This is a genomic window from Micromonospora chalcea (assembly GCF_028768405.1).
GTDB lineage: Bacteria > Actinomycetota > Actinomycetes > Mycobacteriales > Micromonosporaceae > Micromonospora > Micromonospora chalcea.
This window is the reverse complement of the sequence record NZ_CP118233.1, coordinates 4,659,752-4,715,676: the sequence shown is the minus strand read 5'-3', so window position 1 is coordinate 4,715,676 and position 55,925 is coordinate 4,659,752. Positions and strand designations below refer to the sequence as shown.

Below are 55,925 nucleotides of genomic sequence, written 5' to 3'. Positions count from 1 at the left end.
GAGCCCACCGGGAGGTAGGAGACGACCACGTCGACCTGCGCGTCGCGCAGCGCCTGCGCCACGTCGACCGGCTTGGCGTCCGACTCCTCGACGATCTCGCGGTAGTACTGGCCGAGACCGTCGAAGGTCGGGCCGCGCTGCACGGTGACGCCGGTCGGCGGCACGTCGCACAGCTTGATCGTGTTGTTCTCGCTGGCGACGATCGCCTCCGCGAGGTCCATGCCCACCTTCTTGGCGTCCACGTCGAACGCCGCGACGAACTTCACGTCGGATACGTGGTAGTCGCCGAAGGTGACGTGCATGAGACCCGGGACGCGGTCGTTCGGGTCGGCGTTCCGGTAGTACTCCACGCCCTGGACCAGGGACGAGGCGCAGTTACCCACACCGACGATGGCGACGCGGACGGAGCCCATAGCGTCTGCCTCCTTCTTCTTCATCACGGCCGCTCTGTCCTGGACGTTCCAGGCGTGGGCGGGCTGTCGTTGTCTCGTCGGCCGTCGGCCGTCCCGGTTCGCGGGTCGGCCGGGGCCCGGCCGGAGCGCTCGTTGGCGATGAGCTCCTCCAGCCAGCGGACTTCGCGCTCACAGGCGTCGAGCCCGTGGCGTTGCAGTTCCAGGGTGTACGCGTCGAGTCGCTCGGCTGCCCGGCCGAGCACGTCACGAAGACCTTCGCGACGTTCCTCGATCTTGCGACGACGACCTTCCAGGATCCGGAGCCGGGTGGCCTGGTCGGTCCGGGCGAAGAACGCGAAGTGCACCCCGAAGCCCGTGTCGTCGTACGTCTCGGGTCCAGCCTGCGCTATCAGCTGGGCGAAGCGTTCCTTGCCCTCCGCGGTAATGGTGTAGACCACCCGACCACGTCGGCTGGTCAGCGCGGGAACCTCCTCGGCGGTCGCGGGTGTCTCAGCGGCTTCGGTGATCCATCCCGCCGCCTGCAGCCGGCGCAGGGTCGGGTAGAGCGAGCCGTAGCTGATCGCCGCCCGGATGGCGCCGAGCTTGGCGGTCAGCTCCTTGCGCAGTTCGTAGCCGTGCATCGGCGCCTCCTGCAGGAGGCCGAGGATGGCGAGCTCGAGCACGGGCCATCCCTTCTTTCCCCCTGCGCGGAGCACTAACCACCGCGATGTATCGGACCGATACATCGCACGTTAGCGGACGCCGATGTACGGGGCAAACCCTGTCTTACGCGACGCGATCATCACGCATCGTGACCATGGTCGCCTGGGTTCGTCGGAGCGCGTACCCTTTGCCGCATGCGTACGCAGCGCCAGGTCGTCGACTACTCGCTCCAGAAGCGGGCGGTGCTGCGTGAACTGCTCGCCGGGCGGATCGGCACGTACGACGTCTGCGACGCCTCGCCGTACCTGAAGAACGCTGCGCGCTTCCACGGCGAGCCGACCGATCACCGCTGCCCGATCTGCCGCAGCGAGAACCTGATCCACGTCCACTACATTTACGGTGACGAACTCAAGCAGTCGGCCGGCCAGGCGCGTACCCGGGCCGAGTTGCCCGTCCTGGCCATGACGCTGCGTGAGTTCCAGGTGTTCGTGGTGGAGGTCTGCCCCGGCTGCGACTGGAACCATCTCGTCGAGCAGTTCCTGCTCGGCCGGGACGGTCTCGCGGGCGAGGCGGAGGGCGCGGAGGATTCCGTCGCGGCCAACGGCTCCACCCCTCGGCGAAGGCGAGAGGCGCAACGGTGAACGTGGCTGTCCCGATCTCTGCCGGCCCATTCCCCGGGTGGCGGAATCGACAGCCCTTAGACGTAATTAGTCCGAATAGATCGGATTTGACGGGCAACCGCGGGCACGGCCGGCGGGTAACGTCCCGTGTTCCAGCTCACGGCAACCCGGTGGCGGCGCCCCCGCGCCCCACCGCGACCGGCAGGGTGTGAGGAATGAACTACGGCGATCCCAGTTCTTCGCGTGGGCGGGCCCAGATCCCGGGCCCGAACGGCGACCCCGGTTCCGAGTGGAACCAGGGCGGGAACGGTTGGTCCGGCTCCCCGGACGGCGGCGCCTCGGCGCGCGCCTCCGCGGCACCGTACGGCTCGGGCGGCCGGGCCTCGGTCGGTGGCGCCGCTCCGGCGCCGCGCCCGGCATCGGGCTCGGCCTCGGTGGGCCGGGCCGGCGCGGGCGGCCGCGCCTCGGTGCCCGTCTCGCCGGCACCCGGCGCCTCCGGGCGCGCGGGCGCCGGACGGGCGTCGGTTCCGGTCTCCCCGGCCGCTCCGGCCGGACGTGCCGCGGTCGGCGCGGCGAGCGTGGGGGCGGCGAGCGTGGGCGGGCGCGCGAGCGTCGGCGCCCGGGCGAGCGTCGGCGCGGCGGCGGTGGGCGGCCGCGCCCGGGTGCCCGGCTCCGCCGGTGGCGGTCCCGGCGGTCCCGGCGGCCCGACCGGCCCCGGCCGGGGCGGTCGCGGCGAGGACCCGGCGCGCGCGAAGAAGCGCCGCCGGATCAACATGCTGATCGCCGGCTTCGCCGTGTTCATCATGCTCGCCGGCATCGGCGTGGTGAGCTTCACCTGGTACTCCACCAAGGTGGTGCTCCCGGAGGACACGATCCCGCCGCTGTCCACCACGATCTTGGACTCGAGCGGCAAGGCCTTCGCGCGGATCGGTGACCAGAACCGCCAGCTCGTCACCATCGACCAGATTCCGGAGCACGTCCAGCACGCGGTGGCCGCGGCGGAGGACCGGAACTTCTACAAGCACTCCGGTGTGGACTACAAGGGCATCACGCGGGCCGCGTGGAACAACCTCACCGGCGGCGACAAGCAGGGCGCCTCGACCATCACCCAGCAGTACGCGCGCAACGCGTTCGACCACCTGGACCAGGACACGTACGGCCGCAAGGTGAAGGAGGCGATCCTCGCCTCCAAGCTGAACGACAAGTACGACAAGCGCGTGATCATGCAGCACTACCTGAACGTCATCTACTTCGGCCGGGGCGCCTACGGCATCCAGTCGGCGGCGCAGACGTACTTCGCCAAGAACGTCAAGGACCTGAACGTCGCCGAGGCCGCGGTGCTCGCCGCCCTGATCAAGCAGCCGGAGCCCAGCGCCACGCACAAGGGCTACGACCCGGCCATCAACGCGCAGGCCGCCGTCGACCGGTGGAACTATGTGATCAACGGCATGATCACGGAGAAGTGGCTGGACGCGCCGAACACGCCGCAGCACCCCACCGAGTACCCGAAGAACATCCAGAAGCCGTCGAAGAGCAGCGCTGGTGGCTACGGCATCGACACCCCGTACGGCAACGTCGTCAACTACGTCTCGCAGGAACTGCGCGAGATGAAGCTCTGCACCGACAACGAGGCCGAGGTGACGGACAAGAAGCCGCTGTGCGCCAAGGCGCTCAGCCGCGGCGGCTACAGGATCACCACCACGATCAACCGGAAGATGCAGGAGGCGGCGCTCGACGCGGCCCAGCGGGCCAGGAAGGGCTCCGAACTCGCCGGCCAGCGGTCGAACCTGATGGCCGCCGTGGTGGCGATCGACCCGAAGACCGGCCGCGTGCTCGCCTACTACGGCGGTGACAACGGCACCGGCACCGACTACGCCGGAAAGAACGTCGACAACGGCGTCGTGAGCGGTGGCCACTCACCGGGTTCGAGCTTCAAGATCTACACGCTCGCCGCGGCGCTCAAGGAAGGCATCTCGCTCAAGTCCCGGTGGAAGGGCACGGCCTTCACGCCGAAGGGCACCAAGTTCAAGGTCAGCAACGCCGGCGCGGACAAGGTTTCCTGCGGTGACTCCTGCACGCTCGAACTGTCGACGCTGAAGTCGCTGAACGTGCCGTTCTACTACATCACCGAGCAGATCGGCCCGGACAAGGTGCTCGACATGGCCAAGCAGGCCGGCGTCACCACGATGTGGCAGACCGACACCAACCCGGCCAAGGCGCACGACCTGACCAAGGCCGACCCGAAGGACCTGGCACCGTCGCCGTTCTTCCACGTCCTCGGGTACGGCCAGTACCCGATCACGGTGCTCGACCACGCCAACGGCGTCGCCACGTTCGCGAACCAGGGCATGTACCACAAGGCGCACTTCATCCGGAAGGTGGAGAAGCAGAACCCGGACACGGGTAAGTGGGACCTGGTCGGCGCGGAGAAGCTCAAGGGGCAGCAGCGGATCGACAAGGACATCGTCGCCGACGTCACCTCCGTGCTCAAGCAGTACCCGGCCCAGATCAACAAGCGGCTCGACGACGGCCGTCAGGTGGCCGAGAAGACCGGCACCTGGGAACTCGGCGACAAGACCACCCGCAACGGCGACGCCTGGATGATCGGCTACACGCCGCAACTCGCCACCGCGGTATGGGTCGGCAACGTCAAGGACCGCAAGCCGATCCAGTACAAGGACGGCCGGGACATCAGCGGCGCCCGGATGCCGGGTGACATCTTCAAGCGCTTCATGGACGACGCGCTCAAGGGCAAGGACAAGGAAGAGTTCCCGCCCGCGGCGAACGTCGGCAAGGACGACGCCGGCAACGGCGAGGCCCCGCCGCCGCCGGCGAACGAGCCGGGCCAGCCGGGCGGACCGGGCTGCGACCCGCTGGGCCTGTTCTGCCCCGGCGGTACGCCCGGCGGCGGCAACCCCGGCGGCGGCGACCAGGGTGGTAACCCCGGCGGGGGCGGGCTACCCGGTGGCGGCGGACGCCCCGGCGGTGGTGGCGGCGGTGGCGGGCTGCTACCGAGCACGCCACCGACACGCCAGAACTGACGCGCACGACCTGACGGCGGCGGCCGGACCCGAGCGGTCCGGCCGCCGCCGGCGTTTCGCGTACCGGAATTTCTCCGCGCGCGACGGGACGGCGACCCCCTGTGTACGGCAGGATGCCTCTCCATGAGCACCCAGTCGCCCGCAGGCATCGATGAGCCCGGCGCGTCCGAGGCGGCGCCGCGATCGGCCGAGACGATTGACCACCCGTCCCGCTCGGACTGGTTCGTCCGCGGCGCCTCCGGTCTGATCGGGGGGCCGCTCGGCGACCACGCCGCCGCCCTGGACCGGCCGGCCGACCGCGAGAGCCGGTTCTGGACCGCCGGCCGGATCGTGCTGGCGCTGGTCTGCCTGACGCTGGCACTGCACTGGGTGCAGAAATCCCCCTGCCAGGACGGCGCGTGGCAGAACAACATCCAGTACACCCGCATGTGCTATACCGACGTGCTGGCGCTCTACTACGCCGAAGGGCTCAACGAGGGCAAGGTGCCCTACGCCGACCACCCGGTGGAGTACCCGGTGCTGACCGGCTACTTCATGGGCGCGCTCGGCCTGCCGGTGCACGCCCTCGGCGTCGACAACCCCGCCATCAACCAGGGGCAGTGGTTCTACAACCTCAACGCGCTGGTGCTCGGCGCGCTCGCCGTCGCCACCGTCGCGGTCATCCTCAGCCTGCGCCGCCGACGACCCTGGGACGCCGCGTTGTTCGCGCTCTCCCCGGCCCTGGTGCTCACCGCCACCGTCAACTGGGACCTGCTCGCCATCGGCCTGGCCGCGTTCGGCCTGCTGGCCTGGGCGCGCGCCCGCCCCGACCGGTACGCGATGCTGCTGCCCGCGGTGGCGGGCGTCCTGATCGGACTCGGCGGCGCGGCCAAGATGTGGCCGCTGTTCCTCCTCGGCCCGATCCTGGTGCTCGCGCTACGGGCCGGAAAACTGGCCGCCGGGCTCGTCGCCACCGCCACCGCACTGGTGTCCCTCGTGGCGGTCAACCTGCCCGTGGCGATCCCCTACCGGGAGAACTGGGAACGCTTCTTCGACCTGAACACCACACGACCCATCGACTGGGGCACGCTCTGGTACATCGGCCGCTACCTGGACGGCCGGATCAGCCCGTCCGCACCCGGCGAACTCGGGCCGTTCGAATGGCTCAACGCCAACATCCCCACGCTCAACTGGGTGTCGTACCTGCTCTTCGGGCTGGCCTGCCTCGGCGTGGCCGGGCTGGCGCTGCTGGCGCCGCGCCGGCCCCGGCTGGCCCAGCTCGCCTTCCTGGTGGTCGCCGCGTTCCTCATCTTCAGCAAGGTCTGGTCCCAGCAGTTCGTGCTCTGGCTGCTGCCGCTCGCGGTGCTCGCCCGGCCGCGCTGGGGCGCGTTCCTCGCCTGGCAGATCGCCGAGGTCGGCTACTTCGCCGCGTTCTACGGCGAACTGCTCGGCACGGCCATGTCCCGGCCCGTCTTCCCCGAGGGCGTCTTCGTGCTGGCGTCGAGCCTGCGCCTGATCACCGTGGCGGTGCTCTGCGGATTCATCATCCGGGACATCGTGCGGCCCGAACTCGACGCGGTCCGGCAGACCTACGCCGACGACCCCGACGGCGGGGTGCTCGACGGCGCGCCCGACGCGCCCTGGCACCGGCGCTGGCGGGCGCGCGCCGCCGAACAGCCCGCCGAACCCGTGCCCGTCTGAGCGACGGGAGCAGGTCGGTCTAGAGCCGGAACACGACCGCCTCGCCGACCTGCTCCCGGGCCACGCCCAGCGCGTCGACCGGCCGGTCCAGCATCCCCTCCCACGGGGTGCCCTCCAGCTCGTCGCGCAACACCACCACGTTCTTCACGCCGATCTGCCGCAGGTAGTCGACGCTCGCGTAGTCCGGGAAGCTGACAGTGGCCTCCCGGATCCGGGCCTGCGACCGGGGCGTGAAGCCGCTGCCGCCGTTGACCATCGGCTGGAACCGGTCGGTGGACCAGAGCATCACCGGCTGATCCAGGTTCTGACTGCTCGGCAGCACGAGCATCGGCCCGTCCACGGTCCGCAGCGCCGCCGGCTGCCGCGGCACCACCGGCTGCGGCGTGGCGTTCAACCCCTCCACCAGCACCAGAGCCAACGGCAGCAGCGTCGCCAGCCGCAGCCACGGACCCGGCCACGGCGGTACCCGCTCGGCGGCCAGCTCGCGTACCCGCATGCAGAACGCGGTGACCGCGCCCGCCGCGAGCAGGCCAAGCAGCAGCGTGGTCCAGAGCATCATCCGGCCCGGCGTGCGCAGCCCGCTCCAGCCCGGCAGATAGTCGAACAACGGCACGTAGGTGAACCGGCCGCCGAAGAACCGGGTGCCCATCGCCAGCGCCATCGTGACGAGCACACCGGCGAGCAGGAAGATCCGGTGCCGGACCCGCCACACCGAGAAGAACAGCCCCCCGGCGGCGAGCGCGTAGAGCACGAAGCCCGGCAACAACGTCATCTCCGGATGCCAGGGCAGCACGGCCCGGGCACCCTCGTGCAGACCACCCCAGATGCGGGACTCGGCCGGCGCGGTGAAGAACCCGCTCGCCGGCGGCGAGTAGAGACCGATGTCGCCGATCGTGCGCTCCGCGTTCGGGTGCAGCTCGGCGACCTTGAAGTACGGCACCGCCAGCGCCGCGCCCACCGCCGCGAAGACGAGGCCGCCCAGCACGTCGGCCAGGAACAGCCGCCGGCCGAACGGACGCTTCACCTTGCGCCGCCGCACGAACCACAGCACCACCGAGACCAGGACCACTCCGGCCAGCATGTACGCGAACGGCAGCCCGATGCCGAAGCCGAGACTGAGCTGCCACGCGGCCACCAGCCACCCGGCGAACGCCCAGCCCGCGTGCCGGCGGCGCGGCCGGTACCCGTACCGCAGTGACCAGCCGTGCCCCCGGGCCAGCATGGCCAGCGCCAACGGGATGCCGCCGTTGGAGATGATGTGCAGGTGGCCGGCCTGGGCCAGCAGCCACGGCGCGTAGGCGAAGCTCGCCCCGGCCACCGCGCCGCCGATCCGGCCCGCGCCGAGCTGCCGGGCCAGCGCGTACGCGCCGAACGCGGCGAGCGCGTGCGCCAGCACGAACATGATGTTGTAGCGCAGCACGGCGTGCTCCGGGCCGACCCCGATCAGGCCGGCCGGGGCGTACCCGAGGAGCGTGTCGGAGAACGCGAAGCTCCAGTTCTCCGGATAGAACGTGTTCGAGTGCCACAGCTGCGCCGGGTTCGTCCGCAGGATGTGGCCGGACCATGCCATCTGCCACGCCTGCAGGCTCGGGTCCCAGTAGTCCTGCGGCAGCGTGTGCCGCGGATAGCGCAGCGTGGGCCAGGTCATCGCCGCCGCCAGCGCCAGCGCGGCGACGACGGCGAGCGTCCACTCGTGCACCAGGAACCGGCCCACGGCGCGGACGGCCCGGCGGGGGCGGCCGAGCACCGGCTCGGGCGCCGGACCGAACGCGGACCACGGGTCGGCCGGCTCGTCGTCGCCCGTACCGTCCTGCTTCGCGGCGTCGCTCTTCTCCGCGGCGTCGCCGTCCTTCTTGGCGGCGTCCGCTCTGTCCCGGGCCTCGGCCTCCGCCTTGTCGGTGCCGGCCTCCGCCTTGTCGGTGCCGGCCTCCGCCTTGTCGGTGCCGGCACCCGCCTTGTCGGCGGTGCTCGTCTTGTCGGCGGTGCTCGCCGCGCCTGCCGCCTTCGCCGCGCCGGTGCGGCGAGCCTTGCGGGTCCGCTTCGCCTTGCCGGCACTCGTCACCGTGCCCGCGGTGTCGTCCTCGCCGGAGCTGTCCGCGCCGGACGCGCGCTCGTCGGGCGAGCCGCTCCCCGGCCCGGCCCCGGCCGCGTCGTCCGGCGGGTTCTTCGCGCCGGTCCCGTCCGCCCGGGTCTCGGCGCCGGACCGGCGGCCGGTCGTGCCGGACTTCTCGGCGGTCACTCCGCCGCACCCAACTGCCCGCGCAGGAACGCGATGTCGGCGGCCTGGCCCTCGACGCCGCCGGGGGTCTCCACGATCACCGGCGCGCCTGCCGCGCGGATCACCGCCACCAGCAGCTCCGGGTCGATGGTGCCGCCGGTGAGGTTGTCGTGCCGGTCCTGACCGGAGTTGAAGGCGCCCTTCGAGTTGTTCGCGTGGATCAGGTCGATCCGGCCGGTGATCGCCTTCACCCGCTCGACCAGGCCCAGCAGCTCCTCGCCGCCCGCGTGGGCGTGGCAGGTGTCGAGGCAGAAGCCGACCTCGTGGTCGCCGAGCGCGTCCCAGAGCCGGGCCAGCGAGTCGAGGTGCCGGGCGCAGGCGTTGTCACCACCGGCGGTGTTCTCGATCAGCACCGGCAGCGGGAATCCGCCGGACTCCGCCGCGTACGCGAAGGTCTTGCGCCAGTTGTCGAAGCCGACGGTGACGTCCTGGCCGGCGTTGACGTGGCCGCCGTGCACGATCAGGCCCTTGGCGCCGACGGCCGCCGCGGCGGTGGCGTGGGCGAGCAGCAGCTTGCGGCTGGGGATGCGGATCCGGTTGTTGAGCGTGGCCACGTTGATCACGTACGGCGCGTGCACGTAGAGGTCGACGTCGGCGGCGCGCAGGCGCTCGGCGTCCTCGCGCGGCTTCGGGGCCTTCCAGCCCTGCGGGTCGGCCAGGAAGAACTGCACCGCCTCGGCCTGCCGGGCGGCCGCCTCGGCCAGCGGGTCGGTCGGATCGACGTGGGCTCCGATTCGCATGCAGGGCAGCCTACGTCGCGCCTGCGACGGTCGCCGCGCTCGCCGGAGGCGCCCGGCGGGTCGGAGGCGTCACCACCCGGCCCGGCGGTCGTTGTCCGAGGTGGGATCGATGGTCGACGCTCCGCCCGGACGTGGTCCACAGCACGTACGGGTGAGGGGGCCGACGCCCGGTGACGGGACGCCCCGGCGTGCGGCCCGGCACGACGGGGCGGGATCCATCAGGAATCCGGCACACCAAATGGAAGTCCGGACTAAATCCTCAATTTACCCCAAGTGGTGACGAGAGCCATTGTATGGTCAGCACAGGTGACAACACGATAAAGCTCCGCGGGGCGTCTTCGATCCAACCTCATCGGTGTGGTCGTTCCTCCCCAGGTCCCACCCAAGGAATGCGGACGGGACGCCCCGCGGTCCCGTGGACAGGGGTCCACCTGCCGGCTCTCGAGGCCGAAGGTGGGCCCCTGTCGCCGCGTCCGGGCCGTGCCGGCCGACCGGTCCGTCCATGATCGTCCGCACCGGCTATCCTGGTCCGGTTGTCCGTGTCCAGCCGGGTTCCCCCGGAACCGGTCACGGCAGCGACGCACGACCTCCTGCCACGGAAGGACCGTGGCCGCTTAGCCCACAGGAGGTGAGCACGTCTTGCGTCATTACGAAGTCATGGTGATCCTCGACCCCAGCCTCGAGGAGCGCACCGTCGCCCCGTCGCTCGACACGTACCTGAACGTGATCCGGACCGCGGGTGGCTCGGTGGAGAAGACCGACGTGTGGGGCCGCCGGCGCCTCGCGTACGAGATCAACAAGAAGGCCGAGGGCATCTACGCCGTCATCGACCTCCAGGCGACGCCGGAGGCCGTTGGCGAGCTGGACCGTCAGCTCCGACTCAACGAGTCGGTGCTGCGCACCAAGGTCATCCGTCCGGAGATGCGCTGAGCATCTAGTCCCGGCACGTCCGGATCAAGCCTCATCCACGCTGTCGTACGGCTCTGAGAGCCTGTACCGCACAAAGATGAGTGCGCGAGGAGATGGTCATGGCAGGAGACACCACCATCACGGTCATCGGCAACCTGACCGATGACCCCGAGTTGCGTTTCACCCCCTCCGGCGCGGCGGTCGCCAAGTTCCGGGTCGCTTCGACGCCCCGCTTCATGGACAAGGCCTCCGGCGAGTGGAAGGACGGCGAGCCGCTGTTCCTCTCGTGCACGGTCTGGCGCCAGGCCGCCGAGAACGTCGCCGAGTCGCTGCAGCGTGGCGCTCGGGTGATCGTGTCCGGCCGGCTGCGTCAGCGGTCGTACGAGACCCGTGAGGGTGAGAAGCGCACCGTCATCGAGCTGGAGGTCGACGAGATCGGCCCGTCGCTGCGCTACGCCACGGCGAAGGTGCAGAAGATGTCCCGCTCCGGCGGCGGTGGCGGCGGCTTCGGTGGTGGTGGCGGCCAGGGTGGCGGCGGAGGCAACTTCGACGACCCCTGGGCCTCTGCTGCCCCCGCCCCCTCCCGCGGTGGTTCGGGCGGAAACTTCGACGAGGAGCCTCCGTTCTAATGGCGCCGAGCGCCCGCGATCGCAAACCAGGAGCACGAGCAATGGCTAAGGCTGCGGCACTTCGCAAGCCGAAGAAGAAGGTGAACCCGCTCGACAAGGACGGGATCACCTACATCGACTACAAGGACACCGCGCTGCTGCGCAAGTTCATCTCCGACCGCGGCAAGATCCGCGCTCGGCGGGTGACCGGCGTGACCTCGCAGCAGCAGCGGCAGATCGCCCGTGCGGTCAAGAACGCCCGCGAGATGGCGCTCCTGCCGTACACGGCCACGGCCCGCTGAGAGGAGGCACGGACATGAAGATCATCCTCACTCAGGAGGTGTCCGGCCTCGGCTCTCCGGGCGACATCGTCGAGGTGAAGGACGGCTTCGGCCGTAACTACCTGCTGCCGCAGGGCTTCGCGATCGCCTGGACCAAGGGCGCGGAGAAGCAGGTCACGGTCATCAAGCGGGCCCGCTCGGCCCGCGAGATCCGCGACCTGGGCCACGCCACCGAGGTCAAGACCCAGATCGAGGGTCTGAAGGTCAACCTGAAGGCCCGCGCCGGCGACGGCGGCCGGCTCTTCGGCTCGGTCACCCCGGCCGAGATCGTCGACGCCGTCAAGGCCGCCGGCGGCCCGACCCTGGACCGCCGCCGGCTGGAGCTGCCCGGCCACATCAAGGCGCTCGGCTCCTACCCGGTCAGCATCCGGCTGCACCCCGAGGTGACCGCCAAGTTCGACCTGAACGTGGTCAAGGGCTGACACCCGTAGCACGACGCGAAGGGCCCGCACCGGACACCGGTGCGGGCCCTTCCGCATCTCCGTCACCACGGCCCCGGCCGCACCTCCGGGTCTCAGCCGAGGGGGTTGCCGGTCACCGCGCTGATCACCACGGTCGACAGACCACCGCCCACCACGGCAGCCGCCAGCGCCACCGTCGCCGCCCGCCAGGTCGTCCCGACCTGCCGTAGCAGCACCGCCACCACCAGGCTGCTCACCAACGCCAGACCGAACCGCGGCGCCGCCGACACCAGCGAATCCAGGGCATGCGTACGCGGCGAGTCGCAGCCGCCACCGGTGATGTCGGTGACGCAACCCTCCGGCGGCTGACCGCTCAGGAACAGCAGACCGACGAGTAGCAGCACGGCCGGGACCAGATAGCAGGCCACCGTGTAGACCAGAGGCCGCAGCGGACCGCCCGGATCCGGATCCAGCAGGTCGTCTTCCAGCCGCCGGCCCCACGAGCCGCCACCGATCGTCTCCACCCGCCGGCGCAGCGTCGACCCGGCCGGCGCCACCGGCCGACCGCGCGGCACGGCACGCGGACGCGGAGCCGAGTACGCCACCGCCGGTGACCTCGGCGCCGACGGCGGTGTCTCCATCCACCGCGGATCGTCCCCGGCCAGCCGGGTACCCGACCAGAACGCCTCGGCCCGCTCCGGTGACGCCCATCCCTCCCGCACCGGCGGAGCCGTGCGATCCCACGGATCGACCTCGTCGCGCACCGGCTCCAGATAACCGGTGTCGGTGAACCGGTCCCACTCGCCCGTGTGCTCCGTGCGGTCCCACCGGCGTTCCGCCTGCTCCCAGCGGCCACCGGGCGCCGACCGGCCCCAGGCGTGCACGCCCGACGCGTCCCACGGGTCGACCGCAGGCGGCGGCTCCGGCGGCTCACGGTCGGCCGCCCGACGCCGCTGCCAGGGATCCGCCGCCGGCCGGGACTGCTCCGAACCCGACGGGGCCACCGACCGCGACCAGCCCGTCTCCGAAGCCGCCGAGGACGACCAGCCCGGCTCCGAAGCCGACCGGCCCGACGACGCCGACCGCGACCAGCCCGACTCCGACTCCGACGCCGGCCGCCGCAACTCCGGCACCGCCGACGCGGGCCAGTCGGCATCCGACGCGGCCGGACGGGACCGGTCCGAGCCCGCAACCGCCGAACGCGACCAGGCGGAGTCCGACGCCACCGGCGGCGGCCAGGAAGAACCCGACGCCGAACGACGCCGCCCGCCCGGCCGCCCGCTGTCCCGCGCGGGTTCCTCGTCGCCCGAGCCCGCCGAATCCGGCAGCCCGGACCAGATCACCTGCGGACGCCGGGTCGCCGCGCGACGGGGACGACTACGCGGCGACACCCCCGACACCGGCTCGTCGTCCGAGTCGGCACGCCTGTTCCCCACGTACCCCCGCTCCTGGGGGGCGTCCATCGTCCACTCGGCAGTGTGGTCCGACAACGGACCCGCACCTATCGCCCGCGGCTCGGGCCGATCGCGCCGACGGCGGCCCGCCTCCGTGCGCCGGCCACCCTCGGACGACGGCGTCTCGACCTCGATCTCGTCGTCGGGCGCCGCGTGCCGCCCGCCACCGTCCGCGCGGCTCACCCCGGACTCCAGAGCCCAGCGGGGAAGGTAGGTGTCCACCGGCTCGTCCTGGCCGCGCTCGATCGCCCGCCGCCGACTCGGCGTGCGGTAGCTCTCCGGCGCGTACGAGTCGGCCCGGCGCGGCCCGGCGGGCTCGTCCCAGGAACCGCTCGGCCGTCGCTCGCGCGGGCTGTCCTCCCCGCTTCCCCAGTCCCGGTGTCTCACGGCCGGAGCGTGACCTCTCTCAACCCGAAAGTAAACCCGCTGTCCCAGGTGTCGCCGTTCGCAGCGATAGTACGGGACGAACGACGACAAAGCTCAGCCGGAAATCTTCCGTCCACAGGGTGGGGACAGTAAAAGCGCAGGTCAGAGGCGATACGCCCGGAATTCCCCATCACTTTTCCACACCCTGTGCACACCCTGCGCACATGCCGGTCCCCAGGCGTCCACAGGTTGTCCCGAGGCTCATCCACCGGCCTTGTTGAGTCGCTGACCTCGGGTTCCGTATCGTGGTCCCCCCGACCGCCGGGCGATGACCCCCGATCGACCGGAGGGGTCGGCGGAAGTTGTCACACCCCAGCGATAGAGCTGGACTCGATCCGACGCAGCAAGGGGGGCACCCGTGTCGGTCACCGACGAGGCGCGTACGGAACGGACCGGGGGGCAACCGTCGTCCGAGCCGCCGCCGCCGCGCGACGCGCCGTTCGAGAAGACACCACCGCAGGACGTGGCCGCCGAGCAGTGCGTACTCGGCGGCATGCTGCTGTCCAAGGACGCCATCGCGGACGTCGTGGAGATCCTGAAGACCAACGACTTCTACCGCCCCGTCCACGCCACCATCTTCGACGCGATCCTCGACATCTACGGACGCGGCGAACCCGCCGACCCGATCACCGTCGCCGCCGCGCTCGCCGACTCCGGCGACCTCGCCCGCATCGGCGGCGCGCCCTACCTGCACACGCTCATCGCCAGCGTGCCCACCGCCGCGAACGCCGCCTACTACGCCCGCATCGTCGGGGAACGGGCGGTGCTCCGCCGCCTGGTCGAGGCCGGCACCCGGATCGTGCAGCTCGGCTACGGCACCGGGCCGAGCGGCAGCCGCGACGTCGACGACATCGTCGACCTCGCCCAGCAGGCCGTCTACGAGATCACCGAGAAGCGCGTCAGCGAGGACTTCGCGGTCCTGGCCGACATGCTGCAGCCCACGCTCGACGAGATCGAGGCGGTCGGCGCCCAGGGCGGCGTGATGACCGGTGTGCCGACCGGCTTCACCGACCTGGACCGACTGCTCAACGGCCTGCACGCCGGCCAACTTATTATCGTGGCCGGCAGGCCTGGTTTGGGCAAATCAACCGCATCTATGGACTTTGCCCGAAATGCGGCGATCCGGGCCAACCAGGCGTCGGCGATCTTCTCGCTGGAAATGAGCAAGGTCGAGATCGTCATGCGACTGCTCTCGGCCGAGGCGCGCGTACCGCTGCACGTCCTGCGCAGCGGGCAGCTCTCCGACGACGACTGGACCAAGCTGGCCCGCTGCATGGGCGAGATCAGCGAGGCACCGCTCTTCGTCGACGACACCCCGAGCATGAACCTGATGGAGATCCGGGCGAAGGCGCGGCGGCTCAAGCAGAAGCACGACCTGAAGCTGATCGTGGTCGACTATCTCCAGCTGATGACCTCACCGAAGCGCACCGAGAGCCGGCAGCAGGAGGTCGCGGACCTGTCCCGTGGCCTGAAGCTGCTGGCCAAGGAAGTCGAGTGCCCGGTGATCGCGGTGAGTCAGCTGAACCGTGGCCCGGAGCAACGCACCGACAAGCGCCCCCAATTGTCCGACTTGCGTGAATCTGGCTCGATTGAGCAGGATGCGGACGTTGTTATCCTTTTGCACCGCGACGACTACTACGACAAGGAGTCGCCGCGCGCGGGCGAGGCGGATTTTATTGTTGCCAAGCACAGGAATGGGCCGACCGACACGGTGACGGTTGCCGCCCAGTTGCACCTGTCGCGCTTCGTGGACATGGCGATCGTCTGAGCGGCGTCAGCCGAGCAGCGGGAACCAGCCGGCGGCCTCGCCCAGCTCCAGCCGGTCCCGGTCGGTCAGCGGCACCCGGCCGGCGGCCTTCAGCAGGTACTCGTGGTCGTCCCAGCCGGCCGGCCGTACCGCCTCGTCGCTGAGCAGCCCGTCCATCGTGGTCACCGCGACCCGCGTCGGGTCCGCCGCCGGCAGCGGCGCGTCCGGCAGGTCCACCACCAGGTCGAGGTGGTGGATGACCGCCTCGGTGGTCAGGGTGGCGAGCAGATGGGGTACGCGCAGCACGTGACCCTGGGTGGTCACGTACCCGTCGGGGTCTATTGCGGTGGCCGCGCGTACGGCGGCGGGCGCGGTGTCGGACCAGAGCCGGACCACGCCGGTGGGCCGGTCGAAGGCGACGGCGGAGCGGCGTGCCCACCAGGCGTGCCGGGCGCTCGCGTCGTCGTCGCCGGGAGGGAACGCGCGCCAGTAGCTGACGTCGTCCACGTCGGGCGGCCCGGGTGCGGGGCTGGCCAGGGCGACGAGCGCGCGCTGGGCGTCGCAGAGCACGTGGAAGAGCAGGTCGGCGACGAGCCAGCCGCGGCACCGGGTGGGGCGTTGCAGGGCGGCGTCGTCGAGCGGGGTGACCACGGCGGTGATGCCGTCGTACGCCTGGGCCAGCGCTTCGTGCTGCCGGATCGGGCTCATGCCGTGCAGCCTGCCACGGCGCGCCGCGCCCGGCACGGTGAAGAAGTACGACGACGGGCACGCCGGGTCGATGCGGCGCACCGGCCCGGCGTGGGCGACGTCGGCGGTCAGTCGAACAGTTCGCCGAGGAAGCCGTGCTTCTTCTTCCGGCGGTAGTGGCCGTGGTAGCCGTAGTGCTGCTGGCCGTGGCCGTACGCGGGCTGGGCGTAGCCGTGGCCGGGCGGCGGCGGAGGAGGGGGCGGGGGGACGGCGCCGTAGCCGGGCTGGTGCGGCGCGGCGGCGGGCGGGGGCGGCGGGGGTGGCGGGTAACCGGCGCCGGACGGCGCGGGCTGCCGGGCGCCGCCGTGCTGCTGGTTCCAGTTGGCCTCGGCATCGAACAGCTTTTCCAGCTCGCCGCGGTCGAGGAAGATGCCCCGGCATTCGCCGCACTGGTCGATGACTACTCCGCTGCGCTCGTACTGGCGCATCTCTCCGCGGCACTTGGGACAGGTCATCTGCATGACAACGACGGTACCGGGTGTTTTCACGCAGCGGCGGTCAGCGCCTGCGTGACCTCGTCGTCGGTGACCTCGTGGAAGTCCTCGTAGTACGCGCCGACGGCGGCGAAGTCGGGCGGGAGTTGGCAGCTCACGACCGTGTCGGCTTCGGGCGCGAGCATCTCGTACGCCTGCTCGGAGCCGACCGGGACGGCGACGAGGACGCGGGCGGCGCCGAGGTGGCGGGCGACCTGGACGGCGGCGCGTGCGGTGGCGCCGGTGGCGAGTCCGTCGTCCACGACGACGGCGGTGCGTCCGGTCAGGTCCAGCGGCGGGCGGCCGCCGCGGTAGCGCTGTTCGCGGCGTTCCAGTTCGGCCTGTTCGCGGCGGCGGACCTGGGCGCGGTCGTTCTCGCTGATCCGGCCGGCGACCATCTCGTTGAGGATCTGCACGCCGCCGGGGCCGAGCGCGCCGTACGCGACCTCGGGCGCCCAGGGCACGCCGAGCTTGCGGACGACCAGCACGTCGAGGGGGGCGCCGAGCCGGTCGGCGATCACCCGGGCGACGGGTACGCCGCCGCGGACCAGGCCGAGCACTATGACGTCGGGTCGGCCGGCGAGGTCGGTCAGACGTTCGGCGAGTTGCCGTCCCGCCTCGGCCCGGTCGCGGTAGGTGGTCATCCCTCAGGTGTACGCCTTCCGGCCGCATCGCGCGGGGCGGTTGCCGGGAATGCCGTCGGGTCGCCTGGTCGGGTGAGCGCCAGCGCCGGGGCGAGCACGAGCAGCGCGATCGGGTAGAGCAGGTAGCCGAAGCGGGTGGAGGGCATGAGCAGGATCGCGGCGAGCAGCCCGTACCCGCAGATGATCGTGGTGGCGGCGGCGGTGCGCGGCGGGCGGCGCAGCAGCCGGACGGCGATGGCTCCTCCGGCGGCGACGAGCAGCGCGGCGGCGACCGCCCGGCCGGCCGGGAGCGTCTCGGCGATCAGGTGGCCGGGGAAGGGTGACTGGGCGGGGCTGGTGACCAGGCCGTGGCCGAGGGGGAAGCGCAGCACGTTCTCGACGAGGGCTTCGCGGTCGACGAGCAGCACCGGGATCAGTGCGAGGACTGGTAGGCCGAGGGCGCCGAGGGCGGTGCGCAGGGTGGCCCGCCTGGTGGCGGCCCAGAAGAGCAGCACGAGGGCGATCGGCCAGGCGAAGAGTTTCAGCGCGCCGGCGGCGCCGACGGCGAGACCGGCGCGGCCGGGTCGGCCGGTGGCGGCGAGTGCGAGGGCGAGCAGGCAGAGCGCGAGTACGGGTAGGTCGTCGCCGCCGGTGGCGAGGGTGAGCGCGCAGACGGGCAGGACGGTGGCGGCTTGAACGGCGCGCAGTACGGCGGCGTCGCGGCGGGGCGCGGCCGGGCCGCCGCTTGCGCGCAGTGTGGCGACGAGGGCGATCACTGTGAGCGCGGTGACGACGGCGAACCAGACGCGGGCGTCGGTCCACCAGGCGTCCACCGCGGCGCGGGGCAGCCCGAACAGGGCCATGCCGGGCTGGTAGGGGGTGTAGCCGAGGAGTTGTTCGCCGGGGGGCAGCGCGGCGATGGCGTCGGGACCGAGGTAGGGGGTGCCGTGCTCGGCGAGGCGGGCGCCGGCGTGTTCGACCACGATCACCTCCTCCTGGGCGCGGTCGGTACGCCCGCCGGCCCGTTCGAGGCTCTGCGTGACGATCGGCAGCAGCGCGGTGGTGGCCCAGGTGATTCCGGTGACCGTCCAGCGTGCGGGCAGCGCGGCCAGGGGTGTTCCGGGGGCGCGGTGGCGGGCGAGCAGTTGCGTGGTCGCGGCGAGGGTGGCGAGCGCGTACCCGATGGTGGCGACGGCGCCCCAGGCGCGGTGCGGCGGCAGTGTGGAGGTGGCGGCGGTGACCGCGGCGAAGACGGCGGCGGCGGCGTAGAGGCCCAGGTCGAGGGCGAGACCACCGGCTGCGGTGTCGAGTGCCGACCAGCGGCGGGAGACGGTGGTTGCGGGGTCGGCGTGGGCGGTCACGCGGGCCAGTCTGGCAGACCGGCGCGGTGGCCCGGCGGGGTCAGGGTTGCCGGGAGTCGCCGGCGGCGGACGGGTTGGGGCGGGTGCGGGCGCCGCCGGCGCGGCGTCCGGGGAGGCGGATCACGGCGCCCGCGTCGTGCAGTGCCGGGGCGAGCGCGCCGGTGCGGCCGCCGTGGCCGCGCTGGAGGCTGGCGAGCAGCGCGGCGGCGGGCAGTGGCCGGGCGAACAGGTGGCCCTGGCCGGCGGCGCAGCCGAGTTCCCAGAGGGCGCGGCGCTGGGGTTCGCTCTCCACGCCCTCGGCGACGACTGTGAGGTTGAGGCTGCGGCCGAGGTCGAGGGTGGAGCGGATGACGGCGGCGGCCTCGGGCGCGGTCTCCATGGCGGTGACGAAGCTGCGGTCGATCTTCAGTTCGTGTACGGGGATGCGGGAGAGCAGGGAGAGCGACGAATATCCGGTGCCGAAGTCGTCGAGCGCCAGGCGGACGCCGGAGTCGCGCAGGCGGCTGAGGACGCGGTCGACGACGTCGAGCTGGCTGAGCGTGAGCGTCTCGGTGAGTTCCAGCACGAGCCGGTCCGGCGGGAGGTCGTGGGCGCGCAGCCGGGCCAGGACCGCGCCGGGGAAGCGGGCGTCGAGCAGGCTGCGGGGTGACACGTTGACCGAGACGGGCAGGTCGAAGCCGGCGTCGCGCCAGGAGCCGGCGGCGATGAGCGCCTGGTCGAGGATCGCCTCGGCGAACGCGGGCAGCAGGCCGGAGCGTTCCACCGCTTCGAGGAAGCGCAGTGGGTCGATGAGCCCGTGGGTGGGGTGGTGCCAGCGGGCGAGGGCCTCCGCGCCGATCACCTCGCCGCCGGCGAGGTCGACGATGGGCTGGAAGTTGACTGTGAACTCGTGGTCGGCGACGGCGCGGGGCAGTTCCCCGCCGAGGGTGAGCCGGCTGAGGTCTGCGGTGTCGCGGGCGGGGGCGTAGGTGGCGAGTCGTTGGCCGGCGCGTTTGGCCTGGTACATGGCCACGTCGGCGCGGCGAAGCAGCTCGGGCATCCCGCCGGTGGCGGGGGCGACGGCGATGCCGCCGCTGGCTTCCACGCTGATCCGCATGCCGTCCACGTCGAGCGGGTCGTGCAGGGCGTTGAGCAGGGCCTCGGCGCGGTGGGAGGCGACGGCCGGGGCGGGCAGGCCGCGCAGCAGCACGGCGAACTCGTCCCCGCCGAGCCGGGCGACCAGGTCGTCGGGGCGGGCGGCGTCGCGCAGCCGCTCGGCGACCTGGATCAGCACCTGGTCACCGGCGCCGTGGCCGAGGGTGTCGTTCACTTCCTTGAAGTGGTTGAGGTCGATCAGCACCAGCGCGGTGACGCCGTCGGCGTGCCGGGTGGTGAGCTGGGCGCTGCCCTCGTCCAGCAGGTGACGCCGGTTGGACAGGTCGGTGAGGGCGTCGTGGGTGGCGGCGTAGGCGTGGTCCTCGGCGATGCGGGCGAGTTCGGCGTACGCCTGGGCGTTGCGGACCGCGGTGCACAGGGCGGAGGCGAAGGTACGCAGGGTGTACTGCTCGCGCTCGGAGAGTTCGACCGGACCGGCGAACCGTAGCCGCAGCACGCCGAGGTCGTCGGTGCGGTTGTGGCCTTCCAGCGCGACCGGCATGACCCGGCCGTCGATGTCGCTGGGCTGGGGCGACGTTCCGTCGTACGCGATGCCTGCGGCGTTGCCGCGGACGGTGCGTCCGCCGTCGCGCAGTTCGATCTCGATCTCGTCGGCGGAGAAGAGTTCGCTGGCTTCGGTGACTGCGGTGGTCAGCACCTGGTCGAGGTCGACCACGTTGAGCGCGTCGGTGGCGCGGGCGAGTCGTTGCCACGCCTGCTGCTCGGTGCGGGTGCGGATCCGCGTGGAATAGGCCAGGTGGAGGCTGAGCACCAGTGCCGGCACGGCGAGCAGCAGCCGGGGATCGGCCCGCAGGATGAGTACGGTGCAGGCGGCCACCAGGAAGCGGACCGCGAAGCCGGCCACCCGCAGGTCGAGGTCGGTGCGGAACTGCCGCACGATGGGCGTGCCGGACGCGAGCGCGATGACCGGCATCGCGAGTAGGTCGTCGAGCACGGCCGCGACGAGGTAGACGACTCCGAGCAGCAGAACGATCTGGAGCGGCTCGCGGGGCGGCCACGCGTTGCCGAGCAGCAGGATGACGAGAGCGCTGCCCCCGGCGACCAACGTGTGCTTCGCGACGCCGAATGCGGTCTTGATGGGCGCGAGTCGCGTGACCGAGCCGCAGGCTACGCCGATGCCGGTTGCCAGGATCAGCCAGGAGGCCGGCGCGACGGCGAGACCGACGACGATCGCAGTCTCGACCCAGGCGAAGGCCACTGTGGTCGACCGGATTCGCACCGGCGTCTTGATGACTGTGGCCAGGGCGACCGTCACCACCAGGGCCGTGACGGTGACGAGGTCACGTACGGAGTCCGGTGGCTCTGTCCAGACGGCGATCAGTGCGGCGAGCGCGACGAACGTCGCGCACACGCTCAAGACGGACACGATCACGCGCAGCATGGGTTCGACGGCTTGTCGGCCGTCCGCTGTTCGGCTCAACCGGCATCACCCGCCGCTCACCGTCGGAATGCGATGAGCGGCAGCCTACCCCTTCGCCGGAAATATGAGAACTCTCAGTTCCATTCGGTGCTACGCATTTTGCCGCCTCCTCGGATATCGAAACGGGTCGTGGTTGCTTGATGACCAAAAGGTTCGTCAGTTCCATTCGGTGCTGCGCATTGTCACGACCCTCCTCGCATATCTCTCTTGGCGCTTCGTGGCGCCCCCTGTCTTGGAAGAGCAGGTTAGAGCGTAGGTAGGGCGATAAGGAAGCATTAATGTCGGTATGCGCAATATAAGTAACTATTGCGGAGTAAATGACGTTGTGTCCACGGGGTGTATGCGGAGCGGAGCCGATCGTCTCCTTCATGTACCCGCGTAGTCGCTCAGCGCCATGGGAATGGCCTGAGGAGCCTTACGTCGCCTGTAGCGTCGTCGTGGCGGCGGAACATTACAACCGTGCTTTGGGCGGCTTTCACCGCCGGGTCGGACGAGAGTGGTGTCGGTGTGCGAGACCGCTGCCGGGGCAACGGGTTTGTGACTAATCGATTACGCTCCCGTGTGCCCGTGGACAAGAGCCGACTGGGGCCGGAACAGCAGCATGGAAATCCAAGTGGTCGGTGGTCTGGCGGTGCGGATCGGCGCCGCGGGCCTTTCGCTTGGAACCCCCAAACAGCAGCTGGTTCTGGCGCTGCTGGTCGTGCGGGCCAATCAGTTGGTCCCCATGCACGACCTGGTGGACGAGTTGTGGCCCGACGATCCGCCTCGCTCCGCGATCGCCAATGTTCGGACCTACGCCGGCAACCTGCGTCGCAGCCTCGACTCGTACGCGGATGACAGGCTCAGGATCGTCCGTGAGCCCGGTGGCTACCGACTCCTCGCCGACGAGAGCCTCATCGACCTGTACCGGCTGACCGCGCGCTGGCGCCACGCTCGGGAACTGATGCGGGCGGGAGCGCCGGCGCAGGCGGTCCCGTTGCTGGAGGATGTGGGCGCCGCGGCGGCCCCGCTGCTCGCCGGGCTGACGCTGGGGCCGGTGCTGACCGCCCGGCGAGAGGCCGCGAGCCAGGAACGCCGGGCAGCCCTGGAGTCGCTGGCGGAGGCGCATCTCATCCTGGGGCGCCCGGAATCGGCGGCGTCGCTGCTGCGTGAGGAGGTCTCGCGTCAGCCTCTGTGGGAGCGCGCGCAGTGTCTCCTGATGCGTGCCCTCACCGCGGCCGGTGATGCGGGTGGCGCGCTGGCCGTCTACCGCGCCGCGCGCGAGGCCCTCACCGGCGAACTGGGCGTGCCGCCCAGCGAGGAGATGGAGCAGTTGCGGGTCGCGGCCGCCCTCGCCCGTCGGCGGGTCCCGAACTCCGTCACCGAGGCGGAAACAATTCGGAAAAGATCCCGTACGCATGACTGGCTGCCGCGCACGGTGCCGGATTTCGTCGGCCGGAAGGAAATTGTCGATCGCTTGTTGCACGACGTGCGCGAGCGGTCCGGCGGAGTCCCGACGATCCGCCTGATCGACGGCATGGCGGGCTGCGGCAAGACGACTCTCGCCCTGCACGTGGCCTCGCGGTTGGCCGAACGCTTCCCCGACGGGCAGCTCTTCGTCGACCTGCGCGGGCACACCGAGGACACGCGGATGACGCCTACCGCAGCGCTTGACATCCTTCTTCGCCAAATGGGTGTGCCGGCGGGCCGGATACCGATGGAACTGCCCGATCGATTGGAAATGTGGCGGCGAGAACTCGCCACGAGGGCCGCGATGGTGGTGCTCGACAACGCCGCCGACAGCCGGCAGGTCGAACCGCTGCTGCCCACCTCCGGGCCGGCGGTGGTGCTCGTCACCAGCCGGCGTCGCCTGCTGGCGCTCACCGAACGGCCGCCGGTGTCCCTCGCCGTTCTCTCCGAGCCCGAGGCGCTGCAACTGCTCACGACACTTGTCGGGGACGGGCGGGTGACAGCCGAACGGGAGGCCGCACGCCGCCTGGTCGGCATCTGCGGCTGTCTGCCCCTCGCGGTCAGGCTGGCCGGCACCCGCCTCGCTCACCGGCCGGACTGGCGGATCTCCGATCTCGTCGACAGGTTGAACGACAGATCGATGATCCTTCCCGGTCTCCGGACCGAGGCGCGGAGCGTGATCGAGGCGTTCGCCGAGTCGTACGAGCCGCTCGACGAGGCGTGCAGGAGAACCTTCCGATCCTTCGGGCTGGTCACCGGCGGTCACCTCGACACCGCCATGGTCGCCGCCCTAAACGATCTGCCGTGGCGGGAGGCGGCGGACGTCCTCGACGAACTGGTGGACCGCAACCTCGTGCAGGAGACCGCGGCGGGCCGGTACCGCCTGCACGATCTGATGAGGCGGTACGCCGCCGAGTTGGCCCGGGAGGAGGACGAGCGGCCGGCGCGCCACGCGGCGGTACAGAACCTGTTGGATCACCTGCTGCACTCGGTGGTGCGGGCCTCGGCGCAGACCGAGGACAGCGGCGTACTCGCGCTGCACCTGCGGCTCGGGGAGCCGCGCCGCGCGGACCTGCTCGTCGGACGCGAGCACGGCGATCTGGACTGGCTGGAGGACCAGCGCCTGAATCTGATCGCCTTCGCCCGCCAGGCGGCTGAGGAGGGCCATGAACCGATGGCCTGGCGGCTCGCGCGCGCCAGCTGGCGCTTCTTCTACACCCGGGGCTACTTCGACGACATCTCGGTCACCCACTCCGCGGGTCTGGCAGCGGCCCGACGGTGCGGAGATCGGCACGCCGTGGCTCTCATGCACAACTACCTCGCGTCGGCCTGTGTGCGTACCGGCGCTTTCCAGGACGCCTCCACCCACCTGCACGAGGTCGTCTCGATCCTCACCGGGCTCGGGGACGCAGCGGGCGCGCAGCGGGCGCGGTTCAACCTCGGCGTGGTGTACTGGCTCACCGGTCGACTTCAGCAGTCGCTGGAGATCAACCGCCTGACTCTGCGCAGCAACGTGCTGGACACCCTTCCCGTTCTGCCCAACCTCGGCCTCACGCTCCGCTGCCTCGGCCGGTACGACGAGTCGATGGCCGTTCACCGGCTCCACCTCTTCGTCGCGCGCACCAGGCAGGACCCGTTCCACATGTCGAACGCGCTGGGGCACCTGGGAGGCGTCAGGTACCGGCTCGGGCAGAACGCGCAGGCCGAGCGCCTGCTACGCGCCTCGCTGGCGCTCCGGGACCGCACCGGCAGCGGCTTCGCCCGCGCCGAGACGATCAGCGACCTCGCCGGGACCTACCGCCAGCTCGGCCGCTACGAGGAGGCGTTGCGGCATCATGAAGCCGCCATCGAGGCCGCCGCCGCTTCCGGTGAGCAGCAGGTCCAAGCCGAGGCGCGCAACGAGCTGGCCGTCACCCTGCGAGCCGTCGGCCGAGGCGGGGAGGCCGCCGCCGTGCTCGAGGAAGCCCTCGCCATCGCCACCCGGATCGCCCACCCGTACGAGCAGGCCCGCGCCCTCAGCGGTTTGGCGGAGCACCTGGTGGACGAGCAGCCGGTCGAGGCGCGACGGTACCGGCAACGGGCCCTGGCGATCTTCGAACGGATGGGCGCCCCGGAGCGTCACGAGTTGCGGCGGCAGCTCGCCGCGATGCCGTCACCACCGACCTGACCCGCCTTATCGATTTCTTATCGCAGCGTTCGTTAGCGTCCCGCCATCGGCCACGGGGAGGGCTCACCGCCAGGGTGGGCCAGGCCGAGCGAAGGCCCCCACCGCCAGTTCCCCCCAGCGAATCGGCGGTGGGTAGGTGAGGGAGGGGCGTCGTGGATCTGCACCCGACACGGCGCTCCTCCCCGCCGACGGCCGGGAGCACGCGCGTCGTCGTACCCGGCGGATAGGGTCGGGCCGTGACCGAACCCGCGCAGCTCACCCACGTCGACCCGGCCGGCGCGGCCCGGATGGTCGACGTCTCCGCCAAGCCGGTCTCGGGCCGGCTCGCGGTCGCCGCCGGCCGGCTCCGCACCACCACCGAGGTGGTCGAGCTGCTGCGGCGCGACGGCCTGCCCAAGGGCGACGCGCTGGCCGTCGGCCGGCTCGCCGGCATCATGGGCGCCAAGCGCACGCCCGACCTGATCCCGCTCTGCCACCCGATCGCGCTGCACGGCGTCACCGTCGACCTCGACCTGACCGCCGACACGGTCGAGATCACCGCCACCGCGAAGACCGCCGACCGGACGGGCGTCGAGATGGAGGCGCTGACCGCGGTGGCGGTCGCCGGCCTCGCTCTCATCGACATGGTGAAGGCGGTCGACCCGGCCGCCTCGGTGGAGGCCGTCCGGGTGCTCCGCAAGGAGGGCGGCAAGACCGGCGAATGGGTCCGGCCGGAGGACCGGCCGTGATCCGGGCCCGGGTGATCGTGGCCTCCAACCGTGCCGCCGCCGGGGTGTACGAGGACACCAGCGGCCCGCTGCTCGTGACCGGCCTGCGGGAGCTGGGCTGCGAGGTCGACCCGCCGGTGGTGGTGCCGGACGGCGATCCGGTCGGTGAGGCGCTGCTCGCCGCCCGCGAGGAACGTGTGGACGTGGTGCTGACCAGCGGTGGCACGGGCATCACCCCGACCGACCGCACGCCCGAGGTGACCCGTGCGCTGCTCGACTACGAGATCCCCGGCATCGCCGAGGCGATCCGCGCGTACAGCCGCGACACCGTGCCGACCGCGGTGCTGTCCCGCGGGCTGGCCGGGGTGACCGGCCGGACGCTCGTGGTCAACCTGCCCGGCTCGCGGGGCGGCGCCCGCGACGGCCTTGCGGTGCTCGGGCCGATCCTGCGGCACGCGGTCGACCAGCTTCGCGGCGGCGACCACTGAACCCGCGGGCCACGTGCCCCGGCGCTAGGCTCGCCGGATGAGCACGGAAACCGAAGCCGCCGCGGCCGAGGCGGGCACGCCACCACCGGCCGGGTGGGAGGAGGCCCGCTCCCGGGTGTACGCGGTGGGCCTGTCCGCCGCGCTCCCCGCCGTCGCCCGCCCGCTGGCCGAGGCCGACGGGCACACCCTCGCCGAGCCGTTGACGACGCGTACCGACCTGCCGGCGTTCCCCACCTCCAGCGTGGACGGCTGGGCGGTGCGGGGCCCGGGGCCGTGGCGGGTGGTGGGCCGGTTGCTCGCCGGGCACACCGCCGCGCCGCTGGAGGCCGACGGCAGCACCGTCGAGATCGCCACCGGCGCGATGGTTCCCGAGGGCACGACGGCGATCCTGCGGATCGAGGAGTCGGCCCGCACGGCGGACGGCCTGGTGACCGGCACGCCCCGCCCGGCGCCGGAGTGGCGGGAGCCGGGCGAGGAGGCGTACCTCGGGGAGGAGCTGTTGCCCGCCGGCACGCCGGTGGATCCGGCGGTGCTCGGCCTGGCCGCCTCCTGCGGGCACGACACGTTGCGGGTCCGCCGCCCACCCCGGGCCGCGCTGCTGGTCTTCGGCGACGAACTGCTCACCTCGGGTCCGCCCGGCGCGGGGCGGGTCCGCGACGCGCTCGGCCCGTCGGTGCCCGCCTGGCTGCGCCGTTACGGCTGCCAGGTGCGTACGGCCGACGTGGTCGGCCCGGTTGCCGACACGCTGCCCGCGCACGTGGCGGCGGTGCGTGGCGCGCTCGCCAACGCCGACCTGGTCTGCACCACCGGCGGCACCATGCACGGGCCGGTCGACCACCTGCACCCGACGCTGGAGGCGCTCGGCGCCGACTACGTGGTCAATACGGTGGCGGTGCGCCCGGGCTTCCCGATGCTGCTCGCCCGGCTGGTGGGCGACGACGGGCGGGTGCGGTTCGTGGCCGGTCTGCCGGGCAACCCGCAGTCCGCGGTGGTGGCGCTCGTGTCGCTCGTCGCGCCGCTGCTCGCCGGTCTCACCGGCCGGCCGATGCCGGTGCTGCCGCACGTGACGCTGGCCGAGCCGATTCCGGGGCGCGGCGACTACACCCATCTGGCGCTGGCCCGCTGGGACCGGGTCGCCGGCACGGCGTACCCGGTGCGGCACGTCGGGTCGGCGATGCTGCGCGGTCTCGCGGGCGCGGATGGTTTCGCGGTGATCCGGCCCGGCGCCAGCGGCGCGGCCGGCGACCGGGTGCCGCTGGTGCCGCTGCCGCTGACCCCCGGGGAGCGTGCCGGGTGAGCGCGACGAACGAGCCGACGGGAGACGTCGTGACGGTGCGGGCAGGCGTGGTGCTCGGCGCGGTGACCGACCGGCCGCTCGACCTGGCCGCGCACGAGGCGGCGGTCGCCGACCGCCGGGCCGGCGCGGTGGTCTCCTTCCAGGGCGTGGTCCGCGACCACGACCACGGGCGGGGGGTCACCCGGCTGGAGTACGAGGGCCACCCCACCGCCGAGGCGGTGCTGCGTGAGGTGGCGGCCGAGATCGCCGCCGACCCGGCGGTCTACGCGGTCGCGGTGTCGCACCGGATCGGCCCGCTGGAGATCGGCGACGTGGCGCTGGCGGCGGCGGTCAGCACCGCCCACCGGGCGGCGGCGTTCGCCGCGTGCGCCCGGCTGGTCGACGAGGTCAAGGCGCGGCTGCCGATCTGGAAGCGGCAGGTCTTCGACGACGGCACCGAGGAATGGGTGAACTGCCCCTGAGTGCTCAGCGCCGGCCGGCGAGCGCGGCCGCGCGGCTGAACCGGTCGTGGTAGAACGCGGGCTCGGCTCCCGGACGCCACGGCAGGGCCGCCACCAGCACGATCAGCGCGATGGCCAGGGAGTTCTCCATCAGCGCGCCGAACAGGCCGTCCTGGTAGTGGGACACCTCGGGGAGTTGGTGCTCGTACGGCCAGATCGGTGAGATCAGGAACAGCAGGTAGAGCCCGAGCGCGCCGACGCCGTGGCGGAGCCCGGTCAACGTCGGGTACCAGATCGGCGGGCGCAGCGCCGGCACACCGTTGGCCGAGGGGCCGCTGCCGCGCAGGGGCAGGCCACGGCTGGCGTCGCGGCGGCGTACCGCGGCGTCGGCCAGCACGATGATCGCCGGGATGACCCAGATCAGGTGGTGCGACCAGGAGATCGGGCTGATCACGTTGGCGGTGAGCCCGACGAGTGTGAACGCGGTCAGCTCGTCGCCGTCGGCGCGGGCGCTGATCGCGCGGGACAGGCCCAGCGCCAGGAGCAGCACCGAGAAGGCGAGCCAGAGCAGGCCGGGCGTCTCGATCGAGTCGTAGAGCCGCGCCAGCAGCCCGGCGAGCGACTGGTTGGCGGTCATGTCCGCCGCGCCGACCCGCTCGGTCTGCCACAGCACGCTCGTGAAGTACGCGCGGGACTCCTCACCGACCAGGCCGAACGTCGCGATGGTCACGCCGATCGTGGTGCCGACGGCGGTGAGCGCGGCGCGCCACTGCCGGGTCAGCATCAGGTACGCGACGAACAACGCCGGGGTGAGCTTGACGGCGGTGGCGAGCCCGATGCCGACGCCCGCCCACGCGCCGCTGTAGACGAAGCGGGCCAGCGGCGAGTCGGCGGTCTCGTGGTGGGTGCCCCGCTTGGCGCGCCAGCGCAGGCCCACCATGTCGGCCATGACGAGCGCGAACAGCAGCAGGTTGACCTGGCCGTAGCCGAGCGTCTCCCGGGACGGCTCGATGGCCACCGCGAGCGGGGTGGCGATGCCGACGGTGAACCAGAGCGGCCAGCCGAGCCGGTCCACGATGGGGCGCAGCAGCGCCGCCAGGACGACCGCGAGCGCGGCGATGCTGGCCAGGGCGTTGACGAAGCCGGCGCCGTCGACGGGCAGCCAGGACATCGGGAGCATGACCACACCGGCGAACGGTGGATAGGTGAAGCCCAGTGTCGTCGACGGCGCGACGAAGTCGTACAGCTCGTTTCCGCTGGCCCACCACACCACCGCGCCGTGGTAGATCTTCATGTCGAAGAAGTTGTACGGCCGTCCGAAGGCGCCGATGGCCAGCCACGCGGCGTACGACACGGCGGCCACGATCCCGAGGCGCACGACGGTCCGGCGGTCGACGCGGGAGGTCGGGGCGAGGCGGTTGGTCCGTCTACCGACTGACGTCGGCATGGCGTGGCCACCCCCGTACCAAGGTCGTCGTACCCGTCCAGGTCCAGAACGGAGCCTAGAACGGCGCCTCACGTTGCTGCCTCCCGCGTTACGCGACCGTGTCCGATCCCACACGTGTTTGCGACATTTCCACCGCGTTAACGGGTCTCGGACGGTTCAGGTGATTGGTGGCCTTGCGGGGGGTGGTGGCCGTACGAAAGGGGTGTCAACCAGGGATTCGGCGGGCGGCCGCCGCGGAGCGTACGGCGATCTTCGCATCGCGGCGGGCGGTGCGGACCGCGCGCGTGACCGACCGGCGCGAGTGGTCGATCCGGTGGCCGGCGCGCCAGCGCAGCCCCGGCTTGCCCTCGGTGTCGGCGGCGGCGAGGAGGAGGCCACCGAGCAGGCCGAGGTTCTTCAGGAAGTGGACCTGGTTGTTGTTGCGCGCCGCCGGGTCGTCGTTGTTCCAGAAGGCGTGACCGGCGGCGGTGGTCGGGATCAGAGAGCCGGCGAGCACCAGCGCGGCCGGACGGGTGAACCGGCCGGTGGCCAGCATCAGACCGCCGACGAGCTGGGTGGCGGCGTTGGCCCGGATGAGCGACACGGTGTCGGTGGGGATGCGCGGGTGCACGTTGCGGATCAGCGGGGCGACCTTCCCGGTGACCGGCTCCGCGGCCTGCACCAGGCGTTCCGGGTTGCGCAGGTTGCGGGCGCCGCTGACCACGAAGATGCCGCTCAACATGACTCGGGCGAGGGAGCGCACGGGCTTCATGGCTCAGTCTTACCCCGTCGGGGGCGTCGTCATCCCCGCAACACACGAAAGGTATCGGCCGACGTGGACGTCCGGACGGTATCGATTTCAGCGACCGTCGCGGATGGACCGGTCGCGTTCGGTAAGGTCGCGCGGGTGACGACGCTGCGACTACGCCCGGAGGGCCCCGCCGACGAGCCGGCGGTGGCCCGGGTGCTGGCCGCCGCCTTCGCCCGGCCCGACGTGGCCACCCCGCCGGAGGTCGGCCTGGTCGAGGAGCTGCGGCACAGCCCGGCGTGGATTCCCGAGCTGGCCATGGTCGCCGAGTACGGCGGCGAGGTGGTGGCGTACGCGCTGCTCACGCGCGTCGACGTACGCACCGACGACGGCCGCGTGTGGCCGGCGCTGGCGCTGGGCCCGGTGGCTGTGGCACGGCACCGGCAGCGGCTCGGTCACGGCACGGCGGCGGTGCAGGCGGCGCTCGACGCCGCGACCGAGCTGGGCGAACGGCTGGTGGTGGTGCTGGGCGACCCGGCGTACTACCGGCGGTTCGGGTTCGGCCCGGCGGACCGGCTGGGCCTGACCAGCCCGTGGTCCGGGCTGGGCGAGCCGTGGCAGGCGCTGGTGCTGCCGCCGTCGGCGAGCGAGGAACCGCCACCGCCGTCCGGCGAGGTGGTCTTCCCACCACCGTGGTCGCGGGTCTGAGCGGTCGCGGCCGTCACGCGGGCTGGGTGCGCAGGTAGCGGCCGAAGTGCGGGACGGTGAACGCCACGGTCCCCCGCTCGCCGGAGTAGATCAGCCCCTTCTTGATCAGCGCGTCGCGGGCCGGGGAGAGGCTGGCCGGCTTGCGGCCGAGCGCGCGGGCGATCTCGGCGGTCGGCACCGCGGCGTCCATGTCGTCGCGGCTGCCCTCCTCGCCGTCCACCAGCGCCAGCGTCGCCATGGCGCGCATGTACTCGCGTTCGGCCGGGGTGGCCCGCTCGAACCGGGAGCCGAAGAACCCCACCGCCAGTTCCGCCTCCGCCTCGGGCGCGGCGACCCGGACGTCCGCCGCGGTGATCGGCGAGCGGGGCGCGTGGTCCCAGGTGGCCTTGCCGTACGCCTGGACGAAGTAGGGGTAGCCGCCGGACTTCTCGTAGAGCAGGTCGAGGGCCTTCTGCTCGTACTCGACCTCCTCCCGCTCGGCCGGCGCGCAGAGCGCCTGGTCGGCGGCGATCCGGTCGAGCCGGTCGATGCGCTGGTAGCGGTAGAGCCGCTCGGAGTAGGACTTGGCGGCGCTGAGCACCGCGGGCAGGTGCGGCAGTCCCGCGCCCACCACGATGAGAGGCGCGCCGAGTTGGGACAGCTCGTGGCAGGCGGCGCAGAGCGCGGAGACGTCCTCGGCGCCGACGTCCTGCATCTCGTCGATGAAGATCGCGATGCCGGTGCCGACGTCGGTGGCGACCGTCGCCGCGTCGCTGAGCAGTTCGACCAGGTCGATCTCGATGTCGCCGGAGTCGGCGCGTCCGCTGCTCGCGGGCACGTCGATGCCGGGCTGCCAGCGGTCGCGCAGCTTGGGCGCCGCGCCGCCGCGCCCGGTGGGGGCGGAGCGTTGCGCGAAGGCCTTGAGTACGCCGAGGAAGGCGTCGATCCGGTCCGGGGCGCGGTGCCGGGGCGCGAGTTCGCGGACCGCCATGTGCAGCGCGGCGGCGATCGGGCGGCGCAGCGACTGGTCCGGCCGCGCCTCGATCTTGCCGGTGCCCCAGAGGTGGTTGATCGCCTCGGACCGCAGCGTGTTGAGCAGGACGGTCTTGCCGACGCCGCGCAGCCCGGTGAGCATCAGGCTGCGTTCGGGCCGGCCACGCGCGATGCGTTCCAGCACCACGTCGAACACGTCCAGTTCCCGCCCCCGCCCGGCGAGTTCGGGCGGGCGCTGGCCGGCGCCCGGCGCGTACGGGTTGCGGACCGGATCCACGAATCGCACAGTATCGGCTTCTCTAGCGGCCAGGCTAGACGTGCGTAGAGGCGGCTACCGCGTGTCGGTCTCGACATAAAACTAGGGCTGTCTAGCGTGGAAGCTAGACAGCCCTAGTTTTGGTTACCGACGAGCCGGGGCGTCAGTGGCGCGTCAGCGGCGCTTCAGGCAGAGCACGAAGTCGAGCGTGTCCAGCTCACTGTCGAAGAAGTACCAGTCGGTGTACCCGTCGACCTTCCCGCACTTCGCCTCCGCGTCCTTCTTGCCGCTCGTCGCGCCGTCGATGCGCCGCAGCACCTCGTACGTCTTCGGGGCGCAGTCGGCGATCACCAGCTTCGGCTGACCGCCGCCACCCTCGTTGGCGACGCACTGGCCCGCCTTCACGAAACGCGGATCGGTCGAGGAGGCCGGCGCGGGCGCGGTCGGCGTGGCCTCCGCCGGATCGCTCGGCGCCGCCTCGGTCGGATCAGCGGCCGGCGCGGTGGCCGCCGTCGTCCCGGCGGTCGGGCTCTCCTCGTCCCGGCCGAGCATCCAGTACGCCCCGGCGCCGCCGAGCAGCAGCACCGCCAGCACGACCACCACCACCAGCAGCGGGCCCTTGCCGCGCTTCGGCGGCGTCGGCTCGGCGTACTGCGGCTCCCCGCCGTACTGCGGCCCGGCGTAGGGGTCGGCCGGGTGACCCTGCCGCGGTGGGCCGGGGGACCACGCCGGCGCCGGCTCGTAGCGCTGCGTCGGCGGGCCGTACTGATCGGCCGGCGGGCCGTACCGGTCGGCGGGCCCGTACTGCTGGGTCGGCGGCCCGTACTGATCGGCCGGCGGGCCGTACGGTTGCGCGCCCGGCGGGCCGTACTGCGGGTCGTGACGCGGATCGGGCTGCGCGGCGTAGCGGGGATCGGGCTGCGGGGCGTAGCCGTCGTCGGGCCGTCCCCAGGGGTCGGGGGAGCCGCCGCCCGGTGGACCGAAGTTCGACATGAACGCCTCCTGCGTACGCCAGTGCTGAGAGGCCGGCCACCAACTGGGGACGCCGACGCCGTGGTCACCGTAGCGTGGACCCTCGATGAGCTCACGCCCCACGAGTGCGACGAACGCTGTCGATTCCGCGACGCCGCCGACACGCACCGCCCTGATCTGGACCGCACTCGTGCTGGTCTACCTGCTCTGGGGCTCGACGTACCTGGGCATCCGGGTCGCCGTCGAGTCCCTGCCGCCGCTCATCTCCGCGGCGATGCGGTTCGCCGGCGCGGCCGTGGTGCTCGCCGTGGTGCTGCGCCTGCGGCGCGGCCCCGGCGCGCTGCGGGTGCCCGTGCGCCGCGTCGGCTCCGCCGCGCTGATCGGCGTGCTGCTGCTCGCCGGCGGAAACGGACTGGTGGTGCTCGCCGAGTCGGGTCCGGCCGGCACCGCGGTTCCCTCGGGCGTGGCCGCGCTGCTGGTGGCCACCGTGCCGCTGCTGGTGGTGGTGCTGCGGACCGTGGGCGGGGACCGGCCCCGGCCGTGGACGTTCCTCGGGGTGGCGCTCGGTTTCGCCGGCCTCGTCGTGCTGGTGCTGCCCCGCGACGGCGTGGACGGCGTGCCGGTGGCCGGCGCGCTCACTGTGGTCGCGGCCGCCACCAGCTGGTCGGTCGGCTCGTACCTGTCCGGGCGGATCCGGATGCCCGCCGACCCGTTCGTGGCCACCGTCTACGAGATGCTGGCCGGCGCGGCGGTGCTCGCGCTCGTCGGCGTCGCCCGTGGCGAGCTGCGCGGCTTCAGCTTCGCCGAGGTGACCGGGCGGTCCTGGGCGGCGCTGGCGTACCTGATGGTGGCCGGTTCGCTCGTCGCCTTCACCGCGTACGTCTGGCTGCTCGCGCACGCGCCGATTTCCCTGGTCTCCACGTACGCGTACGTGAACCCGGTGGTCGCGGTGGCGCTCGGCGCGCTGTTCGTCGCCGAGCCGATCACCTCGCAGGTGCTGCTGGGCGGTGCGATCATCGTGGTCGGCGTGGCGGTGGTGGTGAGCACCGAGCGACCCCGCCGGTCCCCGCCACCAGCCGTCGACGGGGCAGCCGGGGAACCCGCCGGGCGGTAGCGTCCCGCCCGTGTCGGCGCTGCTGGTGACAGGGGCCGCGCTGCTGGGCGCGTCGGCCGGGTGGGTGGCCGTACCGGTCGGCCGGTCGTTCGTCACAGTTCCCGCCGGCGACGCTCCGCGCCGGGGCGCGTTCGCGCTGGCCGGCGCCGTGGCGTTCGGCGGGCTCGCCGCCACCCGGGCCGCCGACCCGGCGCTGCCCGCGCTGCTGCTGGTCGCCGCCGTCGGGCTGGCGCTCGCGGTCACCGACGTGACAGCGCTGCGGCTGCCCGACCCGCTCGTCGGCGTGGTCGCGCTCGGCGGCGGGCTCGGCCTCACCGCTGCCACGGCGGCGACCGGCGAACCGCGCCGCCTGGCCGTCGCGGTGGCCGGGGCCGCGCTCTCCTTCCTCGGGTACGCGCTGCTGGCGCTGCTGCCCCGCGCCCGGCTCGGCTTCGGCGACGTGAAGCTCGCCGCCGCGCTCGGGTTGCCGCTGGGCTGGCTCGGCTGGCCGGCGCTGCGCCTCGGGCTGCTCCTGCCGCACGTGCTCGCCGGAGTCGCGGTGCTCGTCCTGCTCGCCGCCGGCCGGGTACGCCGGGACACGCCGGTGCCGTTCGGCCCGGCGCTGCTCGGCGGCGCGTGGCTCGCCGCCGTCCTCAGCTGAGGCGTGCCCGGTCAGATCAGCCGGAGCTGGTGGTCCTTCGGGCGGCGGGGCTCGGTCGCGTCCAGGCGCTCGAACAACGCCGGGTCGATCACGTCGAGGAACGGCGACGGGCGGGTGTCGCGTTCCGCGCCGTGCCGGGCACGGCGGCCCGCGTGGCTGACGTAGAGCCGGTCCTGCGCCCGGGTCAGCCCGACGAAGAACAGCCGCCGCTCCTCGGCCACCGCGTCGTCGTCCGGCTCGCTTCCGGGCCAGCGCAGCGGCAGCAGCCCGTCCTCGGCCCCGACCAGGAACACCACCGGGAACTCCAGGCCCTTCGCGGCGTGCAGCGTCAGCAGCGTGACCGCCTCGGCGCGCGGGTCCAGCGCGTCCACCTCCGCGCCGGTGGCGAGCTGGTTGAGGAACAGTTCCAGGTCGTCGTCGCAGCGCCGGGCCAGCGGGGTGAGCAGGTCCACCGCCGTGCGGACGTCCTCGGGGCGTACCGCGCCGGAGCCGTCGAGCGTCGGCACCGCGAAGCGCTCGGCCAGGATCTGCCCGGCCTGGCGTACCCGGGCGGCGAGCGAACCGTCCAGACCGGCGTGGCGCAGCTCGCGGGCGATGGCCGGCACGCCGGGACGGTCCCGCAGCCGGTCGTGCGAGCGCTTCTGCACCGGGATGTTCGCCCGGGCCAGCGCGTCCACGATCGGCGCGGCCTGCGCGTCCGTGCGGTACAGCACCGCGATGTCGGAGAAGGACAGCGACGTGGTCCGCCCGTCGATCCGCCCCGAGTCCAGCGAGCGGTGGGACAGGCCACCGACCAGCTCGTCCACGGTACGGACCACGAAGTCGGCCTCGTCGTACGGCGAAGCCGCCGCGTACCGGCCGACCAGCGGCGCCTCCGGGTCGAGCCGGGCCGGGTCGAGGCGACGGCCCCGCACCAGCGACGACGGCGCGATGGCCTGCACCGCGGCGGCCAGGATCGGCGCCGAGGAGCGGTAGTTGCGGTTCAGCCGGACCAGCCGCGCGTCGGTGAAGTCCTGCGAGAAGCGCAGGAAGTAGCCCACGTCGGCGCCCCGGAACGAGTAGATCGCCTGGTCCGGGTCACCGATCGCGCAGAGGTTCCCGTCCGGCGGGCTGAGCAGCCGCAGCAGGTCGTACTGCACCGCGTCGACGTCCTGGTACTCGTCGACGAAGATCCACTTCCACCGCTCGCGGTACTCGCGGACCAGCTTCCGGTCCCCCTTGAGCAGCGACACCGGCAGCGTCAGCAGCTCGTCCAGGTCGACCAGGTCCCGCTTGCGCAGCAACGCCGCGTACCGCTCGTCGTCGTCACCGGCCTCCGCGCGCGCCGCCGCCCGGTCCGCGTCGTCGGCGATCCGGAAGTCCGCCGGCAGCCCCGCCGCCGCCGCGTTCTCCCGCAGCACGGTCAGGCCCAGCGAGTGGAACGTGCCCACAGTGACGTCCTCGGCGACCGGGCCGAGCAGCCCGTCCAGCCGGTGCCGCAGCTCCTCGGCCGCCCGCCGGGTGAACGTGATCGCCAGGCACTGATCGGGGAAGACGTTCAACTCCGCGCACAGGTACGCGATCCGGTGGGTGAGCGTGCGGGTCTTCCCGGTGCCCGGACCGGCCACGATCAGCAGCGGACCACCGGGCGCGGACGCGGCCACCCGCTGCATCGCGTCCAGCCGGTCCAGCAGGCCGGTGCCGACCTCCTCCATCCCGGCGAGCATCGGCTCGAACGGCTCGTGCGGGGACGGCGGCGTCGCGATCGGAGGCGCGGGCGGCGGCGTCCGCTTCGGCTCCGGCCGGACCGCCGCCGGGCGCTTGGCCTTCGGTTTCGGCGCCGGCTCCGCGGGCCTCCGCTGCGCGGGCACCGGTACGTCGAACAGCGTCTCCTGCCCCGCCCCGGCACCCGGGCCGCCCAGTTCCGCCGGGTCGAACAGCGTGATCACGCCGTACTCCCCGTCGTAGCCCGGCACCCGGCGCACGTCGCCGCGGCGCAGCCGGCCGATGCCCTCCGCGAGCAGCTCGCCGCCGACCCGGCCGATCTCCTCCACCGGGGTACGGGTCAGGATCTCCAGCTCCGGGCCGAGCGCGGCGACCAGCTCGTTGAGCTTGCCCTCGACCTTCTTCGACCGCGCGCCGACCCGGTTCAGCTCGCCCAGGATCTCGGCCAGCGGCACCAGGTGGGTCACCTCGCGCGCGTGCGCCGGACGGTGCCCCTCCGGCCGGTCCGCCAGCTCCTCCACCCGGCTGAGTACGCCCACGGTGAGCGGCTTGCCGCACTCCGGGCAGCGTCCGCCCGCCTCACGGGTCCGCTGCGGCGACCAGTTCACCCCGCACAACCGGTGCCCGTCGGCGTGGTACTTGCCCTCCTCCGGGAAGAACTCGACAGTTCCGGCGAGCCCGTCCCCGGTGCGCAGCGCCTCGCGGATCGCGAAGTAGTCACGGGCGGCGGTGAGGACCGTGGCCTCCCGGGCCAGAGCCGGCGGCGAGTGCGCGTCCGAGTTGGACACCAGCTGATAGCGGTCCAGGCTGCCGACCCGCCAGTTCATCTCCGGGTCGGACGACAGGCCGGTCTCCACCGCGAAGATGTGCTCGGCCAGATCCGCGTAGCAGTCGGCGATCGCGTCGAAGCCCGACTTCGAGCCGAGCGCGGAGAACCACGGCGTCCAGATGTGTGCCGGCACCAGATAGCCGTCCGGACTCGCCTCCAGCGTGATCTCCAGCAGGTCGCGGGAGTCCAGCCCGAGGATCGGCCGCCCGTCCGAGCCGAGGTTGCCGATCCGGCCCAGCGCCGTGTTGAACCGGGCCACCGCGTCCAGGTCCGGCAGGTAGATCAGGTGGTGCACCTTCCGGGTGCGGTCGTCGCGCTTGTAGATCGTGGAGATCTCCACGCTCAGCATGAACCGGACCGGGTCCGCCTCCGCCTCACTGGCGAGCCGGGGCGGCAGCCGCCGGGCGACGTCCCGCTCCGCCTCGGGCGCGAGGCGGTACAGGCCCGGCTCGGCCGGGTGCAGCGTCTCGCGCAGGTGGTCGTACCAGGCGGGATGGGTGAAGTCGCCGGTGCCGAGCACGCCGATGCCCTTGCGCCGGGCCCACCAGGCCAGGTTCGGCAGGGTCAGGTCGCGGCTGCACGCACGCGAGTACTTCGAGTGGATGTGCAGGTCCGCCACGTACGGCGGGAGGCCACCGGAGGGTGCGGCGCTGAACGGAGGCACGCCGCATCCTGTCACGTCCGGTCCCCCGCCCGCCCGCCGCCACGCGAACGGGTGACCTGAGCAATGCGGTGCTGGACTCGGCGGCGGGTGCGCGCTATGGGGCGCGCAGCTCCACGAGCGTCACCTGGGGAGGCGCGCCCACCCGCACCGGCGGACCCCAGAAACCGGCGCCGTTCGTGACGTAGACCTTCGTGCCGTCGATCTCGCCGAGACCGGAGACCACCGGCTGTTCGAGCTTCACCGCCAGGTTGAACGGCACCATCTGGCCGCCGTGCGTGTGCCCGGAGAGCTGGAGGTCGACGCCGAACTTCGCCGCCTCCTGCGCGGCCACCGGCTGGTGCGCCAGCAGCACGACCGGCCGACTCGGGTCACGGTCGCCGAGCGCGGCGGCGTAGTCGGCGGGTGCGGCCACCCCGGTGCCGGCGGCGCTCACGTCGTTCACCCCGGCCAGGTCCAGCACGCCGCCCCGGGCCTGGATCTCCTGCCGCTCGTTCTGCAGCACGCGCAGACCGAGCCGGTCCACTTCGCGGACCCACTCCTCCACGCCGGAGTAGTACTCGTGGTTGCCGGTGACGAAGAAGCTGCCGTAGCGGGACCGCAGGTCACGCAGCGGTTCGGCGGCCTCCCCCAGCTCGGCCACCGTGCCGTCGACCAGGTCACCGACCACGGCGACCAGGTCGGCGTCCATCCGGTTGATCATCGCGACGATCCGCTCGGTGTGCGCCCGGCCGCGCAGCGGCCCGAGGTGGATGTCGGAGACGGTGGCGATGCGCAGCCCGTCCATGCTCCGGGGCAGCTTGGCCAGCGGGATCTGCACCCGGTCGAGCTGCGGCGGACCGATGGCGGTGCGGACGCCGTACCCGGTGACGCCGGCGGCGGTGAGCCCGGCGAAGATCGCCGCCCCGCGCGCGAGCAGCAGCCGCCGGGAGGGGTCGTGGTCCGGCGCGAGGGCGCCGGCCGGCGGCGCGCCGGCGCTGTCGACCGGCGGTGGCGTCGCACCCTCCGCCGTCGCCGCGCCCACGAGTGCGGGCTCGGGCTCCGGGCCGGTGGCGACCACCGAGCGGGCGCGGCGGCGCAGCACCAGCCGGGCCACTGCGGTCGGCACTTCGAGCACCAGCAGGATCACCAGCAGGTAGAACATGAGCGCGACCCAGAGGTAGCCGGGCCAGGCCAGCCAGTACCAGCCGTTGCGGGTGCCCGCCAGAGTCACCGGTACGAGCACCGCCAGCGCCGCGATCGCCACCCCGCCGACCCGGCGCCACCGCCCCGGGCGCGTGGTGTCCCGGACCAGCCGCTTCCACAGGTAGAAGTGGATCAAGCCGATCACGAGCACGACGAAGCCCAGGAATGTCGCCATGGCCAGCACGTGTGCCCCCCTCAGCCGCCCGCGAAGGGCGGCAGCACGTCCACCGTCACCCCGGCCGGCAACAGCGCCCGTCGATCATGACAGGCCACGCCGTCGACCAGGAAACTCGCCGCCTTCAGCACCACCGCGAGGCGTTCGCCGTGGCGGGCGGCCAGGTCATCGAGGAGTTCGTCCAGGGACCGGCCGGCGGATGCGGTCTCCTCGGAGAGTCCGGCCGCCGCGCGGGCGCCGGCGAAATAGCGGACGGTCAGCTCCACCCTCAGCCTCCGATCGCGGACATCGAACGCGCGGGCTGGAGGAACGTCGGATCGTCGATGCCGTGACCGGCCCGCTTGGCCCACATCGCGGCGCGCCAGCGCCGGGCCAGCTCCTCGTCGTCCGCGCCGTCGCGCAACGCGCCGCGCAGGTCCGACTCCTCGGTGGCGAACAGGCAGTTGCGCACCTGGCCGTCGGCGGTGAGCCGGGTGCGGTCGCAGTCGCCGCAGAACGGCCGGGTCACGCTGGCGATCACCCCGACCCGGGCCGGCCCGCCGTCCACCAGCCACGTCTCGGCCGGTGCCGCGCCCCGCTCGGAAGGGTCCGGCGTCAACGCGAACGCGGCCTTCAGGGAGGCCAGGATCTCGTCGGCGGTGACCATGGTCGAGCGGTCCCAGCCGTGCTGCGCGTCGAGCGGCATCTGCTCGATGAACCGCAGCTCGTAGCCGTGCGCGAGCGCGAACCGGAGCAGCGCGGGCGCCTCGTCGTCGTTCGTGCCCCGCATGAGCACCGAGTTGACCTTCACCGGGGTCAGCCCGGCTTCGGCGGCCCCGGCCAGCCCGGCGAGCACGTCGGCGAGCCGGTCGCGGCGGGTCAGCGCGGTGAACCGGTCGCGGTCCAGCGTGTCGAGCGAGACGTTGACGCGGTCCAGCCCGGCGTCGCGCAGCGCCGACGCCATGCGGGCCAGGCCGATGCCGTTCGTGGTCAGCGAGATGCGCGGCCGGGGCGTGAGCGCGGCGACCGCCGCCACGATGCCGGGCAGGCCGGGCCGGATGAGCGGCTCACCGCCGGTGAAGCGCACCTCGGTGATGCCGAGCCGGGTCACCGCGACACCCACCAGCCGGACGATCTCGTCGTCGGTGAGCAGCTGCGGACCGGAGAGCCAGGGCAGGCCCTCGGCCGGCATGCAGTAGGTGCAGCGCAGGTTGCACTTGTCGGTCAGCGAGACCCGCAGGTCCCGGGCGACGCGGCCGTACCGGTCGGCGAGGACGCCGTCGGTCGTCGTCCGGGGGGCGCTCATCCGTCGACCGTAGCGCGGTCGAGGCCCCGGAGGGCGGCCCGGGCGGTGGCGGCCACCGCGTCCGCGTACGCCGCGCCGAAGATCGCGGTGTGCACGAGCAGCAGGTGCAGCTGATGCAGCGGCACCCGTTCCCGCCAGCCGTCGGCCAGCGGCCACGCCTCCCGGTAGGCGGCCAGGACGCGGTCCAGGTGAGGCGGGCCGCCGAAGAGGGCGAGCTGCGCCAGGTCGGTCTCGCGGTGCCCGCCGTGCGCGGCCGGGTCGACCAGCCAGACCCGGTCGTCGGCGCCCCAGAGCAGGTTGCCGGGCCAGAGATCGCCGTGCACCCGGGCCGGCGGCTCGTCACCGCCGAACTCGCCGATCCGGGCGACGACCTGCTCGACCAGCGCCGCCCCGGAACCGTCGAGCGCGCCGCCGTCGACCGAACTGCGTAGGTAGGGCAGGAGGCGGCGCCGGGCGAACCAGTCCGGCCAGGGACCGGGATCGGGTGTGTTGTCCTGCGGCAGCGCGCCGATGAACCCGGCCCAGTCCGCGCCGAACGCGGGCGCCCCGGCCCGGTGCAGCCCGGCCAGGTCACGCCCGAACGCCTCCGCGGCCTCCGGCGTCGGCTCGCCCGGCTCCACCCAGTCGAGTGCGAGCAGATCGGGCAACGCCACGATCACCTCCGGCACCGGCACCGAACCCGCCTCGCGCAGCCAGCGCAGCCCGGCCGCCTCGGTGGCGAAGAAGCCCTCCGGCAGTGGACGCGCCGCCCGCTCCGGCCACGTCTTGGCGAACACCGAGTGCCCGTCGTCCAGCGTGAGCCGGGAAGCGGCGCAGATGTCGCCGCCGGAGACCGGGGTCTCCCGGATCCGCTGGTGGGTCAGGAAGGTCGGCAGGTGCTCCGGGTGTGCCCGCAGGTACGCCAGGTCCATGAGCGCAAGGTAGCGGGTACCCCGGACAACCGTGGGGCAAGCGACGCCACGGATCGCCGCTGACCTGGACCGATACGCTCCGTATCTGTGGACGGACCGCGTGTCGTCCACAGGGGCGGACGCGGTGGCACTACACCGCCCACGCTCCCGGCATGAACTCCACCGAGCAACCCCGCCTCTCCGTCCGCACGCCCGCCGACATGGTCACGGCCGTGCCCTACCTGCTCGGCTTCCACCCGGCCGACAGCGTCGTGGTGGTCGCGGTACGCGGCCGGCGCGTCGTCTTCGCCGCCCGGGGAGACCTGCCCGCACCCGGCGCCGACCCCGGCCCGGCGGCCCGGCACCTGGCACACGTGGTGGCCCGGCAGGACGCCGACGCCGCCACAGTCGTCGGCTACGGTCCGGCCGCCCGGGTGACCGGTGCCGTGGACGCGATCGGCGACGCGCTGACCGCTGCCGGCCTGGTCGTGCTCGACGCCCTGCGGGTCACCGACGGCCGCTGGTGGTCGTACCTGTGCGCCGAGCCGTCCTGCTGCCCGCCCGAGGGCACCCCGTACGACCCGGCCGCCAGCCAGGTCAGCGCCGCGGCCGTGTTCGCCGGCCAGGTCGCCCTGCCCGACCGGGCCGCGCTGGCCGCGCAGGTGTCCCCGCTCGACGGGCCGGTACGCCTCGCCATGCGCCGGGCCACCGGCCGGGCCCGTCTGCGCCTGGCCGCGCTCACCGGCGGGACGCCCGCGCAGTCCGGCCGGGGCCCGGAGGCCGGCAGTTCCGTGCCGGGGGACGGTGATGTGCGGGCCGACGGTGGAGGTCCGGAGGATTCACCACGCGCGGTGCGGAGCGCGGGCACGGCGGCGGTGCGGGCCGCGTTCCGCCGGCAGCGGCGCGGCGAGCGGCTCGACGACGACGAGGTGGCCTGGCTGACCGTGCTGCTCACCCACATCCCGGTACGCGATCACGCCTGGTCCCGGACCGACGGCCGGGACGCCGACATCAGCCTCTGGACCGACGTGACGCGGCGCGCCGAGCCGGACCTGATCGCCGCGCCGGGCTGCCTGCTCGCGTTCTCCGCCTGGCGCTCCGGGCACGGGGCGCTGGCGGCCGTCGCCCTGGAACGGGTGCTGTCCGCCCACCCCGGCTATTCGCTCGCGCTGCTGCTCGACGAGGCGCTTCGGCGCGGGGTGGCCCCGTCCGAGCTGGACGGCTGGCCCGGTTCCGACGGAGGCCCGGTGCTGCGCCGTCGCCGTCGCCGTCCACGGCGCTGAGCCGTCAGCCGCCGATCCGGGCCGCCCCGGTGTAGACGTTCATGGTCGGCCCGCGCAGGAAGCCGACAAGCGTCATCCCGGCCTCCTCGGCCAGCTCGACGGCGAGCGTGCTGGGCGCGGACACCGCGGCGAGCAGCGGCACGCCCGCCATCCACGCCTTCTGGGTGAGTTCGAAACTGGCCCGCCCGGAGACCAGCAGCACGTGCCCGGCCAGCGGCAACCGCCCCTCCCGGGCGGCCCAGCCGATCACCTTGTCCACCGCGTTGTGCCGCCCGACGTCCTCCCGCAGCACCACCATCTCCCCGTCGGCGGTGAAGAGGCCGGCCGCGTGCAGGCCGCCGGTGCGGTCGAAGGCGCGCTGCGCGGCCCGCAGCCGGTCCGGCAGCGCGGCCAGCAACTCGGCGGTGACCACCAGCGGGTCGTCCCGCACGGCGAACCGCGAACGGGTACGCACCGACTCGATGCTCGCCTTGCCGCACACGCCGCACGAACTGGTGGTGTAGAAGTTGCGCGACGGATCGGTGACCGGCTCCGGAACACCGGGGGTGAGCGCCACGTCGACCACGTTGTAGGTGTTCGGGGTCTCCGCGCCGGCGCAGAGCTGTGCGGTGTGCACGTCCTCGGCCGACCGGATCAGTCCTTCGGTGAGCAGGAAGCCGATCGCCAGGTCCAGATCGTCGCCAGGCGTACGCATAGTCACCGCGAGCGGTCGACGCCGACCCGGCCCGGCCGCGCCCACGCGGATCTCCAGTGGCTCCTCCGCGGCCAGGGTGTCCTGGCGGCGGATCCGGCCCCGGCCCTCGCCCGTCGCGTCGAGGTCGATCCGCAGCACGCTCCGCCGGTCTGTCGCCCGTCCCATCCCGCCATCCTCCCCGGCCCCTCCACTGCCCGCACCCCACCCCACTCGTTCACGTGCCCCCGCCGGCCCAGCCGATCATGATCGACACCAGATCGCCGAAGTGGCGGTATCGGACGGCCCCGGATGCCGCCACTTCGGCGAGATGGAGTTGATCAACGTCGGAAAACCGCCAGCGAAGCCGGGCACGGGCCCGAGCCTCGTGTCCGAGCCGGGATTCGACGGTCGTGGCCGTGGATAGGGTGAGGCGGTGACGGGGTACGCGGCGGTGGTCCTTGCCGGTGGCGCGGCCCGGCGGATGGGCGGCGTCGACAAACCGGCCCGTCCGGTCGGCGGCCGGCCGATGCTGCACCGGGTACTGGCCGCGGTGGCCGACGCGGACCAGCGGATCGTGGTCGGCCCGTCCGTTCCGCTGCCCGACGGCGTCCGGACGACACGTGAGGAGCCACCCGGGGGTGGGCCGGCGGCCGCCATTGCGGCCGGGCTGGCGCTGCTCGACCCGGGTACGACAACAGTCGCCCTGCTCGCCGCCGATCTCCCGCTGCTCACCGCCGCCGCCGTGACCGAGCTGCGGCGCGCCCTCGACACCCCGGCCGCCGAGCGGGAACGCGACCTGGCCGCCGAGCGGGAACACGATCGGGCCGCCGAGCGGGAACGCGAACCGGCTGCTGATCGGGAACTCGACCGCGCTACCGAGCGGGCATCAGCGCTCCCCCCGCGCGGACCGACCGTCGCCCTCGCCTGTTACGTGGACGGCGACGGCCGCCGCCAGCAGCTCTGCGCGGTGTGGCGGTTACCGGCCCTGCGGGCCGCCCTCGACCGGCTCGCCGCGACGCGGGGCGGCACCCTCGACGGGGCGCCGGTACGCGGACTGCTGACCGGTGTCGCCGTACGCGAGGTGTCGTGGTCCGGCTCGGGTCCTCCGCCCTGGTTCGACTGCGACACTGACGAGGACGTACGCCGGGCGGAGGAGTGGTCGAGATGACGGTGCTGGACGACTGGGTCACGGCGGTCTGCGCCGAGCTGGACCTGGACCCGGCCGGGGTGCCGGTGCCGACAGTGCTGGACGTGGCCCGGGACGTGGCGCATCAGGTGGTCCGGCCGGGGGCGCCGGTCACCGCGTACCTGTTGGGGGTGGCGGTGGGGCGCGGGGCGGACCCGGCGGCGGCGGCCGAGCGGCTCAGCGCGCTGGTCGGCTCGTGGCCGGTGGATCTGGGTGGGTCCACGCCCGCGGAATAGCGCCTTGCGCGTGATTCGGTGGCCGCCGCGCGTGGGTAGGGTGGCGGGGACGGACGGAGGCGATCATGACGGCAGACCACCCCTCGGCGCCGGTCGACAAGCCTGCCGGCAGCGCGCCGGAACACCACGCCACCGGCAGCGCGCCGGAACACCACGAGTCGATCCTGCTCGACGAGCCGACCACCGCTGATCTGCGGGCCAAGGTCACCGAGGCCTGGCGTGAGTTCGCGCGGGCGCTCGCCGAGCGGCTACGCGCACTGCCCGCCGGTGGTCACCTGGAGGTGACACTCGATCCGACCGCCTCCGGCACCGGGGACGCCGTCTACTCGGTGAGCGTGGACGCGGGCGAGGAGGGTCGCCTCTCGGCCCGGGCGGTCGGCAACGCCACGCTGCCCCAGGGCTACCGGTTGGACCGGGCGGCGGTGGCCGACATGGTGGCGCTCGGCTGGTCGCCGCCGGGCGTGGTGCCGGGTTCCGGTGAGCAGTTCGGGCTGGACTGCGGCGTCGACGAGGCGACCCGGCTGGCCGCTGTGCTGTCCCGGACGCTGCGTGACGTCTACGGCGCCCCGCATCCCGCCTTCCTCGTCTACCTGGTGCACGACACCGAGGGTGAGCCGTTGCCGGTGGAGCCGCTCGGTACCGCCCGCAGCGAGTTCGGCCCGGACCGCGACGTCGAGGCCGACCTGGACGAGGCGTTGGCCGCGGCGGCGGCCGCGCAGTCCGGCGAGAACGACGTGCTGGCCCTGGAGGAGCGGGTCCGCACCGTCGTGTCGACCATGCTGAAGTCCGCGTCCGACCAGCTTCAGGTCGACTCCGACGGTGACATCAACATCCGGGCCGGCTCGGCCATGGTGTTCGTCCGGGTGCGCGACAACCCGCCGCTCGTGGACGTCTTCTCGCCGGTGCTGACCGAGGTCGAGCCGACCGAGCGCCTGTACGTGAAGCTGTCCGAGTTGACCAACCGGATGCCGATCGGGCGGCTCTACTGCGCCGACGACACGGTGTGGGCCTCGATTCCGGTGTTCGGCCGCAACTTCCAGCCCACCCACCTGATGCTCGCGGTGCAGGTGATGACCGGTCTCGCGGACGAGCTGGACGACCGTCTGCACGGCGAGTTCGGCGGCAAGCGCTTCTTCGGCGAGGGGGACAAGCCGGCGCGGGCCGAGGAGCACCGCACCGGCATGTACCTCTGAGCCGGGTCAACGCACGTCGAGCAGGGTCTTGCCGACGGTCTGCCGGGCCTCGATCGCGGCGTGCGCGTCGGCGGCCCGGTCCAGCGGGAAGCGCTGCCCGATCTGCGGTCGCAGCCGGCCGGCGGCGCCCTCGGCGAGCGCCGCCTCGGTGAGGGCGCGCAGCTCGTCCGGGCCGGGCCGTGGGCTCAGCAGCGTGACGCCGCGTGCGGTGGCCGCCTCGGCCGGGATGTCCGCCCAGGCGCCGCCGGCGAGCCCGAAGCTGAGCATCCGCCCGCCCGGGTCGAGCAGGTCGAACGCCTCCCGGGCGAGCGGTCCGCCCACGCCGTCGAACACCACGTCGACCGCGCCGACGGCGTCCCGGACCCGGCCGGTCCAGCCGGGCTGCCGGTAGTCGACTGCCAGGTCGAAGCCGGCCGCGTGGAGCCCGGCCACCTTCGCCGGGCCGCCGGCGGCGGCCACCACCGTCGCCCCGGACGCCGCCGCCAACTGCGTGAGCAGCGACCCGACGCCGCCGGCCGCCGCCTCCACCAGGACCCGGTCGCCGCGCCGCAGCCCGGCCGCCCGGGCCAGCATCAGGGCGGTCCGGCCGTCGGCCATCAGCGCCACCGCCGCGTCCAGGGCCAACCCCGGGGGTACGGGGACAGGGGCGCTCCGGTCGACCACGACGCGCTCGGCGTACCCGCCGGTGCCGCCGGTGGCGGTGACCACGACGCGCCCGGCGAGCGCCGGATCGACGCCGGGTCCGAGTTCGGTGATCGTCCCGCCGACGCCGTTGCCGGGGATCAGTGGCAGTTCGGCGTCGAACGGCCCGAAGCCGGTGGCCCGGAACATCGTCTCGACGAACGTGATGTTCGCGTGTGCCACGTCGACGAGCACCTGGCCCGGTCCGGGTGCCGGATCGGGTGCCGTCCCGGGCACGAGCACCTCCGGTCCGCCGAACTCCCGCAGCCACACCGCACGCATACCGCCCCCTCGCTTCGAGCCGGTCACCAGTGCACGACATGAAGCGAGGTTGAGGTCAAGGCGTGGACGGTCCGACGCCGGGGGACTCGACCAGCCGGGAGAGCACGATGGTGCTGCGGGACGAGGTGACGAACGATTCGGCGCGCAGCCGCTCCAGCGCCTCCTCCAGGTGCGAGATGTCCGCGGCGCGCAGGTGCACGAGCGCGTCGGCCTCGCCGGAGACGGTGTACGCGCCGACCACTTCGGGGTGCCGTCGGGCGGCGGCGCCGATCTGTGCCGGGGTGGTCCGGCCGGCGCAGAACAGCTCGACGAACGCCTCGGTGGTCCAGCCGACAGCGGCCGGGTCGACGACGGCGGTGAATCCCCGGATCACCCCGGCGGACCGGAGTCGGTCGACCCGTCGCTTGACGGCGGGGGCGGAGAGTGACACCCGGGTGCCGATGTCCGCGTACGAGGCGCGGGCGTCAGCCACGAGCAACGCAATGATTCGCTGGTCTACCGCGTCTATCTGCAACGTTCTGCTCCCGGGAAGCAATGCTTGTGGCTGTTACCAAAGTTGTACCGTACCTACTCTTGGTGACCGTGAACCAGCAGCGAGTCTCGCGAAAGCGGACATATCTCATGTGCTCGCCCGAGCACTTCACGGTCGAGTACGCGATCAACCCGTGGATGGACGTGACCACGGCGGTCGACGCCGACCTGGCGGTCAAGCAGTGGGACCGGCTGCGGGAGACGCTCGTCGGGCTCGGCCACGACGTGCACCTGCTCACGCCCGAGGCGGGGCTGCCGGACATGGTCTACGCGGCGAACGGCGCGTTCGTGGTCGACGGGACCGTCTACGGGGCCCGGTTCAAGCACGAGCAGCGGACCGCCGAGGCCGCCGCGCACCGGGCGTTCTACGAGGAGCAGGGCTGGCGGTTCATCGCCCCGAACGAGACCAACGAGGGCGAGGGCGACTTCGCGTACCTGCCGGAGGCCCACGGCGGCCTGATCCTCGCCGGGCACGGCTTCCGGACCGAACCGGCCGCGCACGCCGAGGCGCAGGAGGCGCTCGGCCGCCCGGTGGTCTCGCTGCGCCTGATCGACCCGCGCTTCTACCACCTGGACGTGGCGCTCGCCTCGATCGACGACGAGAACATCGTCTACTACCCGGGCGCCTTCTCCGCCGCCAGCCAGAAGGTGCTGGCCCAGCTGTTCCCGGACGCGATCGTCGCCGACGACGAGGACGCGCTGGCGTTCGGCCTGAACCTGGTCAGCGACGGGCTCAACGTGGTGCTGAACAACGAGGCGACGCGGCTGGCCGGCAAGTTGAAGGCGGCCGGCTACCACCCGGTCCCGGTGGAGCTGTCCGAGCTGAAGAAGGGCGGTGGCAGCGTGAAGTGCTGCATCGCCGAACTGCGGCACTGAGCCACGCCTCGGCGCGAAGGGCGGCCTCCCGGTGGGGAGACCGCCCTTCGTCGCGTACGGGGGCCGGTCAGCCGAGCGTGGCCAGCTCGTTGATCACGATGTTGGACAGCAGTCGGCCGTCGGTCTGCACCCGGCGCAGGTACCACTTCTGCTGCGGGGTACGGGTCTGGTTGAACTGCCAGGGGCCGCGCGGGCTGTCCACCTGGCCGACCTTGCCGAGCGCCAGGTTGACCTGCTGTGGGGACGGGTTCGCCCCGGCCAGCCGGATCGCCTTGTCCAGCACCAGCGCGGCGTCGTAGGAGGCCATCGCGTACGTGGTCGGCGCGGTGTTGAACGTCTTCCGGTACGCCGAGGCGAAGATCCGGTTCGCGGTGTTGTTGAGATCGGCCGAGTAGTTGAGCGCGGTCTCGATGCCGTTCGCCTCGATCAGCTTGCGGTCGCGGCCCTTCTCACCGTCGTCGAGCTGGTCCAGCGCGGTGCCCTCGGTGAGGAACCCGGGGGCGTAGATCGGCCCCCGGTAGCCCAGGGCGTAGAGCTGCTTGACGAACTGGACGGCCTGGGCGCCCGAGTAGTGGCAGAAGACCGCGTCCGGCTTCCGCTCCAGCGCCTTGCGGATCGGCCCGGCGTAGAGATTCCGCGAGGGGTTGTCGGAGTCGTCGGTGTAGATCGGGTCCTCGGTGAGCCGGCGACCCCGCTCGTACGCGCGCCGCAGCCCTTCGACGACGTCCTGGCTGCCCTGGCCGCGGGTGCCGAAGATGGCGATGCGGCTCGACGCGTCGAGCTTCTGGCGCAGGTACTCCCCGAGCGCCTCGCCCGGCTCGGTCAGCACGTACGACGTGCGCCAGATGTAGACGACGCCCTGCAGCGTCGAGGGGGAGGCGTTGGAGCCGATCAGCGGCACCCGGGCCTGCTCGACCGAGTCCTTGATGCCGGTCATCACGGTGGGGCTGACCACGCCGGTGAGCGCGAGCACGCCCTCCTTGATCAGCCGCTCCACGGCGGCCTTGCCGCTGGCGGCGGTGGAGCCCTCCTCGGCCGGCACCAGCGTGACCGGATGGCCGGCGATCTGCTGGCCGCGCAGGCGGAGGTAGAGCTGGAAGCCGTTGGTGATCTCGTCGCCGATGGCCTTGTTCGCCCCGCTGCCGGGCACGATCAGCCCGATCTTGATCGGGCTGCCGGATCCGGCCTGCTCCCCGGTGTCGTCCTCCCCGGAGCCGCAACCCGCCGCCAGTCCGGTGGTGCCCAGCGCGGCCAGCAGTTGCAGAGCCCGCCTGCGGTTCATCTGTGCCACCGATTTCCTTCCCGACGGGGTGGCCATGGTGCACACCCCTTCGGCGTTCTACCTGGTCGGCGACGCTGCGTCAATGCCCGGAAGATCATCGTGAAGCGACCGCAACGCCTGTGTCACCCGGGGCCAGGCGGCCGCCTCCGGGTCGATCAGCCCGAAATGCTCGCATTCAGGCAGCTCAATCAAGGTGGAAGTGCCGCCGGCAGCCCGGTCGGCGGCCACCCAGGATCGGCTGATCGAGGTGGGAACCTGAAGATCCTGCTCGCCATGCACGACTACGGTCCGTGTTCGCATGGGTACGAAGTTCGACGGATCCGCGTCCGCGTACCGGTCCGGCACGTCCTCCGGGGAGCCGCCGAGCAGCGCGGCCACCGCCCCGCCGTCCAGGTCCAGCCGGTACGCCTGCGCGAGGTCGGCCACCGGGGCCAGCGCGACCACCCCGGCGACCGTCTCCGGGGCGCGCGCGGCCACGTACAGGGCCAGGTGCCCGCCCGCGGAATGGCCGATCAGGATCGGCGGTACGGGCGCCACCCGGCCGGGCAGCGCGGCGGCGGCCAGACCGGGCAGGGCGGCGACCCCGGTGCGGACGTCGGTGAGGGTGTGCGGCCAGCCGCCGCCGGGCTGGCCGGTCCGGCGGTACTCGATCTGCGCGACCGGGTGGCCGAGCGCGGCCAGCGCCGCCGCCATCGGGCCGGTGTGGGCCCTGTCGTACTCGGCCCGCCAGAAACCGCCGTGCACCACGACCACGAGCGGCCGGGCCGGCCCGTCGCCGGCGGGCCGGCGCAGGTCGGCGAGCTGGTCCGGGTGGTCGCCGTAGGCGACTGTGGCGTCCGGCGGCGGAGACGGGCGGGTCAGCACCTCGCGTGGGTCGGAGAGCATGCGGCGACGGTAGCTCCCTCCGGTCCGGCCGCGTGCACATGGTCGGCGTGGGTAAAGATGGGTGCCATGACCGAAGCGCATTCCGGACGGGACGACGAGCAGGGCAACGATGGCATCCCCGGCACCGTGGTGGTGGTCGGGCCGGACGGCCGCCCGGTCGGCACGGTGCAGACCGACGAGGAGGGCAAGGGCGAGGACCCGACCCGCCTAGTCGAGCAGCCGGCCAAGGTGATGCGGATCGGCAGCATGATCAAGCAGCTGCTGGAGGAGGTGAAGGCGGCGCCGCTGGACGACGCCAGCCGGAACCGGATGCGGGAGATCCACGAGCGCTCGATCGTCGAGCTGAAGGAGGGCCTCGCGCCCGAGCTGCGCGAGGAGCTGGAGCGGCTCTCGCTGCCGTTCACCGAGCGGCAGACGCCGAGCGAGGGCGAGCTGCGGATCGCGCACGCCCAGCTCGTGGGCTGGCTGGAGGGCCTGTTCCACGGCATCCAGGCCGCGCTGGTGGCCCAGCAGATGGCCGCCCGTGTCCAGCTGGAGCAGATGCGCTCGGGTCGTCAGGCGCTGCCCAGCGGCCCCGGCGGCGTGATCCCGGGCATGCCCGGGATGCCCGGCGCCGGCGAGGGCCACGCGCCCGGCCAGTACCTGTGACCCGTCGGCCGGGGCGCGTCACGCGCCCCGGCCACTCAGTCCAGCTCGAAGACCTTCTCCAGGTACGCCGCCACGCCGTCCTCGGTGTTCGGCCCGGTGACCTCGTGCGCGATCTCCCGTACCGCCGGGTGGGCGTTGGCGACCGCCACCGCGCGTCCGGCCCAGGCCAGCATCGGCACGTCGTTGGGCATGTCGCCGAAGGCCAGCACGTCCCGCTCGCCGACGCCCAGCCGTTCCGCGTACCAGGCCAGGCCGGCCGCCTTCGTCACGCCGGCGGCCGAGATCTCGATCAGCCCGCTGTACGACGAGTGGGTCGCCTCGGCCAGCCCCTCCAGCGCGCCCGCCACCACCTGCACGAAGACGTCCGGGTCCTGCTCACCGGCGCGCGCCAGTAGCTTCACCGCGGGTGCGGCCAGCAGTTCCTCCGGCGACTCGACGGCCCGGATGGCGTCGAGGTCGGCGTCCCAGCGCAGCGGGTAGTGCGCCTCGTGCCGCATCTGCCGGCTGTCCACGATCTCCACCGCGAGACTGACCCCGGGCACCTCGGCCCGTAGTCGCCGGGCCACCTCGGCCAGCAGCTCCGGGGCGAGCGGGTCGGCCCGCAGCACCTGGTCGGTGACCGGGTCGTACACCACCGCGCCGTTCGCGCAGATCGCCGGCAGCGGCGCGGCGAGCTGTTCGTACACCATTTGGAGCCAGCGGATCGGACGGCCCGTGACCAGGACCACCGGCGTGCCGGCGGCGGCGATGCGGGCCAGCACGCCGGCGGTACGCGGGCTGAGCGTCCGGTCGTCGCGCAGCAGCGTGCCGTCGATGTCGGAGGCGACGAGCCGAGGTGGATCTTCCATCACCGGGACAGTAGTCGGTCCAGGTAGACAGCCACCCCGTCGTCGTCGTTGCGCAAGGTGATCTCGTCCGCCGCGGCGCGTACCTCCGGGTGGGCGTTCGCCACCGCCACCCGCGCCCACCCGGCCCAGTCGAACATCGGCAGGTCGTTCGGCTGGTCGCCGAAGACCAGCACGTCGGCCGGGTCGACGCCGAGCCGCTCGGCGATCACGCTCAGGCCGCTGGCCTTGTCGGTGCGGGGCGGGCAGATCTCGATGAAGCCGAGCCCGGCCTGGGTGAGCGTGGCCACCTCCGGCGGCACGATCGCCCGGGCGGCGGCCAGCAGCTCGTCCACGTGGTGGTCGGCGGTACGCGCGAACGCCTTGATTACGTCGCAGGACAGGCACTCCATCCGGCTGCGCGCCTCGAACCGGTCCGGGTAGGGCCAGCTCGGGTGGTAGTCGCCCCACAGCGGCGCGTCGTGCTCGTCCGACGCCTCGACCATCACGGTGAGCGGGCCGACCGCCGCCTCCAGGTCGGTGAGGATCCGGGCCAGCACCTCGCCGGGCAGCCGCTCGTCGCGCAGCACCAGCGGCCCGTCGGGGTCGCTCTGGTCCACCACCCGGCCGCCACCGGCCATCACCAGGAAGTCGGCGGCCCGGATGTCGTTACGGGTCAGCTCGGTCAGGCGCGGTCCGCGGCCGGTCGCGCCGACCACCGGAATCCCGGCGGACCGCACCCGGTCCAGCACCCGGTGGGTGTACGCGGAGACGGTCTCGTCGCTGCGGACGAGCGTGCCGTCGAGGTCGGTGGCGATCAGCTTGGGCAGTCCCGGGCGGGTCATGGTTCCTCCTTCGCCCGCGCCGTCACGCCGGCCGACCAGGTCTTCGGTGCCGCGACCACGGGACGGCGGGCAGCAACCGTATCTCGCGGAACGGGCGGCAACCACGGCTTTCCGGCGAATCGGAGGCGAAGCCGCGGTGGCCGACGTATGCGGCGTCAGCGGGACCGGTCGGGGTCCGCGAACGGCACCGTGGGCTGCACCGTCAGGTCCGCGGGGGCCGGCGGCAGGTCGTCCGTGGCGGCGCGTCCCCGCCAGGCGGGCCGGTCGTCCGGGTGGTCGTGGTCCGGTTCCTCGTCGGCGGGCGTGTCCCCGGCGCTCCGGCCGGCCAGGTGCAGCGCGGCGGCCAGCAGCGCCACGGCGAGGAACGCGGTGACCAGGCCGCGCCCGTGCTCCACGTCGAGGCGCTGGTCCCCGACGAAGAACAGGATGCGCCGGGCCAGCTGCTCGAGGGAGGCGGCGGTCGCGACCAGCACGCCGAGCACGCCCGCCGACAGGCCCAGCCCGGCGAGCGCGGCGTGCCGACGGACCGCCGGGGCGCCGCGCAGCGCCAGAGCCAGCGCCACGGACAGCCCGAGCAGGCCCACCAGGTACGCCACCCCGAACCCGCCGATCTCGGAGATGCCACTGGTCAGCCGGGTGGGCGCGTCGTCGTCCCGGGCCTCGGCCGGCACCGTGATGATCAGCCACTCGCCGATCAGCGAGGCGACAGCGGCCACCGTGGCGAGCCCGGCGAGCACTGTCGGCAGGCGGCGGTCCCGGCCCAGGGCGGCGAGCGAGCGTCCGGCCCGGCCGGGGGACTCCGGCTCGGCGTCACCCCACTCGACGACAGTGGTGTCGTCGTCCCGCACGGGGATTCGCTTCTCCTGGCGGGGGACGGGGAGATCCTGTGACATGGCCACCCTTCCCGTACGCGGGCCTGCGTCGAATCATGGCACAGCACACACCCGACGGCCCGGATCGTGGTCCACAGGTGCGGTGCGACGCGGCCCGCTTTCGCGTAGCGTCGTGCCATGCCTATCCGTACCGCATCCGCTCGCTGGCAGGGCAACCTCACCGAGGGGTCCGGCACCGTCCGCACCGGCAAGGGCGGCCTGTCCGGCAACTACTCCTTCAAGTCGCGCTTCGAGGAGGGCGAGGGCACCAACCCCGAGGAGCTGATCGGCGCCGCGCACGCCGGCTGCTTCTCGATGGCGCTGTCCAAGCAGCTCGCCGACGCCGGCGCCCAGGAAACGGCGGTGGAGACCACCGCCAAGGTGCACTTCGACAAGACCGACGCCGGCATGACAGTCACCCGGATCGACCTGGAGACCGTCGGTCAGGTTCCGGGCATCGACCAGGCCGAGTTCACCAAGCTGGCCGAGGCGGCCAAGGAGAACTGCCCGATCTCCCGGCTGCTGTCGCCGGGCGCGCAGATCACGCTGAACGCCCGCCTGGCCTGACCATCACGTACGGCACGGCGGGGGTGTCCTGCGGGCCGCCCTCGCCGTGTGACGTGCCGATTCTGGGGGAGTGACCGGGCCGCGTGGCCGTGGAGATGAGCCGGGACCGGTTCGAGGAACTGGTCGGCGAGGCACTCGACGAGGTGCCCGAGGAGCTGCTCGGGCTCATGAGCAACGTGGTCATCCTGGTCGAGGACGACCCGCCGCCGGGCGAGGACCTGCTCGGCCTGTACGAGGGGCACGCGCTCACCGATCGCGGCTGGGACTACTCCGGCGTGCTGCCCGACCGCATCCTGATCTACCGCAATCCGATCCTGGCGATCTGCGACACCGACGACGACGTCGTCGAGGAGGTCGCGGTGACCGTGGTGCACGAGATCGCCCACCATTTCGGCATCGACGACGAGCGTCTGCACGCCCTGGGCTGGGGCTGACCGGGTCCCCGCCCGGCTGATTCCGGTGGTTGCGCCGGTCCCCTAACCTCCGTGGTCAGGCACATTCTGACCCAGGAGGAAAACCCATGCGCAGCGCGCTGTTCTCCGCGGAGAACCTTGAGAAGGAGTCCCAGCAGCCGGGCATGCGGTTGCAGAACTCCAAGATGCTGAAGATCGAGCTGAACGGCGAGGCGATGGCCCGCGTCGGCTCGATGGTCGCCTACCAGGGCCAGGTGCAGTTCCAGGCCCTCGGCTCCGGCGGCATCGGCAAGTTCATCAAGCAGCGCCTCACCGGTGAGGGCGTGCCGCTGATGAAGGTCTCCGGGCGCGGCGACGTGTTCCTCGCCGACTTCGCCAAGGACGTGCACGTCATCGACCTGGAGCCGGGCGACGCGCTGTCCATCAACGGCTCCAGCGTGCTGGCCTTCGACTCGACCCTGCAGTACGACATCAAGATGGTCGGCGGCGCCGGTTTCGCGTCCTCCTCCGGCCTGTTCAACTGCGTGTTCACCGGGCACGGCCGGATCGCCATCACCACCAAGGGCACCCCGGTGGTGCTCAACGTGGACGCGCCGACGTACGTGGACCCGCAGGCGGCGGTCTGCTGGTCGGCGAACCTCCAGACCGGCTACCACCGCGCCGAGCAGCTCGGCCTCGGCACGCTGCTCGGCCGCAGCACCGGTGAGGCGTTCACGATGAGCTTCGCCGGACAGGGTTTCGTCGTCGTCCAGCCCTCGGAGGAGCCTCCGGTGGCCGGCAGCGGCACCCAGCAGCAGGGCGGCGTGCTCGGCGGCCTGCTGCAGTGACCCTCCGGTGCCCGGGGCGCCCGCCGTGGTCGCCCCGGGCCGGTCAGCTCAGCTCGCCGGACCGCAGCCGGGCCACCCAGGCCGCCGCGTCGGCGTAGTCGAGGTCGGAGGGCCCGGTGGACGCCGCCGCCGACCGGTCACCCGCCGCCGCGTTCCAGCGGTGCCGGGGGTACGACCCCAGGAACCGCACGTCGGCGCAGACCCGGCGCAGCCCCTGCAACGCCTCGCCGAGGCGTACGTCGGCGACGTGCCCGGCACAGTCCAGGAAGAACACGTACCGGCCGAGCGCCTCACCGGTGGGGCGGGACTCGATGCGGGTCATGTTCACACCCCGCACCGCCAGTTCCATGAGCACCGCCAGCAGCGCGCCCACCCGGTCGTGCGCGATGTAGACCGCCAGCGAGGTGAGGTCGTCACCGGTCGGCGGCGGAGGCGGCCCGGGGCGGGACACCAGCGCGAAGCGGGTCACCGCGTCCGGATGGTCGGCGATCTTGTCGGCGAGGACCGCCAGCCGGTGCCGGGTCGCGCCGATCGGGGCGCAGATGGCGGCGTCGTACTCGCCGCTCGCCGCGCCGGCCGCCGCGGCGCCGTTGGAGAGCACGTCGACAACCGTGGCGTCGGGCAGGTGC

The 55,925-nt window shown here is 72.8% G+C and carries 53 protein-coding genes (2 of these 53 running past the window's edge); 25 read left to right on the top strand and 28 right to left on the bottom strand.

What is annotated here, in order from left to right; translation table 11 throughout:
- Window positions 1-413: the 5' portion of an inositol-3-phosphate synthase gene (locus PVK74_RS20925; RefSeq protein WP_030499482.1), read on the bottom strand. Its footprint begins 667 nt before the window's first position; 413 of the gene's 1,080 nt are visible here — the first part of the coding sequence; its start codon is at window positions 411-413; its stop codon lies off the left edge, out of view.
- 23 nt (window positions 414-436) lie between these two features.
- Window positions 437-1,075, bottom strand: a complete 639-nt coding sequence (locus PVK74_RS20920; RefSeq protein WP_030499481.1) for a PadR family transcriptional regulator — start codon at window positions 1,073-1,075, stop codon at window positions 437-439.
- Between the two features lie 174 nt (window positions 1,076-1,249).
- Between PVK74_RS20920 and PVK74_RS20915 the strand changes: the two genes are divergently transcribed.
- The 3 genes from PVK74_RS20915 (at window position 1,250) to PVK74_RS20905 (ending at window position 6,396) form a co-directional block, all read left to right on the top strand.
- Window positions 1,250-1,696, top strand: coding sequence for a DUF5318 domain-containing protein (locus PVK74_RS20915; RefSeq protein ID WP_043327699.1), 447 nt, complete (start codon window positions 1,250-1,252; stop codon window positions 1,694-1,696).
- Between the two features lie 194 nt (window positions 1,697-1,890).
- Window positions 1,891-4,716, top strand: coding sequence for a transglycosylase domain-containing protein (locus tag PVK74_RS20910; RefSeq protein ID WP_064448060.1), 2,826 nt, complete (start codon window positions 1,891-1,893; stop codon window positions 4,714-4,716).
- Window positions 4,717-4,839: 123 nt separating this feature from the next.
- Window positions 4,840-6,396, top strand: a complete 1,557-nt coding sequence (locus tag PVK74_RS20905; RefSeq protein ID WP_064448061.1) for a glycosyltransferase family 87 protein — start codon at window positions 4,840-4,842, stop codon at window positions 6,394-6,396.
- Between the two features lie 19 nt (window positions 6,397-6,415).
- On the opposite strand, the gene PVK74_RS20900 is transcribed toward PVK74_RS20905, so the two are convergent.
- Entirely contained in the window at window positions 6,416-8,635 is a 2,220-nt protein-coding gene (locus PVK74_RS20900) for a hypothetical protein (RefSeq protein ID WP_420800503.1), read from the bottom strand.
- Complete coding sequence (locus tag PVK74_RS20895; protein WP_274477048.1) at window positions 8,632-9,414, bottom strand: deoxyribonuclease IV; 783 nt, start codon at window positions 9,412-9,414, stop codon at window positions 8,632-8,634. The genes PVK74_RS20900 and PVK74_RS20895 overlap by 4 nt, the downstream gene beginning before the upstream one ends.
- Before the next feature lie 639 nt (window positions 9,415-10,053).
- Between PVK74_RS20895 and rpsF the strand changes: the two genes are divergently transcribed.
- The 4 genes from rpsF to rplI all read left to right on the top strand — a co-directional run bounded on the left by rpsF (window position 10,054) and on the right by rplI (window position 11,694).
- Entirely contained in the window at window positions 10,054-10,344 is a 291-nt protein-coding gene (gene rpsF, locus PVK74_RS20890; RefSeq protein ID WP_013289357.1) for a 30S ribosomal protein S6, read from the top strand.
- 80 nt (window positions 10,345-10,424) lie between these two features.
- Complete coding sequence (locus tag PVK74_RS20885; RefSeq protein WP_018788497.1) at window positions 10,425-10,952, top strand: single-stranded DNA-binding protein; 528 nt, start codon at window positions 10,425-10,427, stop codon at window positions 10,950-10,952.
- A gap of 41 nt (window positions 10,953-10,993) precedes the next feature.
- The gene (rpsR, locus tag PVK74_RS20880) at window positions 10,994-11,233 is read left to right on the top strand and encodes a 30S ribosomal protein S18 (RefSeq protein WP_007073789.1); all 240 of its coding nucleotides are present in this window, start codon (window positions 10,994-10,996) and stop codon (window positions 11,231-11,233) included.
- A gap of 14 nt (window positions 11,234-11,247) precedes the next feature.
- Window positions 11,248-11,694, top strand: a complete 447-nt coding sequence (gene rplI, locus PVK74_RS20875) for a 50S ribosomal protein L9 (RefSeq protein WP_013289354.1) — start codon at window positions 11,248-11,250, stop codon at window positions 11,692-11,694.
- A gap of 92 nt (window positions 11,695-11,786) precedes the next feature.
- On the opposite strand, the gene PVK74_RS20870 is transcribed toward rplI, so the two are convergent.
- Entirely contained in the window at window positions 11,787-13,514 is a 1,728-nt protein-coding gene (locus PVK74_RS20870) for a hypothetical protein (RefSeq protein ID WP_274477046.1), read from the bottom strand.
- A gap of 397 nt (window positions 13,515-13,911) precedes the next feature.
- Between PVK74_RS20870 and dnaB the strand changes: the two genes are divergently transcribed.
- Window positions 13,912-15,321 carry a replicative DNA helicase gene (gene dnaB / locus PVK74_RS20865; RefSeq protein ID WP_043327703.1) on the top strand — a complete coding sequence of 470 codons (1,410 nt, stop codon included), beginning with the start codon at window positions 13,912-13,914 and terminating at the stop codon, window positions 15,319-15,321.
- Window positions 15,322-15,327: 6 nt separating this feature from the next.
- On the opposite strand, the gene PVK74_RS20860 is transcribed toward dnaB, so the two are convergent.
- From PVK74_RS20860 to PVK74_RS20840, 5 genes are read right to left on the bottom strand one after another with little or no spacing between them, the layout of a single operon-like run.
- Window positions 15,328-16,089, bottom strand: coding sequence for a maleylpyruvate isomerase N-terminal domain-containing protein (locus PVK74_RS20860; protein WP_233607869.1), 762 nt, complete (start codon window positions 16,087-16,089; stop codon window positions 15,328-15,330).
- Window positions 16,090-16,115: 26 nt separating this feature from the next.
- Window positions 16,116-16,508: a TFIIB-type zinc ribbon-containing protein gene (locus PVK74_RS20855; RefSeq protein WP_174536204.1), complete on the bottom strand. Its 393-nt coding sequence runs from the start codon at window positions 16,506-16,508 to the stop codon at window positions 16,116-16,118.
- A 23-nt stretch (window positions 16,509-16,531) separates the two neighbouring features.
- Window positions 16,532-17,164, bottom strand: a complete 633-nt coding sequence (locus tag PVK74_RS20850) for a phosphoribosyltransferase (RefSeq protein ID WP_069089303.1) — start codon at window positions 17,162-17,164, stop codon at window positions 16,532-16,534.
- Entirely contained in the window at window positions 17,161-18,504 is a 1,344-nt protein-coding gene (locus PVK74_RS20845; RefSeq protein ID WP_274477045.1) for a glycosyltransferase 87 family protein, read from the bottom strand. Before PVK74_RS20845 ends, PVK74_RS20850 begins: the two co-directional genes overlap by 4 nt.
- A 40-nt stretch (window positions 18,505-18,544) precedes the next feature.
- Window positions 18,545-21,040 carry a putative bifunctional diguanylate cyclase/phosphodiesterase gene (locus tag PVK74_RS20840; protein ID WP_420800502.1) on the bottom strand — a complete coding sequence of 832 codons (2,496 nt, stop codon included), beginning with the start codon at window positions 21,038-21,040 and terminating at the stop codon, window positions 18,545-18,547.
- A 670-nt stretch (window positions 21,041-21,710) separates the two neighbouring features.
- On the opposite strand from PVK74_RS20840, the gene PVK74_RS20835 reads away from it, so the two are divergent.
- From PVK74_RS20835 to PVK74_RS20815, 5 genes are all read left to right on the top strand, one after another.
- Window positions 21,711-24,695, top strand: coding sequence for an AfsR/SARP family transcriptional regulator (locus PVK74_RS20835; protein ID WP_274477044.1), 2,985 nt, complete (start codon window positions 21,711-21,713; stop codon window positions 24,693-24,695).
- 236 nt (window positions 24,696-24,931) lie between these two features.
- Window positions 24,932-25,423 carry a cyclic pyranopterin monophosphate synthase MoaC gene (moaC, locus tag PVK74_RS20830; RefSeq protein WP_113974493.1) on the top strand — a complete coding sequence of 164 codons (492 nt, stop codon included), beginning with the start codon at window positions 24,932-24,934 and terminating at the stop codon, window positions 25,421-25,423.
- A complete protein-coding gene (locus PVK74_RS20825; RefSeq protein WP_274477043.1) occupies window positions 25,396-25,890 on the top strand; it encodes a MogA/MoaB family molybdenum cofactor biosynthesis protein in 495 nt (164 codons plus the stop codon). Before moaC ends, PVK74_RS20825 begins: the two co-directional genes overlap by 28 nt.
- A 37-nt stretch (window positions 25,891-25,927) precedes the next feature.
- Window positions 25,928-27,187, top strand: a complete 1,260-nt coding sequence (locus PVK74_RS20820) for a molybdopterin molybdotransferase MoeA (protein ID WP_274477042.1) — start codon at window positions 25,928-25,930, stop codon at window positions 27,185-27,187.
- Window positions 27,188-27,222: 35 nt separating this feature from the next.
- On the top strand, window positions 27,223-27,648 hold the full coding sequence (locus PVK74_RS20815; protein ID WP_187693504.1) for a molybdenum cofactor biosynthesis protein MoaE: 426 nt from the start codon (window positions 27,223-27,225) through the stop codon (window positions 27,646-27,648).
- A 4-nt stretch (window positions 27,649-27,652) separates the two neighbouring features.
- Here the strand turns inward: PVK74_RS20815 and PVK74_RS20810 are convergent, their stop codons facing one another.
- Together PVK74_RS20810 and PVK74_RS20805 are read right to left on the bottom strand one after the other, a co-directional pair.
- Window positions 27,653-29,074, bottom strand: a complete 1,422-nt coding sequence (locus PVK74_RS20810) for a glycosyltransferase 87 family protein (protein WP_043327708.1) — start codon at window positions 29,072-29,074, stop codon at window positions 27,653-27,655.
- 205 nt (window positions 29,075-29,279) lie between these two features.
- Window positions 29,280-29,825: a DoxX family protein gene (locus tag PVK74_RS20805; RefSeq protein ID WP_030499461.1), complete on the bottom strand. Its 546-nt coding sequence runs from the start codon at window positions 29,823-29,825 to the stop codon at window positions 29,280-29,282.
- A 135-nt stretch (window positions 29,826-29,960) separates the two neighbouring features.
- Between PVK74_RS20805 and PVK74_RS20800 the strand changes: the two genes are divergently transcribed.
- Entirely contained in the window at window positions 29,961-30,509 is a 549-nt protein-coding gene (locus PVK74_RS20800) for a GNAT family N-acetyltransferase (protein WP_274477041.1), read from the top strand.
- 13 nt (window positions 30,510-30,522) lie between these two features.
- On the opposite strand, the gene PVK74_RS20795 is transcribed toward PVK74_RS20800, so the two are convergent.
- Both PVK74_RS20795 and PVK74_RS20790 read right to left on the bottom strand, forming a co-directional pair.
- A complete protein-coding gene (locus tag PVK74_RS20795) occupies window positions 30,523-31,758 on the bottom strand; it encodes an ATP-binding protein (RefSeq protein ID WP_064448072.1) in 1,236 nt (411 codons plus the stop codon).
- A gap of 153 nt (window positions 31,759-31,911) precedes the next feature.
- On the bottom strand, window positions 31,912-32,730 hold the full coding sequence (locus PVK74_RS20790; protein WP_166456788.1) for an LppU/SCO3897 family protein: 819 nt from the start codon (window positions 32,728-32,730) through the stop codon (window positions 31,912-31,914).
- Window positions 32,731-32,815: 85 nt separating this feature from the next.
- On the opposite strand from PVK74_RS20790, the gene PVK74_RS20785 reads away from it, so the two are divergent.
- Window positions 32,816-33,823, top strand: coding sequence for an EamA family transporter (locus tag PVK74_RS20785; RefSeq protein ID WP_231915612.1), 1,008 nt, complete (start codon window positions 32,816-32,818; stop codon window positions 33,821-33,823).
- Window positions 33,824-33,833: 10 nt separating this feature from the next.
- The gene (locus PVK74_RS20780) at window positions 33,834-34,463 is read left to right on the top strand and encodes a prepilin peptidase (RefSeq protein WP_274477039.1); all 630 of its coding nucleotides are present in this window, start codon (window positions 33,834-33,836) and stop codon (window positions 34,461-34,463) included.
- Window positions 34,464-34,474: 11 nt separating this feature from the next.
- On the opposite strand, the gene PVK74_RS20775 is transcribed toward PVK74_RS20780, so the two are convergent.
- The 5 genes from PVK74_RS20775 to PVK74_RS20755 form a co-directional block, all read right to left on the bottom strand.
- Window positions 34,475-37,660, bottom strand: coding sequence for a UvrD-helicase domain-containing protein (locus PVK74_RS20775; protein WP_274477038.1), 3,186 nt, complete (start codon window positions 37,658-37,660; stop codon window positions 34,475-34,477).
- A gap of 94 nt (window positions 37,661-37,754) precedes the next feature.
- The gene (locus tag PVK74_RS20770) at window positions 37,755-39,017 is read right to left on the bottom strand and encodes a metallophosphoesterase (protein ID WP_420800501.1); all 1,263 of its coding nucleotides are present in this window, start codon (window positions 39,015-39,017) and stop codon (window positions 37,755-37,757) included.
- 20 nt (window positions 39,018-39,037) lie between these two features.
- Window positions 39,038-39,283: a MoaD/ThiS family protein gene (locus PVK74_RS20765; protein WP_043327712.1), complete on the bottom strand. Its 246-nt coding sequence runs from the start codon at window positions 39,281-39,283 to the stop codon at window positions 39,038-39,040.
- A 2-nt stretch (window positions 39,284-39,285) separates the two neighbouring features.
- Window positions 39,286-40,302 (bottom strand): GTP 3',8-cyclase MoaA, encoded by a 1,017-nt coding sequence (gene moaA, locus PVK74_RS20760; protein ID WP_043327713.1) that lies wholly within the window; start codon window positions 40,300-40,302, stop codon window positions 39,286-39,288.
- Window positions 40,299-41,213, bottom strand: a complete 915-nt coding sequence (locus PVK74_RS20755; protein WP_043327714.1) for a fructosamine kinase family protein — start codon at window positions 41,211-41,213, stop codon at window positions 40,299-40,301. Before PVK74_RS20755 ends, moaA begins: the two co-directional genes overlap by 4 nt.
- 152 nt (window positions 41,214-41,365) lie before the next feature.
- Between PVK74_RS20755 and PVK74_RS20750 the strand changes: the two genes are divergently transcribed.
- The gene (locus PVK74_RS20750) at window positions 41,366-42,475 is read left to right on the top strand and encodes a DUF4192 domain-containing protein (protein ID WP_064448077.1); all 1,110 of its coding nucleotides are present in this window, start codon (window positions 41,366-41,368) and stop codon (window positions 42,473-42,475) included.
- Between the two features lie 4 nt (window positions 42,476-42,479).
- On the opposite strand, the gene fdhD is transcribed toward PVK74_RS20750, so the two are convergent.
- Window positions 42,480-43,334 (bottom strand): formate dehydrogenase accessory sulfurtransferase FdhD, encoded by an 855-nt coding sequence (gene fdhD, locus PVK74_RS20745; RefSeq protein ID WP_043327716.1) that lies wholly within the window; start codon window positions 43,332-43,334, stop codon window positions 42,480-42,482.
- Between the two features lie 247 nt (window positions 43,335-43,581).
- On the opposite strand from fdhD, the gene PVK74_RS20740 reads away from it, so the two are divergent.
- From PVK74_RS20740 to PVK74_RS20730, 3 genes are all read left to right on the top strand, one after another.
- Window positions 43,582-44,316 (top strand): NTP transferase domain-containing protein, encoded by a 735-nt coding sequence (locus PVK74_RS20740; RefSeq protein ID WP_274477036.1) that lies wholly within the window; start codon window positions 43,582-43,584, stop codon window positions 44,314-44,316.
- Window positions 44,313-44,570, top strand: coding sequence for a DUF6457 domain-containing protein (locus PVK74_RS20735; RefSeq protein WP_274477035.1), 258 nt, complete (start codon window positions 44,313-44,315; stop codon window positions 44,568-44,570). The genes PVK74_RS20740 and PVK74_RS20735 overlap by 4 nt, the downstream gene beginning before the upstream one ends.
- A gap of 65 nt (window positions 44,571-44,635) precedes the next feature.
- The gene (locus PVK74_RS20730) at window positions 44,636-45,763 is read left to right on the top strand and encodes a T3SS (YopN, CesT) and YbjN peptide-binding chaperone 1 (protein ID WP_274477034.1); all 1,128 of its coding nucleotides are present in this window, start codon (window positions 44,636-44,638) and stop codon (window positions 45,761-45,763) included.
- Window positions 45,764-45,769: 6 nt separating this feature from the next.
- Here the strand turns inward: PVK74_RS20730 and PVK74_RS20725 are convergent, their stop codons facing one another.
- Together PVK74_RS20725 and PVK74_RS20720 are read right to left on the bottom strand one after the other, a co-directional pair.
- Window positions 45,770-46,726: a zinc-binding dehydrogenase gene (locus PVK74_RS20725; RefSeq protein ID WP_274477033.1), complete on the bottom strand. Its 957-nt coding sequence runs from the start codon at window positions 46,724-46,726 to the stop codon at window positions 45,770-45,772.
- Between the two features lie 55 nt (window positions 46,727-46,781).
- Window positions 46,782-47,240 carry an Lrp/AsnC family transcriptional regulator gene (locus tag PVK74_RS20720; RefSeq protein WP_030499444.1) on the bottom strand — a complete coding sequence of 153 codons (459 nt, stop codon included), beginning with the start codon at window positions 47,238-47,240 and terminating at the stop codon, window positions 46,782-46,784.
- Between the two features lie 59 nt (window positions 47,241-47,299).
- Between PVK74_RS20720 and ddaH the strand changes: the two genes are divergently transcribed.
- Window positions 47,300-48,133, top strand: coding sequence for a dimethylargininase (gene ddaH / locus PVK74_RS20715; RefSeq protein WP_176722883.1), 834 nt, complete (start codon window positions 47,300-47,302; stop codon window positions 48,131-48,133).
- Between the two features lie 67 nt (window positions 48,134-48,200).
- On the opposite strand, the gene PVK74_RS20710 is transcribed toward ddaH, so the two are convergent.
- Window positions 48,201-49,424 (bottom strand): ABC transporter substrate-binding protein, encoded by a 1,224-nt coding sequence (locus PVK74_RS20710; protein ID WP_274477032.1) that lies wholly within the window; start codon window positions 49,422-49,424, stop codon window positions 48,201-48,203.
- A gap of 48 nt (window positions 49,425-49,472) precedes the next feature.
- Window positions 49,473-50,300, bottom strand: coding sequence for an alpha/beta hydrolase family protein (locus PVK74_RS20705; RefSeq protein WP_043327722.1), 828 nt, complete (start codon window positions 50,298-50,300; stop codon window positions 49,473-49,475).
- Between the two features lie 57 nt (window positions 50,301-50,357).
- Between PVK74_RS20705 and PVK74_RS20700 the strand changes: the two genes are divergently transcribed.
- Window positions 50,358-50,948, top strand: a complete 591-nt coding sequence (locus tag PVK74_RS20700) for a bacterial proteasome activator family protein (RefSeq protein WP_043327723.1) — start codon at window positions 50,358-50,360, stop codon at window positions 50,946-50,948.
- A 35-nt stretch (window positions 50,949-50,983) separates the two neighbouring features.
- On the opposite strand, the gene PVK74_RS20695 is transcribed toward PVK74_RS20700, so the two are convergent.
- The 3 genes from PVK74_RS20695 to PVK74_RS20685 form a co-directional block, all read right to left on the bottom strand.
- Window positions 50,984-51,796: an HAD family hydrolase gene (locus PVK74_RS20695; protein WP_043327724.1), complete on the bottom strand. Its 813-nt coding sequence runs from the start codon at window positions 51,794-51,796 to the stop codon at window positions 50,984-50,986.
- Window positions 51,796-52,617 carry an HAD family hydrolase gene (locus tag PVK74_RS20690; protein WP_043327725.1) on the bottom strand — a complete coding sequence of 274 codons (822 nt, stop codon included), beginning with the start codon at window positions 52,615-52,617 and terminating at the stop codon, window positions 51,796-51,798. The genes PVK74_RS20695 and PVK74_RS20690 overlap by 1 nt, the downstream gene beginning before the upstream one ends.
- A 155-nt stretch (window positions 52,618-52,772) precedes the next feature.
- Window positions 52,773-53,465 carry a hypothetical protein gene (locus PVK74_RS20685; RefSeq protein WP_158629859.1) on the bottom strand — a complete coding sequence of 231 codons (693 nt, stop codon included), beginning with the start codon at window positions 53,463-53,465 and terminating at the stop codon, window positions 52,773-52,775.
- A 162-nt stretch (window positions 53,466-53,627) separates the two neighbouring features.
- Between PVK74_RS20685 and PVK74_RS20680 the strand changes: the two genes are divergently transcribed.
- From PVK74_RS20680 to PVK74_RS20670, 3 genes are all read left to right on the top strand, one after another.
- A complete protein-coding gene (locus tag PVK74_RS20680; RefSeq protein ID WP_013289315.1) occupies window positions 53,628-54,056 on the top strand; it encodes an OsmC family protein in 429 nt (142 codons plus the stop codon).
- 89 nt (window positions 54,057-54,145) lie between these two features.
- On the top strand, window positions 54,146-54,490 hold the full coding sequence (locus PVK74_RS20675) for a metallopeptidase family protein (protein ID WP_176722904.1): 345 nt from the start codon (window positions 54,146-54,148) through the stop codon (window positions 54,488-54,490).
- Between the two features lie 86 nt (window positions 54,491-54,576).
- Window positions 54,577-55,296: an AIM24 family protein gene (locus tag PVK74_RS20670; protein WP_043327727.1), complete on the top strand. Its 720-nt coding sequence runs from the start codon at window positions 54,577-54,579 to the stop codon at window positions 55,294-55,296.
- A 43-nt stretch (window positions 55,297-55,339) separates the two neighbouring features.
- Here PVK74_RS20670 and pheA read toward each other — a convergent pair whose 3' ends face one another.
- A protein-coding gene (gene pheA, locus PVK74_RS20665) for a prephenate dehydratase (RefSeq protein ID WP_043327728.1) crosses the window boundary here: on the bottom strand, window positions 55,340-55,925 show its 3' portion. Its footprint extends 371 nt past the window's final position; only the last 586 of its 957 coding nucleotides appear in the window; the start codon falls outside the window, past its right edge; its stop codon occupies window positions 55,340-55,342.

Bases quoted from the DNA above. Each gene is read 5' to 3' on its own strand.
- PVK74_RS20915 (WP_043327699.1), top strand. From the start codon at position 1,250: ATGCGTACGCAGCGCCAGGTCGTCGACTACTCGCTCCAGAAGCGGGCG.
- PVK74_RS20910 (WP_064448060.1), top strand. From the start codon at position 1,891: ATGAACTACGGCGATCCCAGTTCTTCGCGTGGGCGGGCCCAGATCCCG.
- PVK74_RS20905 (WP_064448061.1), top strand. From the start codon at position 4,840: ATGAGCACCCAGTCGCCCGCAGGCATCGATGAGCCCGGCGCGTCCGAG.
- PVK74_RS20895 (WP_274477048.1), bottom strand. From the start codon at position 9,414: ATGCGAATCGGAGCCCACGTCGATCCGACCGACCCGCTGGCCGAGGCG.
- rpsR (WP_007073789.1), top strand. From the start codon at position 10,994: ATGGCTAAGGCTGCGGCACTTCGCAAGCCGAAGAAGAAGGTGAACCCG.
- rplI (WP_013289354.1), top strand. From the start codon at position 11,248: ATGAAGATCATCCTCACTCAGGAGGTGTCCGGCCTCGGCTCTCCGGGC.
- PVK74_RS20855 (WP_174536204.1), bottom strand. From the start codon at position 16,508: ATGCAGATGACCTGTCCCAAGTGCCGCGGAGAGATGCGCCAGTACGAG.
- PVK74_RS20850 (WP_069089303.1), bottom strand. From the start codon at position 17,164: ATGACCACCTACCGCGACCGGGCCGAGGCGGGACGGCAACTCGCCGAA.
- PVK74_RS20840 (WP_420800502.1), bottom strand. From the start codon at position 21,040: ATGCTGCGCGTGATCGTGTCCGTCTTGAGCGTGTGCGCGACGTTCGTC.
- PVK74_RS20825 (WP_274477043.1), top strand. From the start codon at position 25,396: ATGGGTCCGGCCGGAGGACCGGCCGTGATCCGGGCCCGGGTGATCGTG.
- PVK74_RS20820 (WP_274477042.1), top strand. From the start codon at position 25,928: ATGAGCACGGAAACCGAAGCCGCCGCGGCCGAGGCGGGCACGCCACCA.
- PVK74_RS20810 (WP_043327708.1), bottom strand. From the start codon at position 29,074: ATGCCGACGTCAGTCGGTAGACGGACCAACCGCCTCGCCCCGACCTCC.
- PVK74_RS20805 (WP_030499461.1), bottom strand. From the start codon at position 29,825: ATGAAGCCCGTGCGCTCCCTCGCCCGAGTCATGTTGAGCGGCATCTTC.
- PVK74_RS20790 (WP_166456788.1), bottom strand. From the start codon at position 32,730: ATGTCGAACTTCGGTCCACCGGGCGGCGGCTCCCCCGACCCCTGGGGA.
- PVK74_RS20785 (WP_231915612.1), top strand. From the start codon at position 32,816: ATGAGCTCACGCCCCACGAGTGCGACGAACGCTGTCGATTCCGCGACG.
- PVK74_RS20770 (WP_420800501.1), bottom strand. From the start codon at position 39,017: ATGGCGACATTCCTGGGCTTCGTCGTGCTCGTGATCGGCTTGATCCAC.
- moaA (WP_043327713.1), bottom strand. From the start codon at position 40,302: ATGAGCGCCCCCCGGACGACGACCGACGGCGTCCTCGCCGACCGGTAC.
- PVK74_RS20755 (WP_043327714.1), bottom strand. From the start codon at position 41,213: ATGGACCTGGCGTACCTGCGGGCACACCCGGAGCACCTGCCGACCTTC.
- PVK74_RS20750 (WP_064448077.1), top strand. From the start codon at position 41,366: ATGAACTCCACCGAGCAACCCCGCCTCTCCGTCCGCACGCCCGCCGAC.
- fdhD (WP_043327716.1), bottom strand. From the start codon at position 43,334: ATGGGACGGGCGACAGACCGGCGGAGCGTGCTGCGGATCGACCTCGAC.
- PVK74_RS20735 (WP_274477035.1), top strand. From the start codon at position 44,313: ATGACGGTGCTGGACGACTGGGTCACGGCGGTCTGCGCCGAGCTGGAC.
- PVK74_RS20730 (WP_274477034.1), top strand. From the start codon at position 44,636: ATGACGGCAGACCACCCCTCGGCGCCGGTCGACAAGCCTGCCGGCAGC.
- PVK74_RS20725 (WP_274477033.1), bottom strand. From the start codon at position 46,726: ATGCGTGCGGTGTGGCTGCGGGAGTTCGGCGGACCGGAGGTGCTCGTG.
- PVK74_RS20705 (WP_043327722.1), bottom strand. From the start codon at position 50,300: ATGCTCTCCGACCCACGCGAGGTGCTGACCCGCCCGTCTCCGCCGCCG.
- PVK74_RS20700 (WP_043327723.1), top strand. From the start codon at position 50,358: ATGGGTGCCATGACCGAAGCGCATTCCGGACGGGACGACGAGCAGGGC.
- PVK74_RS20695 (WP_043327724.1), bottom strand. From the start codon at position 51,796: ATGGAAGATCCACCTCGGCTCGTCGCCTCCGACATCGACGGCACGCTG.
- PVK74_RS20690 (WP_043327725.1), bottom strand. From the start codon at position 52,617: ATGACCCGCCCGGGACTGCCCAAGCTGATCGCCACCGACCTCGACGGC.
- PVK74_RS20680 (WP_013289315.1), top strand. From the start codon at position 53,628: ATGCCTATCCGTACCGCATCCGCTCGCTGGCAGGGCAACCTCACCGAG.
- PVK74_RS20670 (WP_043327727.1), top strand. From the start codon at position 54,577: ATGCGCAGCGCGCTGTTCTCCGCGGAGAACCTTGAGAAGGAGTCCCAG.